Genomic DNA, 57671 nt, shown 5'->3' with positions numbered 1-57671 from the left:
CCCAGAAGTGGTAGGTGATCGTGACGGGCTCGCCGTCCCGGATCGCGTTCACGAAGGAGCTCGGAACGGTGATCGTGCCGCCGGCGTAGTTCGGGAGCCAGCTCACGTTGGACTCCTGGTACGGCGTCCAGGAGGCGGGGCCGGCGTTGGAGCCGTCGGCGTACCTCGCCTCCATCTGCTCGATGTGGTCGCCGTTGAACTGCGTCGGGATCACCAGTGAGGTCGTCCCGGTCGCGTCCGCGAGCACGGGCGTGTCGAAGCTGATCACGTTGATGCGCCACGGGACGCCCGCAGAGAAGCGGGCCTCGATCGTCGCGTTCGTGCCGTAGGCGCGGTCGCCCGCGAGGCGGGTGAGGGTCGCGGCCGCGATGGTGAGCGTGTCGCCCGAGACCGTGTAATCGGTCCCCTCGACCAGCGCCGTGTCCCCGTGCCACAGGCCCTCGAACTCGAGCCCGTTGCGGTTCAGCGTCTGCGAGACGTCGGTGATCGTCCCGGACTTCTCGAGGTAGATCCGGTCGAACGAGGTCGAGCCCGAGCGGGTCGTCCAGCTGGACGCGATGCGGTCGGCGATGTACTGGTCGCGCCATTCGAGGGTGTTGCGGTTGAGGAACTGGCCCGCGTCCCAGATCATCGTCGTGAACTGCTTGTCCCGGGCCTCGAACTGCATCTCCTCGAAGAACTTGAGCATCTCGCCGTACTCGACCACCTCGGGACCGGTGTAGCCGTAGTTCAGGATCGCCCACTCGCCCACGATGACCGGGATGCCGTTCGCCGTGAAGGTGTCGTGCGTCCGCTGGAACGAGCCCAGCAGGTCCGCGCGGGACTGCTCCTCATAGGTCGGGAACCCGGCGATGTTCACCGAGAACGGCCAGAACCCGTAGTAGTGGATCGTCGCCCCGACCATGTCGTCGTCGAGCCGCCCGATCATGGCCTTGACCGGGTCCAACCGCTCCTGCGCGGCGTTCGTGTTCAGGGTCGGCAGGATCAGCAGCCGGTCGGCGTTCCCGCCGCCGGAGCCGCGGACCACGTCGTAGAACGCCTGGTTGAGCTCCTCGTTGTACGGGTCGCCCGCCTCGTTCTCCGCGCCGACGAACTGGGGCTCGTTGTTGCTCTCGAACGACAGGCCCGCCGGGTAGTCCTTGAAGCGCTCCGCGATCTGCGCCCACATCGACTCGAACTTCGCCATCACGTTGTCGTGGTCGTTCGGCAGCTCGTCGAGCCACATCCACGAGTCGTGGTGCAGGTTCAGCATGACCTGGAGGTCGTTCTCCAGCGCCCAGTCCACGACCTGCGCCACCCGCTCCATGCGCTCCGGTGCGATCGTGTAATCCGGTGCGGGACCGGTGAACTCGTCCCACGTGACCGGCAGCCGGATCGAGTTGTAGCCCTCGGCCTTGACGGTCTGGAGCAGCTCCTCGGTGATCATCGGGTTGCCCCAGGCGGTCTCCCCGCCCAGCGCGTCGAGCGTGTTGCCGACGTTCCAGCCCGGCTCCATGGCCGCGACCTGCTCCACGGCGTTGTCCCACTCGCCGGGGCCGCCCGTGGGCGTCTCCGTGGGCTCGCCGGTGGAGCCGTCGCAGAGGCGGCCGTTGAGGCGGAAGTCGGTGGGGTCGGTGTTCTCACCCGACCAGGAACCGGTGAACCCGAACGCGGCCGAGTCGCCGGTGGCGATCGCCGCGTTGTAGCCGTGGCTCTCGGCCTTGGCCGTCTCGCCGGCGGCGGTGTGCTTCGCGTTCCACATGTTCGTGACGCGTTGGCCGTCGGGCCAGGTCCATTCGAGGCTCCAGCCGTCGACCGGATCGCCGAGGTTGGTGACCTCCACGGCGGCGATGAAGCCGCCCGGCCATTCGCCGGTGACCTCGTATTCGACCTCGCAGCCTTGGGCGGCCTGCGCGCCGACCGCGCCGAGGAGGCCGGCCGTCATGGCCGCGACGGCGGACGCCGCGATCACGCCGAGGCGCAGCCGTCTGCTATGGAGTGTGGTGGGACTCATGGGGACTCCTTGCCGGAGAGTGGAGGTTCGCATGGGTGGAGATCGGGGCGGCCGTGCTGCACGGGGTCGCCGGGACGCGTCAATCGAGGTATTTCGATTCATGGCGTGCTCGGTCTCACCGTACGCAGATGCACTCATGTTTGTCAATCAATGAAACGAACGATGGGTGCTCCGCCGCATGCGAACCAGCCGTTGTCCTCCACCCCATCGGGTCGGCCGTCAGGAGTCGAGCAGGGGACGGCCGCCCGCGTCCATGAACTGCCTCGGCGCCTACCGGCACATCGGGTCGGCCGGGTTCGCGCCGACAGCTTTGTCAACAACTGAAACCAATTCCTGGACGGACGTCTGCGAGTTCGCGCTGCCGGGTCGCGGGGCGGCCCGGCAGCGCACGGTCCTACCGGTTCAGCGGGGTCTCCTCCACCACGACTTCGATGTTGAAGGTGTCGGCCTCGACGTCGATGCTGGTGATCGTGATGGTGATGGCGTACTCCGCGTCGGTCGAGACGTCGTTCAGCACGCAGGAGTGGATCGCGCCCTCGTACAGGGTTCTCGTGGTGGAGTCGCCGCAGTCGATGTCGTTGCCGGCCCCCCATTCGGCCGCCACCGCGTCCGTGACCGCCGCGGCGAAGTCGGGGGCGGGAACCACCATGCTGTTCGCGTCGGCGGCCGGCGCCGAGGTGTCGGCCTCGGCGGGAGCGGAGGTCGGGGCCTCGCTGGGCGCGTTGTCGGGCTCGGAGGCCACTTCCACGCTGATCTCGTAGTCCCTGCCGTCGACGCTGGTGAAGGTGACGGTGGCGTCGTATTCGGCGCCGGTGTCGGTGGAGGTCGCCACGCAGTCGACCTCCTTGCCCTCACTGACGATGATCGAGTCGTCGCCGCAGTCGAGGTCGGGACGCGATCCGGTCTGCTCCTCCAGGGCGTCCGCAGCCAGCTCGGCGAGTTCTCCACCGGAAACCGTCGGTCCGGCTTCGGCAGTGCACGCCGCGAGCCCGAGGAGGGCGAGGACGAAGGGCAAAGTCGCTAGTGTTCGGCTGGGCACAAGGGGGCCTTTCATTCGTGAGGATTGCGGTCTCCTGGAGTGCCTGACGCCTCCCGGAGCAACGGCGAGCCCGGCAAGCGTCCTGCTTGCGGCGGTGCCTCGCCGCGGCCTGCTGCGGCCGTAAACGATGCCGACTCGAGCCGACAACCAGCCAATCGTTTCAGCGGGTCGAGCGCCATACAAGGCGAGACACCGGCGGGACTCCGGCGGGAACGGATCGGGGAGTGCAACAGGCGAGTTCGAGGGCAAAAAAAGTGCCACTAGTTGTACTAGTGGCATCAGGGTGGACCTTACTGGCTCCTACTACAACTCCCCACCGCAGGTCAGAGCCTCGCTCACCCGCCTCAGGGGCCTCATCGATGCCATCTCAGCCGACGAGCGACCCGAACCGGGCCCTCAATTGTCCCAGCTCGCGCTGGCTCCGCGCAGCAGCACTCCACGAGCGGTCCGCGACCGCCTCGATATCGAAGAGCTGGAGCGGCTGCTGGTCGCCGCCCGGGCTGGGGTACCGAGGATGCGGCTCGTCGCCGAGTTCGGCGTCAGCCGCAATACGATCTATCGACTGCTGCAAGCGGCCAGCACGGCGTAAGCAGGTTGGAGGCGAGCGTGTGGGTTCAACCGGCTCAATGAGTGAAATGGCCTGGCCGCCCGCTTCGCGAATCGGGCGGCCAGGCCCTGGGCAGGCCTTAGACGACGGTGGTCTGGGTGGGGCCGGACCACCACTGGCCGTCGTCGTAGTAGTGCACGTACCAGTTGATCTGGTGGCCGTCGGTCCAGTCCTTGTTGCAGTAGGTCCACACTTTGCTCGGCCCGAGGCCGTCGATGCAGTAGCCCTCGCGGGTGCCGTTGGTGTCCCACCACACGACGGTGACCACCTTGTGGTCGTCGGTGTTGTCCCGGATCCAGATGTCGTCGCCGTTCCTCTGGACGCAGGCCGCGGCGGCGGTGGTTGACCAGCACTCCCTGGAGGAGTCGGCGTACCAGTCGATGTCCACGGTGGGGTCGTCCTCGTAGACGGCGAATGCCGGTGTCGCGAAGCCGAGGACGGCGAACAGGGGAATGGCGAACGCGGCGAGGAGCGCCGCAACGCGATTGCGCATGAGTAGATTCCTCTCGTTGTCGTGGTGACGCCCAGCCGAGGAGCGTCGATTGGCGGAGTTTCTACGGGCGAAGGAAATGAGTGCCGTTGAGGTTGAGGCGGCGTGGCCTCCCCGGCTGTCTTGCGGTCAGGTCACGGCTGCTTCGGCTCGGCTGCTGGACGGCGATGCGTTTGCCGAGGTTGACGAAGAAGTTTCCGGCGCTGCCCACGTTGCGGGGTTGCGGCGGCCGCCGGTGCGCTTGGTCATGGCGGAGGGGATGGCCGACTTCGACCGGTAGAACTTGAGCGGGCTGGAGCTGACCGCCTCCTTGTAGGCGATGGCGGCCTTGCCCTTGAGGTACCAGCGGCTCGGGGTGTCGTCCGGGTTGGTGAACTGGATGACGGCGTCCTTGCGGCCCAGCGACACCGGCTGGTGGATGTAGCCGAAGCGGAACGGCTTGGGCTCCTTCCCGCGCAGGATCCGGGTGATCGACTCGGCCGTGTGCGCGGCCGTGGGGATGCCGCTCTGGCAGGTGCCGTGGATGGTCCCGTACGCCTGGCGGACCGCGGCGGCGTCGCCGATCGCGAAGACCTCGGGGTGGGAGACCGAGCGAAGGGCGGCATCGACCGCGACGCGGCCGGAGGCGTCGACCGCGATGCCGGCTTCGGCGGCGAGGCGAGCGTGTGCGACTCCGGTGGTCCACAGCGCCATGTCGGTCGGGAGGCGCTCGCCGCCTTCGAGTTCGACCGCGCCGGGGAGGACGCGGGCCGCGGTCGCACCGGTGCGGACCTCGACGCCGAGCCGGTAGAGGGCGTTCCTCATGTAGGCGCGTGCTTTCGGGCCCATCATCGATCCGGGCTCGCCGCGGCTGAGCAGCACCACCCGCATGCGGGGGTAGGTCTCCGCGACCTCAGCGGCCGCTTCGATGCCGGTGAGGCCCGCGCCGCAGACGGTCAGGACGCCGTCGGCGTTGTCGCGCAAGGCTGTGGCGAACTCGGGGTCGTCGATGGTGAACGCGTGTTCGACGCGCGGAGTGGCGCTGCCGATCGCGTAGACCAGGTGGTCGTAGCCGAGGTCGCGGCCGTCGTCGAGAACGACGCCTCGGCGGTCGGCCTCGATCCGGGCCGCACGCCCCCGGACGAAGGCGACGCCGGCGGGTTCGAGGAGGTCGGGGATGCGGTGGGTGCCGAGATCCTGGCCTACCGCCGCCTGGTGCTGGCGGAGGCGTTCGTTGAAGACGTCGGTGGGGTTGACGAGGGTGACCTCGGCGGACTTGTTGCGGCGGGCGAGGCCGTGGGCAGCCATCATGCCGGTGTAGCCGGCGCCGAGGATCAGGATGCGGTGCTTCATTTCCGGGTCCGTTCGTTCTTACTGGGGTTCAGGGGGATTCGTTGAGTCCTTTGCGCGGGCGGCGTCAGACCTGAAGGCGTGTCGGGCGTGTGCGACTTGAACCGGATAGGCCCCGCAGTCCTGACGGACTGCTGTTGTGAAGCACCACATGCTTCCAGGATGATGACGCGACACCTCATTACCGTTTCCCTTCCTTCTCACCGGGGCTCGAAGGGATCGGGTCGGTTGGCGTCGGGATCGCGGCGATGCCTTCGCGATACGTCGGCATCGACGGGGACCAGCCCAGTTCGGCCTTGGCCTTGGCATTCGAGAGGCGGTAGGAGCCGGTCATGATGGCGTGCATGATCGGGATCGGCCGGAGCATCCAGCCGGGCAGCGGCTTCGGCGTCGGGGCGCCGAGGTGCGCGGCGGCGGTTCGGAAGAAGTCGCGCCATGGGGCGGGCTCGTCGTCGACGATGTTGTACGCCTCGCCTCCCCGGCCGTGTTCGAGGGCGGCGACGGTCGCAGAGGCGGCATCCTCGATGTGGATGAAGGAGATCGGGCCGCCCTTCACCGCAGGCAGCTTCCCCTGCTCGATCATTTCGATGACGGCATCGTCTGGGGCGCCGTAGAAGGCCCCGTAGCGCAAGGCGATGCCGTCGATGCCTTCGGCGGTGAAAGCCTGCTGCTCGGTGGAGCGCAGCGCGGCGATGTGCTCGTCGAACCGTCCGTACCCGCCCTGCCCGAAGGCGTCTTTCTCGGTGTGGACGTGCTCGCCGAGGTCGCCGTAGCCGTAGCCGAAGAGGTTCGACTGCGTCACGAAGCGTCGGGCGCCGACGGCGCGGGCGGCGGCGAGGAGGTTCGTGGTGCCCTCGATGCGCAGGCGGTTGGTCGCCGCCAGGTCGCGGTGCCGCATCGGCGCCTTCTTCAGCGCGGTGAGCTGGTGCATGACCGCGTCGGCCCGCATGCCGCGGACGGCTGCCAGCAGGCCCTCGCGATCGGTCGCGTCCCCGACCAGCTCGGTCGTGCCGGCGGGGGCGCCGCCGCGGCGTCGGGTCAGGGCGACGACCTCGTGTCCGGCGGCGAGGAGCGCCCGGGTGATGGGGGTGCCGATGGTGCCGGAGGCGCCGGCCAGGAGGACCCTCATGCGCTCCTCCTCCGCATCACCAGCACGAGTGCCACGATGCCGAGGAGCGTCGTGGCGCCCAGCAGCGGCACATCCGATCCGTGCCCCCCGAGGTGGCGGTCCGTGAAGTGCGACCAGGTGTGCAGGCCGCTGCCGGCGACGAATCCGATGAGGGCTGCACCGAGGGCGTCGTTCCAGAGCAGCGCGGCGAGCAGCCCGAAGCCGATGCCGATCTGGAAGGCGCCCGCGTCGTGCGTGAGGTGCTCGTTATAGGGCGCGTAGTTGACGTATTCGATGAAGCTGACGGGCGCGAAGAACGCCCAGACGCCGAAGACCAGCATGCTCGCGGCGCACAGCAACGTGATGACGATGACCGGGATCGACCTCGGCGGCCCGGCGGCGTTTCGTCCGGCGCTCAATGTGACTCCTCTTGGAACTTCGATGTGAATGGGAGCCGACCCGCATATCGCGACCGCTGATGTACGGGTTGGCGTGATCCACTGTGAAGTCCATGGAGTCCCGTCGGCAATGGCGAAACGCTCAATACGCTTTTCAGCGCGAGTGAACAGCCTGATATTCGACGGTCGGTGTTCAGCAGGGCTCAAAGTGTGTTTCGCATGTCTGCAACACGATGGCCCGAGAGGTTGCTCAGGCGTCCTGCTGCCGGGGCCAGTCGAGTGTGATGGGCCCTTGGGCTTCGGCGACGCGCGCGAAGTCCCGGATGAGCTCGGTTTCGCGAGCGGCCGACCAGACCAGCGCCGATTGGACGACCGGTTCGCCGTCCAGCGGCACATAGGTGATGCCGGGATGCTGGTTGTACTGCGCGAACTGCGCGATGATCGGTCCGATGCCCTCGCCGGCCATGACCAGCGCAATGCCGGCTTGAAGGCTCTCGACGAGATGCGTGCGCTCGATGGGCCGCCCGGACGGGCTTCGCCGCGGCACGAAGTGGTCGATCCAGTAGTCGTCGGGGTCGCCCGCGGCCACCACCACCGGGTTGTCGGCGAAGTCTTCGTAGCTGCCGTGACCCCGCTCGGCGATGGGGTGCCCCTCGGGCACGGCCAGCAGCAGGCGCTCGCGCAGGACCACCGGCCCCACGACGATGCCCTCCTCGCGAATGGGCAGGGGCACGGCGATGACATCGGCGCGGTCCTCGCGCAGCGGCCGCAGATGGTCGCTGATCTCGGACTCCAGTACGAGGCGGATCGCGGCGCCGGGCTGGCGCGCCTGGAATCGCCGGGCGAGTTCAACCAGATGCCGTCCGTTGGCGGTGCCGAGGAACCCCAGGCGCAGCTCCCCGCTTATGCCCTTGGCGTCCCGGATGGTCTGCTGGATGATTCGCTCGATGGCCTCGTGCGCCGGCGCCAGGTCGCTCTGGAATTTCCGGCCGAGTTCTGTCAAGGCCACTCCGTGCGTGTTCCGCACGAACAGCGCCGCGCCGATCTGCCGTTCGATCTTTTGGATCAGCTGGGTCACCCGGGCCGGGGAGATCCGCAGGCGTTTGGCGGTGCGGCCGAAGTGCAGCTCCTCGCACAGCGCGAGGAACGTCTCGATCTCCTGACGCTCCACGGCAGCCCACCCTCTGGTATTCAATCACGGCAAACAGCCGCTCAATCTGTCTGAACACCGAGTATGAACGACCCTCGGTACCCCTGTAGCACCAGGGACGGTCCGTGGGGAAGGTCTCGGATCGACCGAGCCGTCGGTGGTCGCCGCATCAGATGCGGTCACGGATGCGAAGGCCCGGTCACGTCCGCAGGCAGCGGTAGACGGCGTCGACGAGTTCGTTGACCCGGAGGTCGTTGCCTTCCAGTAGTTCGGAGCCGCGGTTGGGGGTATACCCGAACGCGAGGCCGCTGCCCGGATCGGCGAACGCGAACGACCCGGTCGCTCCACCGTGGCCGAAGCTCCCGGCAGGCACGCGGCGGGGGACGAACGGACCACCGGGCACCATGAACCCCAGGCCCCAATCGGTGCGGATGTTCAGCACCCGGTCCCGGCCGGTGCTGTATACCGTCCCCGCCTGCCGGACGAGCTCGGCACCGAGGAGGCGCATGCCGTCGACTTCGCCGATGGTGGCGGCGAACAGCTTCGCGAGGCCGACCGCGCTCGCCGTGCCGTCGGTCGAGGGGGCTTCGACCTGGGAGAACTTGGGGTCGCTCGCCGATTCCCATCCGATCTGGAAGCTTCCGTACATCGCCCGGTACGTGAGCGAGGTCGGGTCGGCGAGACCCTCGTACAGGCCTCGGAGCGCGGGGACCTGGTTGCCCAGCATTACCGCTTCGCTCGCGGCGGGCACCACCAGCGAGGCCAGACGCGGCAGCTCGCTTTCGGGCAGTCCGATGTAGCAGTCGAGGCCCAGGGGCTCAGCGATCGCGGAGGCGAAATAGCGGCCGACGGTGACACCGGTGACCGCCTTGACGACCGCGCTGAGGAGGTGCCCGAACGTGACCCCGTGATACCCGTGCGCCTCGCCGGGGGCCCACTGCGGACGAGCGGAGGCTATCGCGTCGAAGACAGGCGTCCCTTCGGCAAGTGCCTCGTAGGTCACCGGCGCGTGTTCGAGCGAGACGACGCCGGAGCGGTGGGTGAGCACCATGCGCAGGGTGATGTCCTGCTTGCCCTCGGCGAACGCCGGCCAGTAGTCGGCGATCGCTCGGTCGAGGTCCAGGTCCCCGCGGTCGGCCAGGTGCAGGACGCTGATCGTGGCCATGGCCTTGGTGGTCGAGGCGATGCCGGTGACGGTGTCGCGCCGCCACGCCCGGTCAGTTTCGGGATCGGCCCGGCCGCCCCACAGGTCGACGACCGGCTGGCCGCGGTGCAGCACCGCGACCGCCGCGCCGACCTCTTTGCGGTCGGTGAAATTGCGCTCGAAGCACTCGCGTACCGGTTCGAACCCTGCCGCAGTCGTGCCTTCGATCGTCGCGTGCGTCATGCCTTGGCCTCCATCTGTAGCCTACCGTCCGGTCGGTAGCCTAGCCTACCGCCCGGTCGGTAGTCAATGGGGTAGCATGTTCTGCGTCGACGGCGGAAGGGAGCTGCATTGGCGGGCAGAGGGGACACTGCGGTCACGCGGGAACGGATCTTGGAAGTCGCACGCGAGCAGTTTGCGACGAACACCTACCGTGCCTCGTCGATGCGCGAGATCGCGGCCGAGCTCGGCATCGCGAAACCCTCGCTGTATCACCATTTCAGCAGCAAGGCAGCGATCCTCGAGCAACTGGTGGCCGCACCGATCGACGCGCTCGGCGCAGCTGTGGACGCCGCCGCAGCCGAGCCCGACAGCGACGAGGCACGCCGCCGCCTCCTGCGTGACTGCATCGCAGCGATGGTCACCCACCAGGACGTCATGCGCCTGCTCCTGCGCGATGCTTCGATCTACAACGACGACTCGACGCGGATCGTCGGCACGGTCGTCGGTACCGTCGACCGTGCGGTCGCGATCCTCGCCGGACCTGATGCCGACTGGCGCCGTCGACTTCGCGCCGCGCAGGCGTTCGCGGCCGCCACCGATCCGGTCGGCCACTTCTCCGACGCCCCGGGCGAGGAGTTCCGCGAGGCCCTCTACCAAGGGGCCGCTGCACTCCTGGACCTCGACTGACCCACGGCATCGCTGGAAGAATCGGCCGGCCGCGTCGACGTGCAGACGCAGTCCTCGCCGACGGCGGCTACTGCTGTCGAACCGGTACTACCCGGGCCTGGTCGTGCACAAGGGCGAGGAGTTCCCGGGCGACACGAGCCCTGATCGAACCCGAGTTGTTCGACCGCGTGCAGGTTGTGATCGCCGAACAGGTCTGGGCGGGCCACTCCGCGCCGCGCGGACGGCACCGGAGGCGAGACTCGGCGCCATCGAGGAGCGCCCCGACTTCCCCGACGCCGCCCGGCGACTCCGGACCCTCGCGGACCTGCTCACCGGACTGCTCAACCCGACCTGCTTTATCAGGCTCTACCTCGACAGCGGCGAGGACCGCATTCCCGACGTCGCCGGAGAGGAGTTCAGCCCGGCCACGAAATCCTTCATGGACCACCTCAGAGGGAGCGATCCGAACCGGGGAGCGCAGCAGGCGGGTTCGAGGGCAATAACCAGCACATCAGGCAACGCCCCCATCAAGCCGGGGTCGAAGAAGACCTTCACCTCAGCCCATCGCAGATCGCTCACCCCCCATCCTGGGACCGCACCGGTCTCCGCCGCAACGAAATACCGCCGCCGTGCCAGATACCGGCCGAGCGCGAATCGACGAGCGGGGCGTCACCTGGTGGAGCATGGTGGCGGCGAGGGGCATGCGGCTGTCGGCACCATTCGGTTAGGTTCGCGTGGTGACCCCGACCCACCGGCCGACCGGTGCCGAACTCGGCATCGCAGCGGCCGAAGCCCTTGCCCGGAGCGGACACCAGAGGATCGCTCCAGGACTCACCGATGCCGAGTTCGAGCGCATCGAAGCCGAATGCGGCTTCGAATTCAGCGACGACCACCGCGCGTTCCTCTCCGTCGGACTGCCGCTCGACGACGCCACCGAACGACCGCGCCCAGGTTGGCCTTGGTGGATCGACTGGCGGGCCGGTGACCCCGAGATCCTCCAGGCGAGGGTCGGGTGGCCCGTCGAAGGCGTGCTCTTCGACGTCAGCATGAACGAATTCTGGTACGACGACTGGGGACCGCGGCCGGCTGCGATGAGCGAGGCCCTGGCGCTGGCGACGGAACGCCCCGCCGCCGCGCCGCGCATGGTGCCGGTGTGCGGTCACCGCTGCCTCCCGGCGGGCCGCGGGACCTGGGGGCATCCGGTCCTGTCGATGTACCAGACCGACATCATCGTCTACGGCGCGGATCTTCTCGCCTTCATCGAGGGGGAGAAGATCGACGACACCGGATACGCGGACGCGATCGACCGGTCCCCAGACTTCTGGCGCGATCTCATCGGCTAGCCCGGCCTCCGGGGCGAGCGGCGGACCTCCCCGCCGACTCCTTCCATGAGAGACCGGCCGCGCGACCCGCCCCCTCGCACATAACATGCCTGGGCCGCAGCCACGCCGAGCTGGCGCAAGCCGCCGTCGATCAGGAGTGCCTGCGGCTCTGGCGGAACTTCCACGACCTACTCGGTCATAGCCTCTCGGCGATCGCGAGTCGCCGCGGTTGAGTTCGGCGGCGACGCTGATGTCGTCCTCCATCGCGAGCAGAGCCACCGGTGCACCGCGGATCATGTGGATGCCCCCTCGGCGATCAACACCTCGATCATCGCCCCAGCGTCCCGGTCCTGACCAGGGCATTCACACGGATGTCGCGGCGCTCGCGATGACATTCGTCATCGGAAACCGACGACTGCTGCATCTGCCGCCCGTGGCCGCGGCAATGTGACCGTACTCGTATGGCGGAACAGTGACCTCGATCCGAGGCTCTCGCCCTGATGACACCCGCCCTTGACGAATCTTTGCTGGCGGCCGCTGAAAAGCAGGCGCCGACCCAGTCTTCATTACGACGACGCCCGCCGAGGCGCCCAGAACCCAGGAGTACGACCGATGACCACCACCGCACCCGAAACGAAACCGGCGGCGCCGCGCCGCCGAACCGTCCACCCCCGGCTGGCGTTGGCGCTGTTGGCGTTGCCGTCGATGCTGATCGCGATCGACATCAGCGTGCTGGGTGTGGCGCTGCCGCAGATGGCCGCCGACCTGCACCCCTCCGCGACCGAGCTGCTGTGGATGAACGACATCTACGGCTTCATGGTCGGAGGCACCATGATCACCATGGGCGCGGTCGGCGACCGGATCGGGCGCCGCCGCCTCATCGTCATCTGCTCCGCGATCTTCGCGGTCGCCTCGGCGCTCGCCGCGTTCGCCGGCGAGCCGTGGATGGTCATCGCCACCCGCGCGGTCATGGGCGTCGCCGGCGCCGCGATCATGCCCGCCTCCATGGCCCTCATCGGCCGCCTCTTCCCCGACCCCAAGCGCGCCGTCGCCGCCATGGGCGCCTACATGACCTGCTTCCTCACCGGCATGGCCGCCGCCCCGCTCATCGGCGGCCTCATGATGTCCCAATGGTGGTGGGGCTCGGTGTTCCTCCTCGGTGTTCCCGTCATGGTCCTGACCCTGGTCCTGGCCCCGCGCCTGCTGCCCGAGTACCGCGCGAGCGCGGCCGGGCGCATCGACGTCCTCTCCGCGGCCCTGAGCCTGGCCGCGATCCTGCTCCTCGTCGCCGCCCTCAAACTCCTCGTCAACGACGGCTGGTCCTGGCAGCCCGCCGCGGCCGCGGCCACGGGGCTGGTGCTCGGATGGGTGTTCGTGCGCCGCCAGCGGGCCTTGGACGACCCGCTGGTCGACCTCACGCTCCTGCGCCGCCCCGGCGTCGCCCGCGCCATGTGGATCCTGTTCCTGACCGCGCTGCTCATGGGCGGCACCTCGCTGTACTGGGCGTTCTACCTCCAAGACGCCCAAGGACTCTCCCCCCTGCACGCGGCCCTGTGGCTGCTGCCCTCGACCGTGGCGATGATGGCCGCCTCCAACCTCGGCCCCTGGCTCGGTCAGCGGTACGCGCCCTCCCGGGTCGTCCTCGCCAGCCTCGCGGTGATGGCGGCCGGGTTCGCCTCCTACGCGCTCGTGTCCACCGGCCGGGCCGGCATCGCCGCCATGGTGTGCGGCAGCGTGCTCACCACCGCCGGCATCGGCGCCGCGTTCCCGTTCCTGATGAACGAGGTCATCTCGCGGGCACCGGAGGAGCGGGCCGGATCGGCGGCCTCGTTCGTGCAGACGGCCAACGAGATCGGCATCGCGACCGGCCTGGTCGTCCTCGGCAGCATCGGCACCCTCGTCTACCGCACCGAGATGGCCGCGAGTGGCGGAGACGGCTCCTGGGTCGACGGATTCCGCCGGGCCGCCGAACTCGATGACTCCGCGCTGCTCCGCCAGGTGCAGGACGCCTTCACCACCGGCTTCCGCACCATCGCACTCGTCGGGGTGGCGATCATGGTGATCGTCCTGGTCCTCCAGACCGTCCGGCGCCGTGTCGCCGACGATCCGTCCACGTCGGACACCGGTGCCTAGGCAGTCATGTCGACGACAGTGACGGTCGAAACCCCGCAGGTAGCGACAGCGGGGGATTCGGGCAGATGGCCGGTCCGGGCCGTCTTCTTCCTCAACGGGCTGGTGTGCGCGAGCTACATCGTCTCGCTCCCGGCGCTCAAGTCGGTGCACGGGTTGAACGACGGCAGGATCGGGCTGGTCAGCCTGGTGTTCGCTCTCGCCGCGCTGGTGGCGATGCAGGCCGCCGGAAGGCTCGTGGCGGTCTTCGGCTCCGGCATGGTGCTGCGGTGCTCGCTGCTGGCGATGCCGCCGCTGCTGGTGGTCCTGGGCGTGGTGCCGGGGTTCGGCGGCCTGATCGCCGCGGTTGCGGTCTTCGGTCTGGTCCACGGCACCACGGACGCGGCGATGAACGCCCACGCCGTGGGTGTGGAGCGTCGCGGCGGGCGCCGGGTGGTCAACAGCTGCCACGCCGCATGGAGCGCCAGCGCAGTCGTCGCGTCCCTCGCGATGGGCGCGACGGCTGCGGCGGGTTGGGACCTCGCCGTGCGATCCGCATCGGTCGCCCTCGTCGCCCTCGCCGGCGGGCTGTTCATGATGCGACATCTGTCGACAGCGCGCTCTGAGGTCCGCGTGCCCGCCTCGGACGCCGCCGCACCTCGTCAACGGGCGGGGTGGACCAGGCGCATGGTCGTCCTCGGCGTGACGGCGACGGTGCTCATGGTGTGCGAGGGCGGTGTTCTCGGTTGGGGCGGCGTGCTCCTGCACGACGCTCGCGGCGTCTCCCTCGCGCTCAGCGCGGGGGCGGTCACCGGCTACGCGCTCGGGCAGACCGTCGGTCGTGCCTTCGGCGACACGGCGGCGACCCGCTGGGGCGCCCGGCCGGTCTTCACCGTCGGCGGCGCGCTCGGCATCGCCGGCCTCTCGATCGGTATCGGGACGAGCGAACCGCTCGTCGCCGTCGCGGGCTTCGCCATCGGCGGGCTGGGGATGTCGGTGCTGATGCCGCTGCTGTTCAGCGAAGTCGGCCGCGCTGCCGCCGACGACGCCGCGGCCGGGGCCCTCGTCGCGCGATTCACCAGTTTCATCTATATCGGTGTCTTGCTGGGGCCGGCGCTCATCGGCTCCGCGGCCGACCTCGTCGGGCTCTCCTCGACCATGGCCGCGCTCGTTCCGCTGCTCGCCGCCGCGACCGCGGTCACGATCGGGTTCTCACTGCGGCGCCGATGAGGCCCAGCCTGTCGCCTCAGCGCAGGCTTCCGGGCGGCCATCACACCGGCGCCAGTCGGCTCAAGGGAGGCGCGACGACGCAGGAGGTTGAAGCCGACGACGCCGTACCAGACGAACCCGATGAACGAGGTGCTGGCCGTGCTTCCCCAACCGTTGGCCGCGTGGAGGTTCGCCGGGCTCATGCCGAAGTAGAGCAGGGGCACAAAGACCACATTGGCTGCGGCCAGCAGGTACCCGGTCATCATGACCCAGTGGGGCAGCCGCAGGCACGACGCGGCGATGGCGACGGCGACGGCCGCGCCCGCGATGAGGATCCGCGCGAAGGGCCCGTGCACGAGCACCGTCCCCGCCGAGAGCGGACCGTCGATCGTGAGGTCGAGCGCGCCGTCCAGCGTATAGAGCGGCGCGCCCACCTCCATGGAGAGCGCGACCAGGTCCATCACCGCGTAGACCGTGCCGGCGCAGGGCAGGACCAGGCCGAAGTCGTTCTGCTCCTTGCCGGCGAGACGGACGAGTCGGCGCAGGCCGATGACGAATCCGACGGGGGCCAGGAGCATGGGGACCGCGACAAGCGCGCGGGTGAGCACGGTCCAGGTCGGAGGGGGTCCGCTGTAGACGAAGTAGGCCAGCGCGATGCCCAGCGCCAGCACCCCGGTCATGAGACCGCAGGCGCCGGTGAGCCGGCGAAGGACGTGAGTGTTCACAAGCGATCCTTCAACGAGTCGAGACGTATCGTCTTGTCAGCATAAGGCGATCGAAACCGAGGAGTCAAGACGATACGTCTCGTCTTCCAAAGACGTGACGGAACGGTCCGTCTCGTATGTTCGCTATGATCGCTCCATGACCTCGGCGAATCCACAACGACGCAGCGAGCGGGCCCGCACCGCCATCCTCAAGGCGGTCCTTGAGGCGTGCAGCGAGCAGGGCTACGGCAGCATGACGATGGAAGGCATCGCGAAGCGCGCCGGCGTCGGCAAGCAGACCATCTACCGGTGGTGGCCCTCCAAGGGGGCCGTCTTGCAGGAGGCGCTCAACGGAATGATTGGCGCTGAGACCGACTTTCCCGACACCGGCGACATCGCGGCCGACCTCCGAACCCAGATGACCAGGGTGGTAGCACTGCTCGAGGGCGAGATCGGCACCTATGTCTCCGGGCTCATCGCGGCCGCGCAGGCCGAGCCGGAGTTGGCCGAGACGATGGTGGCCAACATCTTCGGACCGCGGGTGGAGGCGTGCCGCCAGCGGCTGGAACGCGCGGTAAGGCAGGGCCAGATCCGCTCCGACGCCGATCTCGTCGGGATCGCCGAGCTGCTGTACGCGCCTTTGTATTACCGGATGCTCCTGCGCACCAGGCCGGTCAGCACGGAGCAGGTCGGACAGATCCTCGAACTCGTCTTCTCCGGGATCGCTCCGACGGGGAGCAGGGAGGTCGCTGCGGCCCGGCCGGAGCGACCCGGTGAGTGAACCCCGGTGCCTACTCCCGTGGACGGGGCCGGCAGGTCTTTAGGTCGGTCGCAGCAGCGCGTTGCTCGCGATTCGCGCGATGCGGTCGAGTTCATCCTGGGTGGGGCGCCCTCGTGGGCCTGCTGGGCCAGGCCGCTGAGGACCGCCATGACGTAACCCGCCGGCCCCTCCGCGTCGGACGCCCGTCACCACCGTCGCGTCCGAGCACCGGCGGAGCGGCACCGAGCGGATGAGAATCCTCCAAGCTATTGACCGCTTGGTCAATAACAGGGGTAGTGTTGACCGCATGGTCAACAACATGTCCGTCGACCGCGCCGGTGCGCTGCACCGCGCGGTCGGCGTCTACGCAGCAGTGTCCCTCGCGACGGTGGCGGCTCTGGCGGTCATGGCCGCGACGGCCCCGCGTCTGGCAACTCCGGAAGCATGGGGGCACGGGGCCATCGCCGGGGTCTTCGCGATCCTCCTGGTCCTGAGAGCACGCGCCGCTCGCAAGAGCAGCGCCCGCGGCCTGGGGGCGGTCGCCGTCATCGCGGGCGTCCTCACCGCGGTGAACCTCGTCGAGGCCGCGATTCCGGGCGCGTTCCCGTCCTGGATGCGCGTCGAGATGCTCGCTGTCGCCGCCCTGACGCTGCTCATCGCGGCGCTGGCGATCCGCGCCCGCCGGGCCCGGTGACCGGGGCGCCGCAGGGCCCGCGCCGGCGCCTCGACGAGGACCGGCGACGGGCCCAGATCATCACGGCCGCAGTCGAGGAGGTGGCCGCGAGCGGCTACGAGGGGGCGACGCTGACTCGGGTCGCCGCGCGCGCGGGCGTCTCCAAGGGCCTGCTGTGGCACTACTTCACCGGCAAGGACGACCTGATGGCCGCGACCGCCGAGTCGACGCTGCGCCGGATCACCGACGCGGTCGCCGCGGGGCTCGACCTCGCCGCGCCCGTCCCCGACGTCATCCGCGCCGCGCTCCGCCGGGCCGCCGACCTGAGCGCCACGACGGAGCTGATCGCCCTCGACCGCATCGTGCACAACCTCCGCGGACCCGACGGCGCGCCCCGGTTGACGCTCGACGCCTACGAGGAGGTCTACGCAGGGCAGGAGACGCTGTTCCGGCGCGGGCAGGCCGAGGGCAGCCTCCGCGGGTTCGACACCCGCGTCATGGCCGTCACCTACCAGGGGGCCGTCGACATGATGATCGCGTACCTCACCGCCCATCCCGAGGCCGACCGGCACGCCTACGCGGACGCACTCGCCGAGATCCTGCTCAGCGGCATCGCCCGCGCATGAGCGCCGGGCGGCGGTCCCGGTGCAGCGCCGGCCGCGGGATCAGCCGCGTTCGGCGGGGACCTCGACCCGCAGCCGGAACAGTCCGTGCCCGGTGTCCACGACGGTCCTGCCCCCGACCGCGGCCGCCCGCGCGGCGAGGCCCGCCAGTCCCGTCCCGCCGACGGCGGCCGGGGACGCGGCTCCGTCGTTCACGATCTCCAACACCGCCCTCCCCGCCTCGCGCCGCAGCTCGATCGAGCAGGTGGTCGCACGCGCATGCCGCACCAGGTTCACGGCCCCTTCCCTGACGGCCCAGGCGAGCACCACTTCGGCGTCCGCCGCGAGCGGCGGATCGAGGTCGGGGACGTCCGACAGGGTCTCCACCCCGGCGGCGGCGAGCAGTTCCGCCGCGGCGGCGACCTCGTTGGACAGGACCGTCGGGTGCTCGTCGCGGGTGACCTCGTCGAGATCGAGGAGGGCGGTCCGGGCCACCTCCCCGATGCCCGCCGCCTCCCGCGCGGCCGCGCCGGGGTCGGCGGGAAGCAGCCGCAGCGCGAGGTCGCCCTTGAGCGCGATCGCCGAGAGGCTGTGGCCGAGCAGGTCGTGGAGGTCCCGCGACAGCCGCAGCCGCTCCCGTGCCGCTGCGGCCCGCGCCAGCGCCGCACGGGTGCGGTACAGCTCCTTGACGAGGGGCACGAGCCTGACGGCGCCGTAGAGCGCGCACACGAACACCGTCATGATGACCAGGTAGTAGACGAGTTCGAGGGCCATGACCCTCGCGCCGAACTCGCGGCTCCCGAAGTAGGCGTACAAGACCAGGCCCGCCGCGAGCGGAGCCCCGAAGCCGAGGGTCCACCGCCACACCCCGGGCAGCAGCAGCATCGCGGACACCATCGCCGGCCCCTGCGCGCTGCCCCAGTCGGGACCGAACCACCAGAAGCCCGCGTAGGCCGCGGCGAGCTGCACGGCCGCGGTGAGCGGCATCAGCGCGGGCCGCTCGCAGCGGGCGGCGGCCCGGATGTGGCGCAGATGCAGGACGGTCGTGAAGAGCGCCAGCACGACCGCGGTCGTCTTCGCGGGCGACGAGTGTTCGCGGATGCCGTCGGTCACGACCAGGATCGGGGCTTGGGCGAGCATCGGCAGGTGGATCGCCAGCATGAGCCGGGGAGCCCAGCGGACGGCCGAGGAGGGGTTGGCGAAGGCGTTCACGGCCGGCCTCCCTCGACCGTGACCTCGAGCTGCAACCGCTCGTCGGTCCGGGCGACGGTGAGCCGGCAGGACACGGCGTCCTCGCTTTGGAGCAGGCGGTCGACGGCCCGGTGGAGGTCGCGCGCCAGTCGCCGCGCCTCCCGGCCCCGGTCGGGCAGCTCGCCGCCGGCGACCTCCAGGCTCGCGTGGACGCCGACCGCCGAGAGCAGCGCGAGGGCCGCGTCCAGCTCGCCGACCAGCGACACCGGCCGGAACCCGCGCACGAGTCGGCGGGACTCGGCGATCGTCCGGCGGGCGCCGCCGGTCAACCGGTCCAGTTCCGCTGCAGCCGATTCCGGATCGACGTGGACGAGGCGTGCGATGCGCGGCCCGTCCTCGGTCGCGCGCCGGAGCCACGCGCCGACCGTCCGGGCCAGCTCGGCATCGATCAGGGCCCGCTCCCGCCGCACGGCATCGGCCGCGAGGGCCTCGCGCGCGGCCCGCAGACGGTGCAGCGCGCTCGCGAACCACGTCGGCACCAGGGCCACCGCGGTGCGCTCCAAGAGCACGACCACCGTCCACGCGGGACTCGGGTCCGACGTCAGGGCGTACTCGACCGGCACGGACGCGATCGCGACCGCGCAGCAGACGGCGGCCGCCCATCGCGGGGACAGGACGACCGCGGCCGCGGCGATGACATTGACCAGCGCCCAGATCCAGGTCTCACCCACCAGCGGCAGGCCCGCGGCGATGACGACCGAGACGGCGGCCAGTGTCCGCAAGCGGTGCCGCGGACGCCGTGCATGCGCGGCGCACCAGAGCAGGTAGCAGTGCGGTGGCAGGTACAGGGCGCTCAGAGCGACCGCCGCCACCGTCGCCGGCGCTCCGGAGTACGCCCCGGTCACCGCGACCACGCCGACCGCCTGGCCTACGGCCACCAGCAGCGGCGCGACCTCGACGATCCGCATCGCGCGGTCCGGGTCGGCCTTCGCGTGCACCGGCTCACCTCCCAACTGGACTCAGACCGGCTCGGCCGCGCCCTGCTCGGACTCGTCGACGATGCGCGTCGCGGCGCACTTGCCGACGAAGGCGTCGGCCGCGTCGGCCGAGTCGCCGTGGTCGTCGACGAGGTGGATCTGGTTCGTCATGGTCGGCTCGGTTCACTGCCAGACCGGCCCGGATCCCGAATCACGCGGTCATCGCGAGGACGAGCGCCGCAGCGGCGTCGGCGCCGTCGGTGCGGATCATCGGGCCGAGCGCCGCGGCACGCGTCCGCGTCTCGGCGGCGAGCGCGATCCCCAGCGAGGCGGTGAGGGTCTCGGCCGTGAGCGGTCCGCCGTGGAGGGCGCCGATGCCGAGCTCGGCGACACGGCCGCCCCAGTACGGCTGGTCGACGATCTGCGGCACGACCACCTGCGGTGTGCCCGAACGGGTCGCGGTGTGCGTGGTTCCGGCGCCGCCGTGGTGGACGATCGCGGCGACCCGCGGGAACAGCGCCTGCTGGTTGACTTCGTCCACGACGAAGCAGTCGTCGGCGTCGTCGATCGGGGCCAGCCCGGCCCAGCCTCGCGACAGCACCGCGCGGCGACCGTGGGCGCGGACCGACTCGACCACGGCGCGGGCCGCGTCCTCGGCGTCGCGGACCGGGATGCTGCCGAACCCGATGTGCACCGGCGCCTCGGCCGCGTCGAGGAACCGCTCCAGGTCGGCGGGGAGCGGGCGCTCGTCGGGGAGCATCCAGGCGCCGGTCTGGACGACCTCGACGAGGTCGGTCGGCTCCCAGGGGCTGAGCACCGGATCGGTGGCGAGCCAGCGGCGATCGGTCAGCGTGTGCGTCCGCACGTCGTCCGTCGGCGGCAGCCCGATCGACTCGCGGTAGGCGTTCACCGGTTCACCGAACATCGCCTGCATCTTCCGCTTGTCCCACTCCCACAGCTCGCGGTTGTCGCTCACGTCCTCGGGAAGGGGCCACCCCGGCATCGGGAAGGGCCGCTGGAGGGGCGAGGGCAGCGTCCTGGGCTGGAGCGCGGCGCTGGCGAACGGGAGGCCGTAGCGTTCGGCGACGGCCTGGGCGGCGGCGACGACGGGGAACAGGCCGGTCGCGACGATCGCGTCGCAGCCCTGCTCGGCCACGGCGGTGAACGCGGGTCCGTGGGAGGCGAGGATCTCGCGGACGTGCTGGTGGATGCTGGGGCCGGTGCCCTTGGCGATGGACTGGACCATCTCGCGGATCGGCGCGTCGACCGGCAGGTGCCGCGCGCCGGCCCGGGCGGCCAGGCCGGCGAACTCGGCGTCCGGCGGCGCGGCGATCGTGACCTCCGCGTCCTCGGCGATCAGCCGGGCGGCGAGCCCGGCGAGCGGTTCGACGTCCCCGCGGGACCCGCGGGAGGCGAGCAGTACGTGCATTCGGCGTCTCCTCAGTTGGAGCGAACTCGACTGCCGCCGATTCTGCCCCAGGTCAGAACCCATATCAGGCCCCCGGTGAAGGTGGCCCCGCACTCGGGGTGATAGAAAATGAAGGTGGCGGGATGTAGTGCGACTCCCAGCTTCACGCCGATTCACCGCCGATGACATCGGCACCGGACATTCCTTCCGTCAGCGGACGGCAGTGCGAAGCCCGACCCGGCGCCCGTCTCCCGGTTCTGATGCCTCTCCTCGCGGGACTTTGCGCCCGCTTCCTCGACCTCGGCGCCCCGAAGACACGCCTGCCTGGTCGCCCGCGATCGCCGGCCCGACTCCGGGCGAGCGCCCGGCCGATGACAGTTGTCATCACGGACTCACGACGTTTGCCCCTACCGCCTCCGCATCGCCGGTGCGATCGTGGACGGGAGCACACAAGGAGATTCCCGTGAAGTACCTGCTGACCATCAACATGCACCAAGGCCTCTGGGACGGACTGTCCGAAGAGGAGCACAATTCCGTCTACGCCGCCCACGAGCGCTTCCTTGCCGCCACGACCGAGTCCGGCGAGTTCATCTGCACCAAGGCGTTCGACAGCCCCGCCGCGAGCCACACCGTCCGCATCCGAGAGGACGCCACCGAGGTCGCGACCGGGCTGGCCTCCGATTCCGAGACCTTCCTCTGCGGTTACTACCTCGTCGAGTGCGCGAGCATCGATCGCGCGATCGAACTCGCCGCCCTCGTCCCCGAAGCCCGGCACACCGCAGTCGAAGTGCGCCCGATCATCCACGAGCAGGGCAAGGAATAACTCGCTCGGGCCCGCCGGCGACCGCCGCCGCACTCAGCGGCGCGCCGGGGGCCCCGCACGAGTTCCCAACCGGCACAACACCACCGCTTCCTCTCCCCTAAACGACAGGTCCCCCATGTTCCGAAAACGCACCGCCGCTCTCCTCGTCCTGCCGCTGGCCGCGGCCGGCTGCTCCTGGTTCGCGCCCGAGGAGGAGGACCTCGACTTCGCCGAGTACGAGCAGCAGCTCACCGAGTCCTACAACGAGAGCGTGCGCCTCTCGGCCGAGCTCGACGCCGCCGAGGCCCGGATCGTGCAGGAGTGCCTGGAGGCCCAGGGCTTCACCCTGCACGCCACGCTCGAACTGGAGGGCGTGCCGGACGAGGGCGAGCGCGAGACCTTTCTGGATGCGGCGCCGTTCGAGGAGTTCCTGCCCACTGTGGAGCAGGCCCAGCGGCGCGGCTTCTGGCAGTGGACCCAGGTCGGCGACCCCGAATCGGTCGAGGACGGCGATGCGCTGGCCGCCGAGTGGGAGGAGTACCGGGCCCAGACCGGCCAGATCATGGTCACCGGCCAGGACTTGGCCGAAGGGGACCCGTTCTACGACCTCTCCTACGAGGAGCAGTGGGACTGGTACGTCGCCTACGGCGGTGAACCCTGGGCCGAGTGGGCGCACCCCGAACTCATCGGCGTCGAGGTCGAGGAGGGCGGTGTCCGCGACGGCGGGGACCCGCCCCCGGTCGAGGGGTGCCGGCTCCAGATGCTCGAAGCCGTCTACGGCGAGCTCGACGAAGGCGACGACGGGACCTCGATCCGCCCCGAGCAGCCGTTCGGGGACTGGATCCTCATGAACGAGCGATACGCCGAGGACACCGCGGACGCCGAGGGTGCGCTCCTGGACTGCTTGGAAGGCCGCGGCATGCCCGGTTGGGAGTTCTTCGACGGCAAGCTCCTCGTCTACGAGTACCTCTTCTCCGCCGGCGAAGGAGACTCCCCGATCCACTCCTACAGCGATGCCGGAACGCCCTGGCCCGACCCGCCGAGCGACGTCCCCGGCCCGGACGACGTGCAGGGATGGCTCGACTTCGAGCGGGCGCTGGCGGTCGACTTCGCCGAGTGCGGCGACGAGTCGGGCTACCGCGGGGCCGCCGTCCACGCCTGGCAACAGGCGCAGCTGCGCTACTACCTCGAGATCGAGGACGAGGTCTTCGCTTGGCACGAAGAGATGCGCGAGCTCATCACGAAGGCCCAGAACGTCATCGAGGGCTGAGCTCCCGTGCGGCCGCTCAGAGCCAGCCGGCTTGGCGTGAGATGCGGATCGCGTCGATGCGGTTGTTCGCGCCGATCTTCGCGATCGCGTTCGACAGGTAGTTCCTCACGGTGGCCGGCGAGAGCGACAGTCGCTTCGCCGCGCCGTCGGTGGACAGGCCCTCCTCCAGGGCCCGCAGCACGTCGGCCTCACGTGCGGTCAGCGGGCTGCTGCCGGTCTCGATGGCAGCGGCGACCAGATCGGGGTCGACGACCCGCTCCCCGCGGTGGACGCGGCGAATGCTCTCAGCGAGCGTCGCGGCGGGGGCGTCCTTGATGAGGAACCCGCGCACGTGAGCTTGGAGCGCGCGAAGGAGGTGCCCGGGCTGGCTGAGGCCCGTCAGCACCAGCGTCCGGCATTCAGGTAGGCGCTCATGCAGCAGGGCGGCGGCGGCCAGGCCGTCCATGCCGGGCAGGTCGATGTCGATCACCGCGACGTCCGGACCCGCCTGCACCGCCTCGTCAAGGACGCGGTCGCCGCGGTCCAGCTCGGCGACGACCTCGATGTCGTCCTCCATCGCCAGCAGCGCCACCAGCGCGCCTCGGATCATGTGCATGTCCTCGGCGATCAACACCTTGATCATCGGACCAGTATCCGGGGTCCCGCCACCGCAGTCGTCCGGAGGAGACGGGTTCGCGGGAGACGCCTGGTGTTCCGGTCGCCGGAGCGGGAGCTCCGGCGCATCGCCCCGGCCTCGCGCGTTAGGACGGCCCTCGCGGGCCCCTCAGTGTTCGCTGCCGAAGAACCGTAGCAACAGCGGGCCGACGATCTGCGGGTCGACGACGTGATCCGGCCCCTCGAGGGTCTCCCGTTGAGCGTGGGGTAGGAGGTCTGCGAGCTCGTCGGCTGCGCGGTCGAAGAAGTCCGAGGGCAGGCCTGCCATGTAGGGGACCGTGATCGGTCCTCCGGTGGTGACCAGGACCGGTTGGGTGACCGTTGCCAGTCGATCGGCCGGCAACTGGTAGCGGTTGAGGAAGACGCTGTCATGGACCAGCGTGGGCGCGAGGGCGACCGAATCCGCCCAATGCGCCGTCTGCTTGCCTGCCGCTTTCCTGGCCGCGATGTTGTCGTCGGAGGCGCCGGTCATGCGCATGAACAGTTCGAGAACCTGCTCGTTTCGCCCGGCGTCGAAGGCGCGTCGGGTGTCCGCGACGTACTCCTCGAATCGCGGGCGTATGTCGTCCCCGACCGCATAGGGCACCTCCCACACGGCGATCGTGTCGATGGCTGACCCGGCCGCGGCCGCTTCCAGCGCCAGAGCGCCACCAGAGGACGCCCCGAACAGGTGTGCCGAGCCGCCCGCCTCCGCGATCAACGCATCCAGGTCCTCGATCTCCCTTTCCACGGCATAGGGCTCGGTGAAGCCGCTCGCGCCGCGTCCCCGACGGGCGTAGTTGTAAACCGTGAAGTGCTCGGCGAGAGCAGGTATCAAGGGAGCGTTCTCGGCTCCGTCGTCCTGTGCGCCGCCCACCAGGATGACAGCCGGGCCGCTTCCCTTCCGGTCGTAGGCGATGGTGGTGCCATCGTTTGATGTCACGCGAAAGGCCATCTCGTTCATCTCACATCTCCGTTCGAGAGGTTTGTCTCAGCGCCTGAGCAGCGTGCTGACGACGGCCTCGGTGCGCGACCACCGCGCCCTCGCGATCACGGCCGCCACGACGAGAAGGGCGAGCGCCAGCCACGGGCTCTGCTCGAGCACGAACTGATCGGTGATGACAGCACCGGTCAGCAATGCCGCCAACCCGAGACCGGCCAGGCCCGCCAGGGCCGGGATCAGAAGTCCAACCCCTCCCGCGACCTCCAGCGCTCCGACCAGGTACCGGAGCCATTGGCCAGCCCCGATGTCGGCGAACATGTCCACCATGACCGGGTCGCCGGCGAGCTTCGAGATTCCGCCGCCGACGATGACCGCCGCCAGCACGACTTGCAGAATCCAGACCCCGATGCTGGTCGCCCGCCCGGGCGTGTGCGCAACGGTTTCCGAGTTGTTCTTGGGGATGGTGCTCATTCGGCTCTCCTTGTCGTGTTCGGGCCTGGTACCGGCGATGGCGCGGGCCGGGTTGTCGGAGTTGATTTCGACCAAGTGCTCCCGGTAGCGGAACCTATTTCTTGTTGCGGTAGAGGACCATGGTGATGGGACCGAAGACCGCGACGAGCAGTGCGGACGAGACGAGCACCCAGCCGATTTCCCCGGCGGGCACCGAGCCGTGCATCAGGCCGCGTACCACGGTCGCCAGGTGGGTGATCGGGTTGACCTCGACGACCCCCTGCAACCACCCGGGCATCGTCTTCGGGTCCACGAAGATGTTGCTCACGAACGTCAGCGGGAACATCACCATCAAGCTGACCCCCGCCACCGAGTTCGGCGTGCGCAGGATCAGACTGAGCATCGTCCACAGCCACGACAGGCAGAACGAGAACACCAGCAGCAGCACCACCGAGAGCACCACCCCGACGGCGCCACCCTCCGGCCGGAACCCCAGGACCAGTCCGAGCATGATGACGATCGCCGACCCGATCGAGTAGCGCACCAGATCGCCGAGCAGGGCGCCGACCAGCGGCGACGGTCGCCACACCGGAAGTGACCTGAACCTGTCGAACACCCCCTTCTGGATGTCGGTGTTCAGCGTTATGCCGGTGTTCATGGTGATCATGACGTTCGCCTGCACCAGGATGCCGGGCAGCAGGAACTGCAGGTACTCCTGTGTCGACCCGGCGAGCGCGCCACCGAACAGGTAGGTGAACATCAGCGTGAACATGATCGGGAACATGGTCACGTCGACGAGCTGCTCCGGGACGTGTTTGATCTTCAGCAAAGCGCGCCAGCCGAATGTCAGCGAGGTGAGCAGCGGACCGGGGCGAGCCGGCCGCTCGCCGGCCAGCACACGGCGCAGCGCGTCCTCGGGGACCGGCGCCGACGCCGGTTCTGCGGTCGTGGCATTCATGCGGCATCCTCCTCGGGCGTCTCCTCGGCGGCGTGTCCGGTCAGGGTGAGGAACACCTCGTCCAGGCTCGGCTGACCGAGCGCGAACTCGGTGACGTCGATGCCGCTGCGGGACAGCTCGGCGAGGGAGCGGGCGACCCGCTCGGGGTCGGAGATCCTTGCGGACAGCGCGGCCGGGTCGGCGGAGGGCTCGGCCGGCACCTCGAGGACGCCGGCGAGGACCCGTTCGGCCTCGGCCCGCTGCTCGGGCGCACGGAGCCGTACGTGCAGCGAGCCGGCGCCGACCGATGCCTTGAGCTGGCCGCTCGAGCCCTCGGCGATCACCTTCCCGTGGTCGATCACCGCTATCCGGTCGGCCAGCTGGTCGGCCTCGTCGAGGTACTGCGTGGTCAGCAACACGGTCGTGCCCTCGGCGACCATGCCCCTGACGAACTCCCAGACCTGGTTCCTGCTGCGCGGGTCGAGCCCGGTCGTGGGCTCGTCGAGGAAGATCAGTTCGGGGGTGACGACCAGGCTTGCCGCGATGTCGATGCGCCGGCGCATCCCGCCGGAGTACTTCTTCACCTGCCGGTCGGCCGCCTCGGCAAGACCGAACGCGTCGAGCAGGTCGGTCGCCCGCTCCCTGCCTCGGCGGCGTGAGTAGCCGAGCAGCCTGGCGAGCAGCAACAGGTTCTCCACCCCGGTGAGGTCCTCGTCGACCGACGCGAACTGCCCGGTGAGGCCCACCCTGCTCCGCACCGCCCGGGCGTCACGCACGACGTCGTAGCCGAGCACTTGCGCCTCCCCGGCGTCGGGGCGCAGGAGCGTGGCCAGCATGCGGATCGTGGTGGTCTTGCCCGCCCCGTTCGGACCGAGCACGCCGTACACGCCCCCGACGCTCACGGCCAGGTCCACACCGGCGACCGCGTGGGTGGTGCCGAAGCTCTTCTTCAACCCTCTCGTCTCGATCGCGAACGTCCCCACGGGTTCGATTCCTTCCCTCGGTGTTGCGAACGGATTGGCGCGACTAGTCAAGTTTGATTACTCGGCCAGACTACACGAGGAGGAACCGTCTAGTCAAGTTTGATTAGAAGCGCATCTGGAGGGGATCGGGGGCCGTTCGCCACGAACCCGGATCATCGGCCATGGTGTAGGCGCCCTCAGATAGTCGCTTGCTCAGGCGCTTCGCCCACTCCAGTTCGGTGCGTGCATGTCCCGCCCATAGTTCGGCCTGATCGCGGACGTGCTCGGGGATGTCCCGATCGGGGTGCTCCCGCCACTTGGCCTGATGTACGAGCTCCGCTTCCAGGCGCGCGACCCGCTCGTTGATGTGCGCGATGGCATCTGCCCTGGTCAGCATGGGCAACATGGCGATGGACGCGTCGAGCATGGTGGGGTCGTGGGTGCGCCGCAGACCGTCGCGGACCAGTTCGACTATCTCGTCACGTCCCTGAGCTGTCACGCGGTACAGCACGCGCTCCGGCCCGGAATTCCCCGGCTCGGCGTGTTCGGTGAGGAGGCCATCAGCCGCCGCCTTCTTCAGCGCGTGATAAATCGAGCCGGGCTTGATCTTGGCCCAAATCTCCGCACGCCAGTTCTGCAGTTCGGACCGCACCTGGTAGCCGTGAGCGCCGCCGGAGAGGTGCACGATACCGAGTACCAGGAGCTTCGTCGCCGACATGCGCTCGCCTCCGCTCAATCCGCTCGGACTCGCTCCGCTTGCGCGCCCGCCATGGTGGTGTCAACTCCCACCAACACTAGGGTGCCCTCCTGGTCCGGGTGGTGTCAGCACTGACCTACCCCGCGAGCGGGACCTTCACCGAGGCGACCCAGCGACTCCGGACCCTCGCGGACCTGCTCACCGCCCCGAAGCGCCTGTACAACGCCGCGTCCGAGGAGCACAGGAGACGGCTCAACCAGACCTGCTTCACCAGGCTCTACCTCGACAGCGGCGAGGACCGCATTCCCTACGTCGCCGGAGAGGAGTTCAGCCCGGCCACGAAACCGTTCATGGACCACCTCAGAGGGAGCGATCCGAAACCGGGGAGTGCGGCAGGCGGGTTCGAGGGCAAAAAAAGTGCCACTAGTTGTACTAGTGGCATCAGGGTGGTCGATACTGGGATCGAACCAGTGACCCCTCGCGTGTGAAGCGAGTGCTCTCCCGCTGAGCTAATCGACCGGGACGAGGCATAACTGTACCGGAGTCCCTCCCGGTGGGCGGCGGTGGGGGGCCGGGGGTTGCGGGGGTCACGCGGGGCGGTCGGGGCGGTGGTCGGCGGGTGGTGGGGGCGGGTGCTTGACAGGGCTTGCCGAGGTTGATAGGTTTCGATGCGTTAAATCGTTTCAATTGGGATCGGGCGTGCTTCCCTCGATGCCGCCCGGCCTCGTAGACGAGGAGCCCCTTCGGTGAATTCCCCTAGAAGACTTCGCAGGGCTGTGGCGGTGTCGCTGGTCGGTGTGCTGGCCGGCGCCGGGTTCACGGCCGCTGCGCAGGGCCATGGCGATCATGGCGACGAGATCCAACTCGAGCACCTGGACCGCGGGCTCGTCGCGGCGGTGACCGGGGACGGCGTGTTCCTCAGCTGGCGGCTGCTCGCCGACGAGGTCACCGGTTATAACGATTCAGGTCTGACCGGTGCGACGTTCAAGGTCTACCGGGACGGCCGGAAGATCGCCACGGTGTCCGACTCGACGAACTTCCTCGACACGGCCGGCGACGGCGGGTCGGAGTACCAGGTCGTCGCCGTCAAGCGCGGGCCCGACGAGGTCTCCGAGACCGTCTCGCCCTGGTCCGGCAATCACCTCGACATCCCGCTCCAGAGGCCCGCCGACGGCGTCACGCCCGCGGGGCAGGCGTACACCTACGCCGCCAACGACATCAGCCCCGGCGACCTCGACGGGGACGGCGACTACGAGTACGTCGTCAAGTGGGACCCCTCGAACTCGAAGGACGTCTCGCAGGTCGGCTACACCGGCCCGGTCTACCTCGACGCCTACACGCAGGAGGGCGAGCTGCTGTGGCGCATCGACCTCGGCGTGAACATCCGCGCCGGCGCACACTACACGCAGTTCGACGTCTACGACTTCGACGGCGACGGCAAGGCCGAGGTCATGCTCAAGACCGCCCCGGGCACCAAGACCACCTCGTACGTCAAGGGCCGGGAGCAGTACATCACCCTGCCCCGCGACGACCGGCGCGCCGGGGTCACGCACCAGGACGACTACCGGCTCTCCGCGGCCGGCTACCACGACCACCTCGTCGAGGTGTTCCGCGGCTGGCACGAGCATCCCGAGGTCGTGAACGGCGACTGGCCCGCCACGATCGAGGCCGCGCTCGGCGCGGACGCGCAGTTCGACTTCTCGTACCCGCTGTCGCAGGAGGACGCGGAGACGCTCGCCGACCACTTCATCGACGTCTACGCGCCGAGCCGGTCGGCCAGGAACCAGCTGCGGAACTTCGAGGGGTTCATCCTCGACGGCCCCGAGTACCTCACGGTCTTCAACGGCCGCACCGGACTCGAGATGGACACCATCGACTTCCCGGTCGAGCGCGGCGACGACGGCCTCCTGTGGGGCGACTACGCGATGGCCCGCATCGAGCCGGGCAACCGGGTCGACCGGTTCCTGTCGGGCGTGGCCTACCTCGACGGGGAGCACCCGTCGGCGATCTTCGCCCGCGGCTACTACACCCGCACCACGATCACCGCGATCGACTGGGACGGCCGCGACCTCGAGCAGCGCTGGCAGGCCGACTCCGGCCACGCCCCGATGTCGAACCCGTTCAACGCCTCGCCGCACGGCGTCGAGGGCCCCGACCCCGAGTGGGGGACGCTGACGACGCAGGGCGACCACTCGTTCCAGGTCGCCGACGTCGACGGGGACGGGAAGCAGGAGATCGTCTACGGCGCCGCGACGCTCGACGACGACGGCTCGCTGCTGTACTCCTCGTACGCCACGATGCCGCCCGGCTCCGCGAACCCCGGCGCCTGGGCCAAGCTCGGGCACGGCGACGCGCTGCACACCGGCGACCTCGACCCGAACCGGGAGGGCCTGGAGACCTTCTCGGTCTTCGAGGGCGGCGCCTGGGCGCCGTACGGCTACGCGATGCGCGACGCGGCGACCGGCGAGGTCCTGTGGGGCGGCTACTCCGGCCGCGACACCGGGCGCGGCATGGTCGGCGACATCGACCCCTCGATCCCGGGCCTGGAAGCCTGGGCCTCCTTGCCGCCCAACCAGGCCGGTGAACCCGAGGGCCTGTTCACGGTGACGGGGGAGCCGCTCCCGGGCGCCACGCCGGGCACCAACATGAGCATCCGCTGGTCCGCGGACCTGACGACCCAGTTCGTGCACGGCACCGCCACCGACGTGCTCCAGACCCCGACGATCCGGGACGGCGCCAACGCGGTCCTGTTCGAGGCCGCCGGCACGCTCACCAACAACTGGACCAAGGGCAACCCGGGCCTGGTGGCCGACGTCCTCGGCGACTGGCGCGAGGAGATGCTGGTGCGGACCGCCGACTCCAGCGCGCTCCGCGTCTACCTCTCGACCGAGGTCACCGACCACAAGCTGTTCACGCTGATGCACGACCCGCAGTACCGGGTCGGCGTCGCGAACCAGCAGACCACCTACAACCAGCCGCAGTACACGAGCTTCTACCTGGCGTCCGACATGGACTTCGGCGACGTGCGAGTGCCCGACTACTCGACGCCGCGCGACCGGTAGCCGCTCCCGACATGGAGGCGGGGCCCGGCCGGGCCCCGCCTCCCTTGTGTCCGGCGACGTGACCGAATTGAGACGTGGGATGATACGAGGAATTCACCTGGAGGTCTTGCGCAGGCCCAGGTGTTGCGGTTGAGTGAATACCGCCCCATCACCCCGCTTGCGGCGCCCCGCGCCGCGGCGATGAAAGCATTGGAGCTTCCCCGTGCAGTCCCTCAGACGGCGTGCCCGACTCGCGGCGGCCGCCGCGGGCGCGGTCATCATCGGCGCCTCCGGGTTCCTCTTCGCGTCCCAGGCGCAGGCCCAGGTCGACATCGTCCACATCGGCGCGGTCCAGGGCTCGATCGAGGACGGCGACACGAACTTCGCCTCCCCGCTCGCCGGCCAGACCGTGTTCGTGCAGGGCGTGGTCACCCAGAAGACCCTCGACCCCGCCGGCAACCAGGGCTTCTTCCTCCAGGAGCGGGCCGACGCCACCGACGGCGACCCGAACTCCTCGGACGGGATCTTCGTCTTCAACAACCAGTACTCGACGCTGCGCACGCTGACCGGCTCGCCCGCGCGCGAGGAGCTGGGCGCCAACTGGACCGTCGCGGTCGGGGACGAGATCGTCCTGCGCGGCGTCGTCGGCTCCTACTTCGGGAACATCCAGTTCTCCGGCGGCTCGGCGTACGTGTACGACCTGGTCGACACCGGCCTGGACCCGCTCGCGGAGGTCGAGGCGGTCGAGATCGACCCGCCGGACGACGCGAGGTCCTCCACCGAGTACATGCGCCGCCACCTCGGCATGCAGATGACCGTCCCGGCCGACTCCGTGGTCACCGCCGGGCGCGACGTCTACTCCTCGGGCGGCGAGGTGTGGGCGATGCGCGGCGACAGCGCCGCGGCGCAGCAGGACGGCTACGCCGCCCGCGCCTACCGCGACGCGCACCCGCTCGACACCGTCGAGGGCGCCTTCGACGACGGCAACGGCTACCTGTTCGTCATCGGCGACCTGGGCATCCGCGCTACCGAGGGCACCACCGAGACGATCATCGCCCCGGCGAAGACCTACGACGTGATCACCGAGGCCGCCACCGGCGGGATCTACCTCTCGTTCGCGAAGTACGCCGTCGAGGTGTCCGAGGACCTCGTCCTGGAGGGCGGCCTGGAGCCGGCCGGGAACGAGCCGGTCGAGGCCCCGGGCCGCGGCGAGGCGGCCGTGGCGTCGTACAACATCGAGAACCTGTACGACACCCGCGACAACCCGAACTCGGGCTGCGACTTCGCCGGGAACGCCGGCTGCACCGACCCCGAGGACCCCGAGGGGAACGTGCGGCCGCCGTTCGACTACGTGCCGGCCACCTACGAGGAGTACGAGGCGCAGCTCCAGCGCCAGGCCGCGCAGATCGTGGAGGACCTCCACAGCCCGGCGATCCTCATGACCCAGGAGGGCGAGGCCCAGGACGTCTGCTCGGTCAACCCCGCGTGGACGAAGGACGCCGACCTCGGCCCCGACCGCCTGGTGTGCGACCTGGCGAACGCCGGCGACGCGAACACCGGCGGCGACGGCGCGCCCGACTCGATCCAGGAGCTCGCGCTCGTCATCGCCGAGTACGGCGGCCCGACCTACCAGGCCGTGGGCGACCTCGACTCGGCCGACACGCGCGGCATCATGACCGGCTTCCTGTACCAGCCGAAGCTGGCCGGCCTGTCGAACGTGAAGTCCTGGGACCCGGTCTTCGGCGACTCGCCCGAGATCGACTACCCGACCGAGCCGGACGCGATCAACGCCGACGTGCAGAACCCGAAGGCGCTCAACGCGGCCCTGCCGCAAGAGGTCATCGACCAGTGCACGAGCTCGGGCGTCTACGCCTGCAACGGCTACGACGTGTTCAGCCGCGCCGCGCAGGCCGCGAAGTTCTACTTCAAGGACCGCCACGGCCGCCCGGTCGAGGAGATCTACCTGATCAACAACCACTTCTCCTCGAGCCCGAACACGCGCGTGCTGCACCGCACCGAGCAGGCGAACTACCTGGCGGCGATCAGCTCCGCGATCCTCGACCACCAGTGGAAGGCGAAGGTCCTCGCCGGCGGCGACCTGAACGTCTTCCCGCGCCCCGACGACCCGTTCGCCGAGGGCCAGGTCATCTCGGGCGACTGGACCGGCCCGTCCGACCAGCTCGCGGGCCTCTACGAGGACTCGGGCCTGTGCGCCCTGTACGACGTCATGGTGGAGGACCACCCGGCGGCGGCGTACTCGTACACGTACATGGGCCAGGCGCAGACGCTCGACCAGATGTGGGCCTCCCCGCGCCTGCTCCGCGAGATCGAGTCGGCCGTGACGGCGCACATCAACTCGGACTACCCGGCGGACGCGTACGACTTCGGCGAGGAGCCCGCGTACGGGCGCTACGGCGTCTCCGACCACGACCCGTCGGTCGTGGTGTTCGACATCAAGTAGCGAACCAGTGCGAGGCGAAGGGGCGGATCCACGCGGATCCGCCCCTTCTCACTTTGCATTCAATTGTGGGAGTTGAAGAACCGGTCTGCCTTAGACCAGCTTCTTCGCGTTCTTGATGGCCTCGGCGAGCGCCTCGATGGAGACGGCGGCGAGCCCGTACGAGTACATGGGCTCGGCCTCCCAGCCGACCACCTGGCCCTCCTGGACCGCCGGGAGGGCCGCCCAGGTCGGGAACTCGGTGAGCGCGTCGGGCTGGAGGGCCTGCACGCGCGAGTCGAGGAAGAGGACGTCGGCGGGGTACTTGTCGGCGTTCTCCCACGAGAGGCTCTCGAAGTAGCCGCCCTCGTCGAGGTTGTCCGGCTGCACGAAGTCGACGCCGAGCTCGGTGAAGAAGCGCATGTCGTTGCCCATGGCCGGGTTCGAGGCGTAGAAGGTCTCGGCGGCGGCGGAGCAGGCGAGGACGGTGACGGGGTTCGCGGCGGCGGCCTCGGTGAGGGCGGCGACGGCCGCGTCGTAGCGCTCCTTGCCGGCCTTGTTCTCGTCCGAGTCGAGGTCGGCGCCGAGGGACGCGGCCAGTTCGGCGTGGCGGGCGATGATCGCGTCGAGGGTGTTGGCGCCGTCGTCGGCGGAGAGGGCCACGACCTCGGCGAGGCCGGTGATGTCGGCCTTGGACTCCTCGGGGACGTACCAGAGGGAGGCCGGGTCGTAGTAGAAGTGCGTCAGCAGGACCTCGGGGCCCCAGGAGGCGTACGCCTCGACGTCGAACTCGCCGTAGGTGTTGCCGAAGACCTCGAGGTCGGCGACGGGCAGGTTGCCGGCCTGGCTGGTCGGCGAGCCGTCCTCGTTGGTGGTGGGGCCGAAGACGGCCGGGACCTCGACGCCGAAGTCGTACAGCGCGGCGGCCATGCCGGTGTACGCGACGAGCTTGGTGGGGACGTGGTCGAGCTCGGCGGTGGCGGGCTGGTCGTCGGTGAACTCCCAGGGGCCGGTCGACTCCTCGGCGGAGTCGGCGCCGTCCTCGCCGCCGCCGCAGGCCGCGAGGGCCCCGGTGAGGCCGAGGGCGCCGCCGCCCGCGAGCAGGCCGCGGCGGCCGAACCTGGCCTTGTCGGCATCGAAAGCCATGTGTGTCTTCTCCTCTGTGCAGGGGCGGGGGGCCGGAAACAGCGGTGCGCTCGGGCCGGGCCCGGCCGAACCGAGGTTAGGCTAACCTAATCCGAATCCGGTCCCGTGACCTGGGGCCGTCACGTGGCGTCAGCCACTGACCGGCTCGGCCGACGCGATGGCCTCGGCGATGCCCTCGAGGATCAGCGCCGCGCCGGTGTAGGAGTAGATCGGCTCGGGGTTCCACGCGTAGATCTGCCCGGCCGCGACCGCCGAGATCGAGTCCCACGTGGGGAACTCGCCGAGGTCCGCCGGCTGGAGCGAGGCCGAGCGCGCGTCGAGCAGGAGCAGGTCGGCGTCGTACTTGCCGGCGTTCTCCCACGACAGGGGCTCCCAGTAGCCCGCCTCGTCGGGCTCCTCGGCGACGACGAAGTTCACCCCGAGCTCGGCGCACTTGGCGAGCAGGTCGAAGGTGTCCGGCACGCCGACGTAGAGCGCCTCGGCGTACGCCGAGCAGGCGAGCACCGTGATCGGGTTGGCGGCGGCCGCCTCCTCGACGGCGGTCACCGCGGCGTCGTAGCGGTCCTTGGCCGCCACCAGGGCGTCCGACTCCGGATCGGCGCCGAGCGCGACCGCCAGGTCGGCGTGGTGGGCGAGCACGTCGTCGACCGGGTCGCCGCTGGAGATCCGCAGTCCGACCGCCGGCGCGAGGGACTCGACCTCCTCGAGGCGGTCCTCGGGCACGAACCAGAGGTCGAAGCCCTCGAAGAAGTGCGAGACGAGCAGATCGGGACCGAGCGCGGCGTAGGCCTCGATGTCGAACTCGCCCCACGCGTTGCCCAGCACGGTCAGCCCCTCCACCGGCATCCGCCCGGCTTGGAGGTCCGGGGTGCCGTCGGCGAGGGTCGTCGGGCCGAACACCGCCGCCACCTCGACGCCGTAGTCGTAGAGCGCGGCGGCGAGGCCGGTGAAGGCGACCACGGTCGACGGAGCGCCCTCGAGTTCGACGTCCTCGCCGCTGCGCTGGTCGACGAACGCCCAGGTCCCCGCGCCCTGGCCGGAGTCCGAGCCGTCGCCGGCGCCGCAGGCGGTCAGCAGGGCGCCGCCTCCCAGCGCTCCGGTGGAGGCGAGGAGGGTGCGGCGGGAGAGGGCGGGGTACGCGCGGAGTGGCACGTCGAACTCCTTCAGGGGTCGGTGATGGCGGGGCGAGCGAGGGTTAGGTTAGCCTAAACAAAACCGCAGCCACTATCCCTCCGGAGACCGCACTTGTCAACCGCGCACCGCGCCCCCGTCGCCCCGCCGCTCGCGGCGGGCGAGGCTCCCGGGGCCGCAAGCGATCCCGCGCCGCGGCGGCGCACCGGGGGCCGCGTCACCGGACTGCTCGTCCTCGTCGCCGCCATCGCCGTGCTCACCGTCCTCAGCGTCGCCCTCGGCGCCCGCGCGATGGACCTCGGCGAGGTCTGGGCCGGCCTCACCGACCCCGCCTCGGACGCCTACCCCGTCGTCACCGAGCTGCGCCTGCCCCGCACCGCCCTCGGCCTCGCCGCCGGGGCCGCGCTCGGCCTCGCCGGGGCCCTCATGCAGGCCATGACCCGCAACCCCCTCGCCGACCCCGGCCTCCTCGGCGTCAACACCGGCGCGGCCGCCGCGGTCGTCACCGCCGCCTACTTCCTCGGCTTCTCCAGCTTCACGCAGACGATCGGGTTCGCCTTCGCGGGCGCCGCGGTCGCCTCCGTCGCCACCTACCTCATCGCGGGCGCGGCCACCGCCACCCCGGCCCGGCTCGCGCTCGCCGGCGCGGCCGTCACCGCCGCCGGGTACGCGTACGTCTCGGCGATCCAGCTCATGGACGCGGCCTCCCTGGAGACCATGCGGTTCTGGTCGGTCGGGTCGCTCGTCAACGCCCACACCGCGCCGATCCTCCCGGTGGTCGACCTCATCGGCGCCGCGAGCGCCGTCGGCCTCCTCCTGGCCCGGCCGCTGAACGCCCTCGCGCTCGGGGACGCGACCGCCACCGGCCTCGGGGTCGACCCGCGCGTGCTGCGCGTCGCCGGGATCGCGACGATCACGGTCCTGGCCGGCACCGCGACGGCCGTGTGCGGCCCGATCGTGTTCGTGGGCCTCGTCGTCCCGCACGTGGTGCGGGCCTTCACCGGGCCCGACCAGCACTGGGTCCTGCCGTACTCGATGCTCACCGGCGCGGCGTTCCTCCTCCTCACCGACGTCGTCGGCCGCATCGTCGCCCGCCCCGGGGAGGTCCAGGTCGGCATCGTCTGCGCCGTCGTGGGCGGCCCCTTCTTCATCTACCTCGTCAGCCGCAGGAAGGTCACACGGCTGTGAGCACAGTGTCCACTCCGCTGCTCGAGCGGGCCACGGTCCTGCGCGTCGGCGGGCTCTCGATCCGCCTGCGCCACCGCGTGGTCGCCGCGGTCCTCGGCTCGCTCGCCGCGCTCATCGCCCTCGCCATGTGGTCGGCCGCGACCGGCTCGACCTCGCTCGGCCTCGAACGCGTCTGGTACGCCCTCATCGGCCAGGGCGCCAAGGGCGACGAGTTCATCCTGTGGACGCTGCGCCTGCCGCGCCTGGCGACCGGCCTCGCCGTCGGCGCCTGCATGGGCCTGGCCGGGGCCCTGTTCCAGAACCTCACCCGCAACCCCCTCGGCAGCCCCGACCTCCTCGGCCTCACCCAGGGCGCCACCACCGGCGCGCTCATCGCGATCATCGTGACCGGCTCGTCCCTCCAGGTCACCACGGTCCTCGCCGCGGTCGGCTCGCTCGCCACGGGCCTGCTCATCTGGGCCCTGACGCGCGGCGGCGACCCGTCCGGGTACCGGCTCATCCTCGTCGGCATCGGCGTCTCGGCGATCCTCGCCGGCGTCAACGGGTACCTGCTCACCCGCACCACGATCATCGACGCGTTCCGGGCCGTCTACTGGCTCACCGGCGACCTCTCCGGCCGCGACTTCGGCCAGGCCGCGCTGGTCGGCCTCATCCTCGCCGCCGGCGCCGCCGTCATCGCGGCCCTCTCCCGCGGCCTCGACTCGCTGCGCCTGGGCGAGGCCACCGCGACCGGGCTCGGCGTGCGCGTCGACGCGACCCGCGTGGCCGCGCTCGTCACCGCCTCGGTCCTCACCGCGGGCGCCGTCGCCGTCGCCGGGCCGCTCGCGTTCGTCGCGCTGGCCGCGCCCCACATCGCGGCGCGCCTGACCGGCTCGTCCCGCAGCTTCCTGTGCTCGGCCCTCGTCGGCGCCCTCATCGTCACCGCCGCCGACATGATCGCCGTCGCCGGCGTCGGCGACCGCCAACTGCCCACCGGCGTCGTCACCGGCGTCGTCGGCGGCGCCTACCTCATCTGGCTGCTCATCGCCCACCGCAAGAAGGGGGTCCTGTCGTGACCGCAAGCCCGCTCGCCGCCCACCAGGCCACGCTCGGCTACGGCCGCAACGTCATCAGCGAGGACCTGACCGTCGACATCCCCGAGGGCGAGTTCACGGTCATCATGGGCCCCAACGCCTGCGGCAAGTCCACCCTCCTCAAGGCCCTGGCGCGCATGCTCAAGCCCTCGACCGGCTCGGTCCTCTTGGACGGCAAGGACATCCACTCCCAGCCCACGCGCGCCGTCGCCCGCCGCCTCGGCCTGCTGCCGCAGTCGCCGATCGCCCCGGACGGCATCACCGTCGCCGACCTCGTCGCCCGCGGCCGCTACCCGCACCAGGGCATCCTGCGCCAGTGGTCGGCCGAGGACGAGCGCGTCGTCGCCGAGGCCATGGCCGCCACCGACATCGGCGACCTCGCGAACCGCGGCGTCGACGAGCTCTCCGGCGGCCAGCGCCAGCGCGTGTGGATCGCGATGGTCCTGGCCCAGCAGACGCCGCTGCTGCTGCTCGACGAGCCGACCACGTACCTCGACATCACGCACCAGATCGAGGTCCTCGACCTGTGCGCGAAGCTCCACCGCGAGGGCCGCACCCTCGTGGCGGTCCTGCACGACCTCAACCAGGCCGCGCGCTACGCCACGCACCTCATCGCGATGCGCGGCGGCGCGGTCGTCGCCGAAGGCGCCCCGGCGGACATCGTCACCGCCGAGACCGTCCAGCGGGTCTTCGACCTGCCGTGCCGGATCATCGACGACCCCGAGTCGGGGACGCCGCTGGTGATCCCGAGCGCTAGCGCTCGGGTGTAGGCTTCCGCTCCGCGGCGGCGGCGCGCCGCTCCAGGGCGAGGCCGGCGACGAGGACGACCGCGATGGCCGCCAGCTGGACGCCGGCGTTCATGAGGCCGAGCGGCGTCAGCGCCAGGACCGCGGCGGCGAACGCGACCCGCGCGAGGGGGCGCGGGAGCGGCATCGAGGCCCGCAGGCCCGCGGTGCCGAGGAGGAACAGCGCGACGCCGCCGGAGAGCAGCAGCGAGCCGTCGAGTTCGAGCGGCGAGGTCGCGTGCCCGACGGCGTGCTCCACGCCCGCGGCGAGGACGAGGATGCCGAGCAGCACCGGCACGAACGAGTAGGACAGTCCCTTGAGGACTTTGCGCACGCGCTGCACCGAGTCGGTGCTGGCGGTGAGCGCGTGCTCGGCCCGCGGCAGTTCGTGGACGAACAGCGACCACCACAGGCACGAGGCGATGACCAGGCCCAGGACGGCGGCGATGAGCAGGTCCGCGTCGATGTCGAGGCCGCGGGTGGCGACGGCGATCGCCACGACGGACTCGCCGAGGGCCACCAGCACGACCAGGCCGTGCCGCTCGACGATGTGGGCGGGGTGGAGGCTCAGGCCCCGCTGGCTGTGGAAGAACGGCACCGACCAGACGATGGCGGCCGCGAGCGCCCACATGACGTAGCGCCAGGGTTCGACGGGCACGAACTGGGCGGCGAACACCGCGGCGACGGCGGCGAGGTTGGCGATGAAGATGGGCACGAAGGCGGTGGTCGCCTGGAGGTACATGAGCCCGTGGACCACCACGACCACGAGCATGCCGATCCCGATCCAGACGCTGCCCTCCTCGAAGGCGGCGGGGACGGCGAGGCCGACGATCAGCCATCCGGCCATGGCGCAGAGGATGAGGACGCGGCGGGCGGGGCGCACGGGCGGGATCACGTTGGTGAGCCATGAGTACCCGGCGTACATCCACCAGATGAAGCCGAGCATGGCCACGGTCTGGAGGAAGCCGTGGAGCGGATCGTGGGCGATGACCCAGGTGAACTGGGCGATGATGAAGACGAAGACGAGGTCGAAGAAGAGTTCGAGGGTCGAGACCCGGAGATCGTCCTCGTCGCGGATGGGGTCGATCCGCTCGACGAACCACTGGGGGAGGAGTCGTTTCACGAGGACTCAGGGTAGCAGTCCGCCGCGGACGGCCTCCGGGTTCGCCCTCGGGTTCGCGTCATACTGGGGCGCAAGGGGTTCGGGAGGCCGCGGTCCGCTACTCCAGTCGCGCGACGGGCAGGCGGACCTCGATCGCGGTGCCCCGCCCCTCCTCGCTGTCGAGGCCGATGCTCCCGCCGTGGGCGGCGACGATGGAGGACACGATGGACAGTCCGAGGCCGGAGCCGCCGGTGGCGCGGGAGCGGGACGGGTCGGCGCGGTAGAACCGGTCGAAGACCTTCTGGCGGTGCTCGGGCGGGATGCCGGGGCCCTGGTCGGCGACGCGGAGGACGGCCCAGCCGTCGTCGGCGGCCACGGCGACGTCGATGGCGGTCCCGGCCGGCGTGTGGACGCGGGCGTTGGTGAGCAGGTTGACCAGGACCTGCCGCAGCTGCCCTTCGTTGGCGACCACGGTGACCGGGGCCGCGGCGCTGAGGCGCACCGGGTGGGTCGGGTCGGCGACCTCGGCGTCGTCCACGGCGTCCTGCGCGAGCTGGGCGAGTTCGACCAGTTCGCGGTCGCCGCCGACCTCCTCGTCGAGGCGCGAGAGGACCATGAGGTCGTCGACGAGCTTCGCGAGGCGCGCGTTCTCGGACCCGATGCGGTCCATCGCGCGGTCGAGCTTCTCGCCCTGCGCGGCCGCGCCGTTCTGGTACAGCTGCACGTACCCGCCGATGGCGGTGAGCGGGGTGCGCAGCTCGTGCCCGGCGTCGGCCACGAACTGGCGCAGGCGCTCGTGCTGGCGGTCGCGCTGCGTGATCGCGTCCGTCAGGCGCGAGACCATCCGGTTGAGCGCGAGCGAGAGCCGCCCCATCTCGGTGCGCGGGTCGGCCGCGGTGATGCGGTGCTCGAGGTTGCCGGTGGAGACGACCTCGGCGTCGGCCACCATGTTGTCGACCACGCGCAGGCCGCGGCGGGTGATGATCCACGCCGCGAGGATGCCGAGGCCCGCGACGAGGAGGCCGGTGATGACGACGGTGCGCGTCAGGGTCGCGGTGGTCGCCTCGACGTCGTTCATGGAGGTGGCGACGACGATCGTGTAGGTGCCCGGGACGTCGTTGACCTTGGCCTGGACGCCGGCGAGGGACGCGGCGCGGTAGGTCATGCCGCCGTCGGCGCTGTCGACGGTGAAGTAGCCGCTCTCGGCCGGCGCGGTGTCGATGTCGGGCAGCGAGTACGGCGCGTCCCGGTACCCGGCGGCCATGCTGCCGATGAGCTGCCCGGACTCGTCGAAGATCAGGACCGCGAACTCGTTGTAGGGGATCTCGCCGGCGGCCCCGTAGCCCGGGTCGGACCGGACGCCGCCCTGCTCGATCATCCCGTGGAGCTTCTGGTCCACCTGGTCGACCAAGTGGTTCGCGACCGTCTGCACCGTCACGAAGCCGATCACCGCCACGGCGATGATGAGCAGGACCGCCATGGCCGCGGCGATCTTGGTCCGGATCGCCACCGCTACTCCTGGGGCGGGCGCAGCATGTAGCCGACGCCGCGGACGGTGTGGATGAGGCGGGGGCCGAGCTTGTCGAGCTTGCGGCGCAGGTAGAACACGTACGTCTCGGCCAGGCTCGACTCGGTCTCGAAGTCGTAGCCCCACACCTGCTTGAGCAGCTCCGACTTGGACACCACCCGCCCGGCGTTGGCCGCGAGGTAGCGCAGCAGCCGGAACTCGGTGGGGGACAGGTCGATCGTCTTGCCGTCCCGCGTCACCTGGTGCGCGGCCAGGTCCAGGATGAGGTCGGCGACCGCGACGGTGTCGGTGCTCTGGCCGCCGGCGGCCTCGCGGCCGATCGTGCGGCGCAGGACCGCCGCGACCCGCAGCGACAGCTCCTCGAGCCGGAACGGCTTCATGAGGTAGTCGTCGCCGCCGGAGCCGAAGCCGTCGCGCAGGTCGCCGGGGGCGGTGCGGGCGGTCAGGAAGATGATCGGGGTCGCGTCGCCGGAGGCGCGCAGGCGGTCGGCCACGGCGAAGCCGTCGAGGCCCGGCATGTTCACGTCGAGGATGACCAGGTCGGGGCGGACCGCCTCGACCGCGCTGAGCGCCTCGGTGCCCGAGCGGGCGGCGGTGACGGTGTAGCCCTGGAACGAGAGGGCTTCGACCAGCAGGTCTGCCAGGCTCTCCTCGTCGTCGACGACCAGGAGCCGCGCCGGGGACCCGTCGCCCCGGAGCGGCACCGCAGGCGGCACGGCCCCGGCTGGCCCGCTGGTCGAAGTCATCCACCGCTCCTCATTACTCGTGCGAGTCGTCCGTCGGTTGCCCAGCGTATTCCACCGTTTGCGCCGGGGACAGGGCCTGCGCCCGTTTCCAGGCGACTTCCGCACCCGCTCCCAGCGAACGTTCAGCCGGGGACCGGAGTGTCGGGGCTTCCCTGCTTCCACCTGAAGTTACTTTCCAGTAATATCAGGGGACACCGAACCTATGGAGGTAGGGCAATGGAGCCAGCCGTCAGGGCCGACCTGGTCAAGGACCACCCGCTCAAGGGCCGCGCCGCGTTCGTCACCGGCGCCAGCCGCGGCATCGGCGCCGCGATCGCCGTGGCGCTCGGCCAGGCCGGGGCCAAGGTCGCGCTGTTCGCCAAGACCGGCGAACCGCACCCGAAACTCCCCGGCACCCTCTACGAGACCGCCAAGGCCGTCGAGGCCGTCGGAGGCGAGGCCCTCCCGATCGTCGGCGACCTGCGCGACGCCGAGGCCGTCGGCGAGGCGATCGACACCGCGGCCGCCGCGTTCGGCGGACTCGACGCCTGCGTCAACAACGCCTCCGCGCTCGACCTCACCGGGATCGGCGAGCTCTCCCTGAAGAAGTTCGACCTCATCGCCGGCGTCAACCTGCGCGGCACGTTCGCCGCGATCAGCGCCTCGCTCCCGTACCTGCGCGGCTCCGACCACGCCCACCTGCTCACCGTCAGCCCGCCGCTGAACACCGACCCGCGCTGGTTCTCCGGCGGCCCCTACACCGCCACCAAGTACGGCATGACGATCATGACCCTCGGCGCCGCCGAGACCGAGCCCGGCGTCGCCGCGAACTGCCTGTGGCCCAAGACGACCATCGCCACCGCCGCCGTCGAGTTCGCCCTCGGCGGGCAGCCGATGCTCGACCGCTCCCGCAAGCCCGAGATCGTCGCCGACGCCGCGCTGGCGATCCTGGCGAAGGACCCGGCCGCGTACACCGGCAACGCGGTCCTGGTCGAGGACCTGCTCGCGCAGGAGGGGGTCACCGACCTCGACGGCTACGCGGTCGTGCCCGGCACGACCGACTTCCAGCCGGACATCTACGTCGACTTACAGGTGCTGGAAGTCGTCCTCGTCGGTGATGCGCTCCAGCATCGCCCGCCGGCGCCGCCGCCGCTCCCGCAGCTGCCTGGGGAGCGAGGCGAGCACCACGGCCGCGCCGGCGGCGAGGACGACCGCGAACACGAGCTGGACGACGCCCCAGCCGGTCTCGCGGGTCTCCCACTCGCCGAGTTCGCTGCACAGGCCGAGGACCTCCTCACCGTCGGCGTCCGCGGTCTCGCACAGCGCCGTGGGGCTCACCTGCTCGCCCCGGTAGGTGAGGACCCGCTCCTCGCCGGGGAGCGCCGCGATGAGCAGGACGACCGCGAGCGCGAGGGTGACCAGCGCCGAGAACGCGTTCAGGTAGGGCGAGTCGGGCAGGGAGAACCGCCCCCGGCGCGGCGAGTCGTGGGGGATGCGGGGTTCGTGCACCCCCAGGTCGTTGAACACGGCAGGCCCTTCGCGAGTGCTGCGGCGGCCGGAAGGGGCCGTCACCCCGATGCTAACGCGCAGCTCGGGCCGGGGCGGGCCGCGAGCGGGGCGCGAGACGGCCGCCACGGGCGGCGCCGTGGGGCGCCGCCCGGGTGCGGCTCGGCGGTGTCGCGGCGGCTCACGCGATGAGGTGGACGTCGCCGAACTCGTGCCACAGGTACCGCGCCTCGATCGCGGCCGTGTAGGAGTCGCGCAGCAGGCCGGTCTCGCAGATCGCCTCCAGCATCGACAGGTGGGTCGAGCGCGGTTCGTGGAAGCCGGTGAGCAGGCCGTCGACCACGGCCACGGGGGCGGCGGGGGAGATGATCCGCTCGGTGTGGCCCGAGGCGGCCGCGACCCGGCCGTCCTCGACGGCGCTCTCGAGCGCCCGGACCGCGGTGGTGCCGACGGCGATGACGCGCCCGCCCGCGGCCTTCGCGGAGTTCACGGCCCGCGCCGTGTACTCGCCGACCTCGAACCACTCCGGGTACGGGTCCTCGTCGCTCTCCAGCGACGCGACCCCGGTGTGGAGGGTGATCGGCGCGATCCCGACCCCGGCCGACACCAGCCGCGTCACGATCTCGGGCGTGAAGGGCCTTGCGGCGCTGGGCATCTCGGCCGATCCCGGCACGGTCGAGAACGCGGTCTGGTACGCGGCGAGCGGCCACTCCTGGTCGACGTACGAGTACCTGATGGGCCGGCCGTGGCGGGCCAGGTAGTCCGGGACGGACGCGACCGGCGGGCGGGTGGTCCACAGCCGCTTGCCGAAGCGCCGCTCCAGGTAGAGGTGGACGCCGCCGGGCAGGTCGAGGGTGCGGCCGATGACGTCCCCGAGGTAGGGCCTGTCCCGGTCGCGCAGCTCGACGAGCCACGAGCCGTCGGGCCGCACGGAGGAGAAGTGGACCCGCAGGCCCTGCCGGGTCAGGACCGCGGCCGGGAGGGTCGCGGAGTTGTTGACGACCAGCAGGTCGCCGGGGCGCACGAGGGCCGGCAGGTCCTCGAAGTGCCGGTGGGTGATCGCCCCGGTGGCCTTGTCGGTCACCAGCATCCGCACGTCGGAGCGGCCGGCGCCGCGGACCTCGGCGGGGCGGCGCGCCTCCAGGGCGGCGTCGAGGGCGAACGCGAACGGCTCGGTCAAGGTGGTGCTCATTCCCTGGTTCCCTTCTCTGCGGCGTCGCTGAACGCCTTGGCTTCGTAGCGGCCGCTCTCGGGCCGGGCCTCGATGAGGCGCACGATCGCGGCCGCCGCGTCGGCGGGGTCGCCGGCCTCGGCCGCGTCGGCCTCGCCCACCGCGTCGGCGAGCATCCGGGTGCGCATCTCGCCGGGGTCGACGGCCCAGACGCGCACGTCCGGCTCCTCGGCGGCGAGCACGTTCGAGAGCTGGTCGAGCGCGGCCTTCGACGCCCCGTACACGCCCCATGTCGGGTAGGGGCCGGTCGCGGCGTCGCTGGAGACGTTCACGATCGCGCCGCGGCGCTCGCGCAGCGACGGGAGCGCCAGCTGCGCCAGGTGGATCGGGGCTCTCATGTTCAGCTCGAACACCTCCGGCCAGGCGTCGAGGTCGGCGTCGGCGAGCCGCGGCAGCGGCACCTCGCCGAGTGTGGAGGCGTTGTTGACGAGCAGGTCGACGCGGCCGCCGGCGAGGGCCACGAGGCGCTCGCGGTGCCCGGCGTCGTACGCGACGCTCCCGGCCAGGTAGGTCGCGCCGAGCCGCGCGGCGGTCTCGGCGAGGCGCTCCTCGCCGCGGGCGGTGAGGACGAGGCGCCAGCCGTCGGCGGCGAGCCGCTCGGCGAGGGCCTCTCCGAGCCCGGCGGACGCTCCGGTGATCACGGCGGTGCGGGTTGCTTCGGTGGTCATGCCGCTGACGCTATTGCCGCCGCGGCGCGCGCGCATCGGGCCGAGGTCGCGGTCGGTCCCGGTCCGCAGGTCCTAAGACCAGCGACCGAGGCCCGGCGGCCGGCGCGTGGGCTAGATTCGTGCCGTGACCGCCTCCCATTCCGATCCTGCGAAGCTGCTGCACGAAGTGTCGGCGGCCGTCGGCGCGATCACCCGGCACCTGTCCGTGCACCAGGTCCTGGAGGTGATCGTCTCCTCGGCCCGGCGCCTCGCCGGCGCCGACTACGCCGCGATCGGCATCCCCGACGACGAGGGCGGCTTCGCCGAGTTCATCACCGACGGCATCGGCGAGGAGCAGCGCCTGAAGATCGGCCCGCTGCCGCGCCAGCACGGGATGCTCGCGGCGATCCTCACCGAGACCGAGCCGATCCGCCTCGACGACCTGCGCCGCGACCCGCGCTTCCGCTGGTGGCCCAAGGCCCACCCGGCGATGACCGCGCTCCTCGGCGTCCCCATCCGCGACGGCGACCAGACCCTCGGGATCGTCGTGCTCACCAACGACCTCGGCCGGCCCGGGTTCACCGCGGCCGACACCGAGCTCATCGAGCTCCTCGCCTCCCACGCGGCCATCGCGATCACGAACGCGCGCCTGTACGAGCGCAGCCGCGAGCTCACCGTCGTCGAGGAGCGCAACCGCCTCGCCCGCGAACTCCACGACGCGGTCATGCAGCGCCTGTTCTCCCTGCGCCTCTCGGCCCGCACCGCCGCCAAGCTCCTGCCCGACGACCCCGGGGCCGCCGGCCGCCGCCTCGACGAGGTGGAGCAGCTCGCCGCCGAGGCCATCGCCGAACTGCGCGCCGTCATCGTCGAGCTGCGGCCCGCCGACCTCGACGTCCACGGCCTGGTCGAGACCCTCCGCCGCCACGTCGCGCTCCTGGACCGCCTGCACGAGACCGGCGTCCACTTCGAGGTCCGCTCCCCGGTGGACCTCTCCCGCGACGGCGAGGTCGAGGTCCTGCGCCTGGTCCAGGAGGCCCTCGGCAACGCCTTCCGGCACGCCAAGGCCCGCAACGTGACCCTCGTGATCGAGACCGAGCGCGTCACGATCGCCGACGACGGCCGCGGCTTCGACGCCGAGGAGGCCGCCACCCGCGGCCTCGGCCTCCTGTCGATGCGCGAGCGCGCCGCCGCCCTCGACGGCCGCCTCGACGTGCGCACCGCCCCCGGGGAGGGCACCGTCGTCACCCTGCACCTCGACAGCGAAAGGGACGGCCGTGACTGACCCGATCCGCCTCCTCCTCGTCGACGACCACCCCGTGGTCCGCCGCGGCCTGCGGGGCTACCTCGAGCTCGAACCCGACTTCGCCGTCGTCGGCGAGGCCGGCGACGGCGAGGAGGCCCTCGCCGCCATCGCCGCCCTCGACCCCGACGTGGTCCTCCTCGACCTCAAGATGCCCGGCCTCGACGGCCAGGGCGTCCTCGAACGCCTCGGCGACGCCACCGCCCGCGTCCTCGTCCTCACCTCCGCCACCGACGCCGAACGCGTCCCCGCCGCCATCACCGCGGGCGCGGCCGGCTTCGTGTACAAGGACATCGACCCCGACGCCCTCGCCAGCGCCATCCGCACCGTCCACTCCGGACAACTCCTGCTGTCTCCGGCCGCCATGCGCGGCTTGATGAACGGCGCCACCGGCCCGGCCGCCCCGAACCTCACCCCGCGCGAGAGCCAGGTCCTCGGCCTCATCGCCAAGGGCCAGACCAACCGCCAGATCGCCCGCGCCCTCGGCGTCTCCGAGAAGACCGTCAAGACCCACGTGACGAACCTCCTCCGCCGCATCGACGCCGCCGACCGCACCCAGGCCGCCCTCTGGGCGGTCCGCCACGGCATCGGCTGACCGCGGACCGCGACCGTCCACTGAGCCGTCACGCCCGGTGCTCGCCCAGAGTCCCACCGCGCCCGGGCCTCGCCCCCGCCTCAACCCTGACGGTCAGGCGAGCTCCCGGACGAGCGCGCTCAGGATTCTCGCCGTCTTCTCCGGCTGCGTCGTGATCGCGAGGTGGTCGGAGGGGAGCTCGGTGACGGCCCAGCCCAGCCGGACCGCCTCGGCGGCCTGGCTGCGGTAGGCCTCGCTCAGGCGCACGTACGCGCACGGGCCGGGCGGCCAGTCGGGGGCCGCGGGGGCGTTCTCCTCGAAGTACGCCAACGGCAGTCGCGGCAGCGCCGCCACGAACGCCTCCCGCTGCTCCGGGTCGGGGAGGAGGTCGGCGATCGCCTCGGCCGGGAACCAGTCGCTCCACTTCGGGAGGACGCCGTCCACGGCGGTGTCGCGCAGGTGCCCGCCGACCTCGGCGGGCGCGCTCGCGAACCAGGACGTGCCCGGGTGAGGGAGCAGCGCGTCCACGAAGACCGCGGCCGCGGTGCGCGGCACCGCCTCGGCGATCGCCGGGACCAGGGCCCCGCCACCGGAGTGTGCGATGAGGACCGCCGTGTCGTGCGCGGCGTACTCGCGGAGCCCGGCGGCGGCCTGCGCGGCGGCGGCCGGGTGGTACGGGCCCTCGCCCGCGAACGCGGGCCCGAGGTCGGGGAGGGCGACGACGTGGCCGAGCGACCGGAGCGCCTCGGCGGTCGGCTCCCAGGCCCCGGGGCCGGTCAGCGGACTGTGGACCAGTACGAGCAGAGGATCGTCCATGTTTCGATTGTTATGCCCCAGAACGCGATGTGCAAGGGGGCCCGGGCGTTCGCCCGGGCCCCCTTCGTGAACATGCGGTGTCAGCCGCCGACCACGGCCGGGTCGCCGCCCTGCCGCTCGCCGGTGTCGAGGGCGTCGATCGCGGCGAGCTCGTCCTCGGTGAGCGCGAAGTCGAGGGTCTCCCAGTTCTCGCGGATGCGCTCGGGGGTGACGGACTTCGGGATGACCACGTTGCCGCGCTGGAGGTTCCAGCGCAGCGCCACCTGGGCCGGGGTGCGGTCGTGCGCGGCCGCGGCGGCCTTGACGGCGGGCTCGTCGAACAGGCCGCCGCCGCGCAGCGCGAGCGGCCCCCACGACTCGGTCGCGATCAGGTGCTCGGCGTGGTAGGCGCGCAGCTCCGGCTGGCTGAAGTACGGGTGCAGCTCGACCTGGTTGATCTCGGCGGCCGCGCCGGTCTCGGCCTCGATGCGGTCGAGGTGCTCGACCGTGAAGTTCGAGACGCCGGCGGCGCGCAGCAGGCCCTCGGCGCGGGCGTCGAGGAGCGCCTGCCAGGACTCGACGTACTTGCCGACGCCCGGGCGCGGCCAGTGGAGCAGGTACAGGTCGAGGTAGTCGGTGCCGAGCCGTTCCAGGGACTCCTCCAGGTTGCGGCGGACGTCGTCGTAGCCGTGGTCCCACGTCTTGCTGGTCAGGAACACCTCGCCGCGGTCGAGGCCCGAGGCGGCGAGGGCCCGGCCGACGCCGGCCTCGTTGCCGTAGCCGACCGCCGTGTCCACGAGGCGGTAGCCGGTCTCGAGGGCGACCTCGACCGCGGCCTGCGTGTCGCCCTCCTCGATCTTGAAGGTGCCGTAGCCGAGACGCGGGATCACGGCACCGCCGGTCAGGGTGATGGACGTGCGCAGATCGCTCATGCGCGCAAAGCCTACTCACCTGGCGAGCGATTGCCCACCGGTCCGGCCCGCCGTCCCCGCGCAGGGCGGCCGGAGCCTCCGGCCGCCCCTCGCACGCTCAGCGCTCGTTCCCGCCCGGGTCGATGCCCTGGCGCTTCCCGGTCTCCAGCGCGTCGATCGCGGCCATCTCGTCCCCGGTGAGCGCGAAGTCGAACACGTCGAAGTTCTCGGCGATCCGGCTCGCCTTGGAGGACTTGGGGATCACGACGCACCCGTGCTGGAGGTGCCAGCGGATGACGACCTGCCCGGGGCTCTTGCCGTGCGCCTCGGCCGCCGCGGTCACCGCCTCCTCGGCCAGGACCGAGCCGGTGCGCTGGCCGAGCGGCCCCCACGACTCGGTCGCGATGCCGCGCTCGGCCTGCCAGGCGCGCAGCCGCGGCTGGTTGAAGTACGGGTGGAGCTCGACCTGGTTCACGCTCGGCCACACCCCGGTGCCCTCGTGGACCCGCTCGAGGTGCTCGGGCAGGAAGTTCGAGACGCCGGCGGAGCGGATCAGGCCCTCCTCCTTGGCCTTGAGCAGCGCCTCGAACGTCTCGACGTACAGGCCCTGCTTCGGCGAGGGCCAGTGGATCAGGTACAGGTCGAGGTAGTCGGTGCCGAGCCGCTCGAGCGAGGCCTCGAGCGCGGCGCGGGCCGCGGCGGCGCCGTGGTGGTCGTTCCAGACCTTCGTGGTCAGGAACACCTCCTCGCGCGGGACGCCGGAGCCGTTCACCGCGCGCCCGACGCCGACTTCGTTGCCGTACATTTCGGCGGTGTCCACGAGCCGGTACCCGGTCGCCAGGGCCGCCTCGACCGCCTCCTGCGCCTCGTCGTCGCCGACCTTGTAGGTGCCGTAGCCGATGCGGGGCATGGCGGTGCCGTCGTTGAGCGCCACCGGTTCGCTGAGATCAGTCATGCCCGCGATGGTAACCGCGCCCGCGGGCGGGCGGCGCGGATCGCGGCGTTCGACGCGTTACACGCCCGGGACCCCCGACGGCGACGCCGCCGGCGCCCGGCCGCTCACGAACCGCCGTGCAGCGCCTCGCGGTCCGCGTCGACCATGATCCGGGCCAGCTCGTCCCAGTGGACGCGCGCCTTCCAGCCGATCTCGCGCTCGATCTTGGCGGGGTTCCCGACCAGTTCGGGGACCTCGGCGGGGCGCTCGTAGCGGTCGTCGTGCTCGATGTGGTCGCGCCAGTCGAGCCCGGCGTGCGCGAACGCGGCCTCGGCGAAGTCGCGCACCGTGGCGGCCCGGCCGGTCGCGATGACGTAGTCGACCGGTTCGCGGTGCTGGAGCATGAGCCACATCGCCTCGGCGTACTCGGGCGCGTAGCCCCAGTCGCGGACCGCGTCGAGGTTCCCCAGGTAGACCTTCTTCTCCAGGCCCGCCTCGATCCGCGCCACGGCCCGGGTGATCTTGCGGGTCACGAACGTCTCACCGCGCCGAGGGCTCTCGTGGTTGAACGCGATCCCGTTGACCGCGAACATCCCGTACGACTCCCGGTAGTTCACGGTCGCCCAGTGCGCGTACAGCTTCGCGACCCCGTACGGGCTGCGGGGGTGGAACGGGGCGGTCTCGTCCTGCGGCGGCGCCGTCGTGCCGAACATCTCCGAAGTGGACGCCTGGTAGATCCGCGCGTCGATCCGGCTGGCGCGCACCGCCTCCAGGAGCCGGATCGCCCCCAGCGCGGTCACGTTGGCGGTGTAGTCGGGCAGGTCGAAACTCACGCGCACATGGGACTGCGCGGCCAGGTTGTAGATCTCGTCCGGCTCGATGTCGCGGATGAGGTTCACCAGCAGGCCCGCGTCGGTGACGTCGCCCTTGTGGAGGAACAGGCGCCGCCCCGACTCGTGCGGGTCCTGGTAGACCGCGTCGAGGCGGGAGGTGTTCGCGATCAGCGAGGACGCGTGCCGCACCACCCCGTGCACCGCGTAGCCCTTCGCGAGCAGCAGTTCGGCCAGGTACGAGCCGTCCTGGCCGGTGATGCCGGTGATCAAGGCCGTCTTCACTTCCGGCCCTCCGTCCCGAGGCTCGGCAGGTGCTCGGAGCGGACCAGCCAGTCGGCCGACAGCTCCATGCCGTGGCGGCGGGCCTCGGTGAGGCGGTCGCATTCGGCCAGGCGCAGGGCCGCGTCGGCGACCCCGATCGAGTACCCGGCCGGGTCGAGCACGGGGCCGTCGTCGAGGCGTGCGAGGATCACGCCCTCCACCAGGCCGAACACGAGGTGCGCGCGCCGCTCCAGCTCGCCGGGCGCGTACCCGCGCGCCGCGCCGGTGCCCCCGAGCAGGTCCCGGTAGGCCTCGCGCAGGTGGGCGCGCATGGCGCGGAACGGCGCGAAGGACTCCTGCCGGATCTCCGGCAGCAGGTACAGCGCGCCGAGGTTGTGGCGCGCGCCCGCGAGCTGGGCGGCGTCGATGCGCACCAGCGCCCACAGCCGGGTCTCGGCGGCGGCGTCCTGCTCGGCCAGCGCCCACTCGGCGAACTCCAGCGACGGGGCGACCGTGGTCTCCAGGAGACTGCGCAGCAGCTCCTCTTTGGACGCGAAGTAGTAGTACATGCTGGCCTGCCGCAGGCCGGCCCGGGCGGTGATGGCCCTGGTCGAGGTCGCGGTGTAGCCCTGGACGGTGAACAGCTCGGCCGCGGCGGCGAGGAGCTGCTCGCGCGGGTCGGCGTCGCCGCCCGCGGGGGCGACGCGGGGCCGCCCCACCCGGCGCTTGGGCCGGTCGGCCACGGGCTCCTTCGCTGTCGCGGGCATCGGTCCGCCTTCCTGGTCCCGGGGTGCGGGCCCCAGTGTAATCGCCGGGCCCGACGCGCAGGAGCCCTCGGCCGCCGCGGACCCGTCGGCCGCATCGCGTTGCGGCCGTGCGGAGGTGTTCACCTCCGGGAAACAGATTCTATCGAGTGACCGAAATCCGGGGGCGCTTAATTTCTATCGCCCGATAGAAAAACGACCCCTGGAAGGTGCCCGATGATTCTCCTCGGCGTAGGGCTCTCGATCGTCGTCGTCCTGCTCATCGGCCTCGCCGTCGCCCGCAAGGTCGACGGCGACTCCGGCCGCTACCTCGTCGCGGGCCGCACCCTCGGCCTCCCCCTCGTCGCCGCCGGGCTCATGGCCCAGGCCGTCGACTCCAACGCCACCCTCGGCAACACCGACCTCACCTACGGCTTCGGCTTCTGGGCCGGCGCCGGCCTCCCCATCGGCCTCGCCCTCTGCCTGCTCCTCACCGGCGTCTTCTTCGCCGCCCGCATGAACGCCGCCCGGCTCCTCACCCTCCCCGACTGGTACGCCCGCCGCTACGGCCGCACGATCGAACTCGCCGCCTCCATCGCCATGATCGGCGCCTACGTCCTGCTCCTCGCCGGGAACCTCGTCGCCGGCGGCTTCCTCTTCGAGCACTTCCTCGGCATCGACTACGCCGTCGGCGTCCTCCTCATCGTCGCCGTCGTCCTCACCTACACGGTCGCCGGAGGCATGTTCTCCGACTCCTACACCGCCGCCGCCCAGATGGTCATCACCATCGCCGGCACCGCCTGCCTCTTCACCTGGGTCGCCCTCACCCACGGCATCACCGTCCCCGAAGGCATGGGCGCCCTCGACCTCGGCCAGCTCACCGACCCCGCCCAAGGCGCCGCCGTCAACTGGGCCACGCTCATCGCCCTCGGCGTCGGCGACATCGTCGCCATCGACTTCATGCAGCGCATCTTCTCCGCCAAGAGCCCCCGCACCGCCCGCAACGCCTGCTTCGCCGGCGCCGCGGGCACCCTCATGATCGGCATCCCCTTCAGCTACGTCGCCCTCTCCGCCGTCGACATCGTCGGCCCCGACGCCGGCGCCGCCGTCCTCTTCACCCTCCTCGAAGACCACGCCCCCGCCTGGCTCGCCACGATGGTCCTCGCCGCCATCGTCGCCGCCTCCTGCTCCACCGCCAACGGCGCGATCCTCGGCACCGGCGCCGTCGCCGCCCGCAACATCGCCGGCATCCGCGAGACCGACGCCGGCCGCCTCCCCGAACTCAGGATCTTCGGCGCCGGCAAGGACCCCCTCCTGCGCGCCAGCCGCATCGCCATGTTCCCCATCGTCGGCCTCGCCGTCCTCGTCGCCCTTCGCGTCCCCCAGACCGGCATCCTCCTCACCCTCGCCTTCGACCTCATGCTCGCCGGACTCGTCGTCCCCTTCGCCCTCGGCCTGTGGTGGAAGCGCGGCGGCGCCGCCGCGGCCGCCGCCGCCATCGCCGCCGGATTCACCGTCCGCCTCGCCCTCTTCGCCCTCACCCCCACCGTCTACGGCACCCCCAACGACCTCCTCTACTTCGACAACGACGTCATCACCGCCGCCTTCGACGGCTGGCCCACCTTCATCGCCTTCGCCGCCGGGACCCTCGCCTACGTCGCGGTCGCCCTCGCCCGCCCCGCCAAGGCCCACCGCACCGCCGCCGCTCCCGTCCCCGAACCCGCCACCGCCGCCGCCGCCTGAACCCTCTCCCGCCTACCGGAACGGAGCACCACGATGACCCGGACCCCCGCCCCGCCACCCGCCTCGGCCACCGCCACCCCCACCGCCGCCCGCGACCACGCCCGCGCCCAGGAAGCCGCAGCCACCGCCACCGAACGCTCCTGGGTCCCCGCCACCACCCACCCCGACCCGCCTGCCGACGCCACCGACCTCACCTGGGCCGAGACCGTCCCCGCCGGCGGCTACGCCCACCAGGTCCTCGCCCGCGGCACCGTCCTCGAACTCACCGACCTCGACGGCCTCGCCTGCGCCCACCTCGCCCTCGCCTGGGCCGGACGCGAATGGGAGCGCCTGTGCGTCGCCGACACCGTCAAGGTGCAGTGGAACGCCTACCTCGGCGACGGCGCCCTCCTCCTGTCCGACCAGGGACGCGCGCTGGCGAGCGTGATCCTCGACGAGTCGGGCCGCCACGACGTGTTCTGCGGCGCCTCCACCGCGGCCCAGAACCGCGACCGCTACGGCGACGGCTCGCCGTGGGGGCCCAGCCCGGCCGCCCGCGAACTCCTCAAGCTCGCCGCCGCCAAGCACGACCTCACCGCCCGCGACCTGCCGCCGACCATCGCGTTCTTCAAGGGCCTCAAGGCGGACGGCGACGGGCGTCTGCACTGGCTCGGCGGCGCAGGGCCGGGCCGCCGCGTCCGCCTCCTCGCCGAGGCGCCGCTCCTGGTCATGCTCGCCAACGCCCCGCACCCGCTCGACCCGGCCGCGGCCTACACCGCCTCGCCGCTGCGCGTCCTCGCCTGGCGCGGGCGCCCCACCGCGCCCGGCGACCCCCGCTGGGACGCCGCCCCCGAAGGCCGCCGCGCCCTCGCCAACACCACCGCCGCCATCGGAGCCGCCGCATGAAGACCGTCGCCGAACACCTCGTGGACGCCCGCGCCCCCTGGTCCGGGACCGTCGCCGCCGGGCAGACCCTCGTCATCACCGACCTCGAAGGCAACCAGGCCGTCGACTTCCTCCTCTTCGACGCCGCCGACCCGACCCTGCGCTACAGCGCCCAGAACACCGTCGCCGCCGCGGGCGCCCTCTACCTGTCGACCGGCTCGGTCCTGCGCGACGTCGAGCACGGCCCGCTCGCCACCGTCACCGCCGACGACTGCGGCCGCCACGACACCATCGGCGGCGCCTGCTCCAAGGAGTCCAACACCCTCCGCTACGGCCACCACACCTGGGCGCAGCACGCCTGCGTCGAGAACTTCCTCCACGAAGGCGCCCGCTGGGGCCTCGGCAAGCGCGACATGACCGGCAACGTCAACTGGTTCATGAACGTCCCCGTCGAGGACGACGGCGCGCTCGGCATCGTCGACGGCCGCTCCGCGCCCGGCCTCGCGGTCGCCGTGCGCGCCGAGCGGGAGGTGATCGCGCTCGTCTCCAACTGCCCCCAGATCAACAACCCCTGCAACGCCTTCAACCCGACCCCCATCTCCATCACGATCACCGAGGAGTCCTGACGTGGCCTTCGACACCCTCCTGGTCGCCAACCGCGGGGAGATCGCCGTCCGCGTCATCGCCACCGCCAAGCGCATGGGGCTCAAGACCGTCGCGGTGTACTCCGACGCCGACCGCGCCGCCGCCCACGTCGACGCCGCCGACACCGCCGTCCGCATCGGCGGGCCCGCCCCCGCCGACTCCTATCTGCGCGCCGACGCGATCCTGGACGCCGCCGCGGCGACCGGGGCCGGGGCGATCCACCCCGGCTACGGGTTCCTGTCCGAGAACGCCGCCTTCGCGCGCGCCGTCGAAGACGCCGGCCTCGCCTTCGTCGGGCCCGCCCCCGGCCACCTCGACCTGTTCGGCGCCAAGCACACCGCCCGCGCCGCCGCCCGAGCCGCGGGCGTCCCGCTCCTGGCCGGGACCGGCCTCCTCGACGGCGTCGAACACGCCCTCGCCGAAGCCGACCGCATCGGCTACCCCGTGATGCTCAAGGCCACCGCCGGCGGCGGCGGCATCGGCATGCGCCCCGCCGCCGACGCCGGCGAGCTGCGCGACGCATGGGACGGCGTCGAGCGCCTCGCCCGCTCCGGCTTCGGCGACGCCGGCCTCTTCCTCGAACGGCTCGTGCGCCGCGCCCGCCACGTCGAGGTCCAGGTCTTCGGCGACGGCCGCGGCGACGTCGCCGTCCTCGGCGACCGCGACTGCACCCTCCAGCGCCGCAACCAGAAGGTCGTCGAAGAGGCCCCCGCCCCCGACGTGCCCGACGCGCTCCGCGAGCACTACCTCGACGCCGCCCGGCGCCTGTGCGCCTCCGTCGGCTACCGCTCCGCGGGCACCGTGGAGTTCCTCTACGACACCGAGCGCGCCGAAGTCGCCTTCCTGGAGGTCAACACCCGCCTCCAGGTCGAGCACCCCGTCACCGAGGCCGTCTACGGCATCGACCTCGTCGAGTGGATGATCCGCCTCGCCCAAGGCGACGACGCGCCGATGCGCCGGCCCCTCCAACCCGCCGGGCACGCCGTCCAGCTGCGCCTCTACGCCGAGGACCCCGCCCAGGGCCACCGGCCCTCCACCGGCACCGTCACCCACCTCGCCCTGCCCGCAGGCGTCCGCGTCGACACCTGGATCGAGGCCGGGACCGTGATCGGCCCCGACTACGACCCGATGATCGCCAAGCTCATCGCCCACGGCCCCACCCGCGCCGACGCCATCGCGACCGCCGCCGACGCCATCGGAGCACTGCGCCTCGCGGGCGTCGAGACCAACCAGGGCCAGCTCGCCGCCGCCCTCGCCGACCCCGCCTTCGCCGCCGCCCGCCACACCACCGCGACCCTCGCCGCCGTCCCCGACCCTCGCCCGCGCATCGACGTCCTCGCCGCCGGCACCCAGACCACCATCCAGGACTGGCCCGGCCGCACCGGCTACTGGCAGGTCGGCCTCCCGCCCTCGGGCCCGATGGACGACCGGTCCTTCCGCCTCGGCAACCGCGCCCTCGGCAACCCCGAAGGCGCCCCCGGACTCGAATGCACCGCAACGGGCCCCACCCTCCGCTTCAGCGCCGCCGCCGTCGTCTGCGTGACCGGCGCCCCCGCCCCGGTCACCCTCGACGGCGCCCCGGTCCCGCAATGGGAGGCGGTCGCCGTCCCCGCCGGAGCCGTCCTCGCGATCGGCGCCCCCGAACACCTCGGCCTCCGCACCTACCTGCTGATCCAAGGGGGCCTCGACGTCCCGCTGTACCTCGGCTCGGCCGCGACGTTCACCCTCGGCGAGATCGGCGGCCTCACCGGCGGCGCCCTGCGGGTCGGCGACGTGCTCAGGCCGGCGACCGATACCGGTCAAGCGACCGAATCCCCCGGCGCCGTCCCCGAAGCCGACCGGCCCGTCTTCTCCAACCACTGGGAGCTGCCCGTCGCCGCCGGACCCCACGCCGCCCCCGACTTCTTCACCCCCGCCGACATCGACGACCTCTACAGCGCCGCCTGGGAAGTCCACTTCAACTCCGCCCGCACCGGCGTGCGCCTCACCGGGCCGAAACCCCGCTGGGCCCGCCCCGACGGCGGCGAGGCCGGGCTCCACCCCTCCAACATCCACGACAACGCCTACGCGATCGGCGCGGTCGACTTCACCGGCGACATGCCCGTCCTCCTCGGACCCGACGGGCCCAGTCTCGGCGGATTCGTCTGCCCCGCAACGGTGGTCACCGGCGAGCGCTGGCGCATGGGCCAACTCCGCCCCGGCGACACGGTCCGCTTCACCCGCGCCGACCGGGTCCCGGCCGTCCTCGGCGGCGCCGCCGCGGCAGCCGACCGGCCGGCCGCGGCCTACCGCCGCTCCGGCGACGACAACGTGCTGATCGAATACGGCCCCAACGTGCTCGACCTCGGCCTGCGGATGCGCGTCCACGCGCTCGCCGAAGCCGTCGCGGACCGCTTCGGCGGCGCCGACTCCGGACTCCTCGACCTCACCCCCGGCGTGCGCAGCCTCCAGGTCCACTTCGACCCCGCCCGCATCGACCAGGCCTCGCTCGTCGATCAACTGACCGAAATCGACGCCGGGCTGCCCTCGACCGAGCAGCTCGCCGTTCCGAGCCGCGAGGTCCGCCTCCCGCTGTCGTGGGACGACCCGGCCACCCGCGAGGCCATCGACCGGTACATGAACGGCGTCCGCGACGACGCGCCCTGGTGCCCCTGGAACATCGAGTTCATCCGCCGCGTCAACGGCTTGGACGACGTGGAGGCGGTGCGCCGCACCGTGTTCGACGCCGAGTAC

Annotated in this window: 52 protein-coding genes and 1 tRNA gene (2 of these 53 running past the window's edge); 22 read left to right on the top strand and 31 right to left on the bottom strand. The window is 71.3% G+C overall.

All coding sequences use genetic code 11. The features are described 5' to 3' along the window. Together EIW28_RS02895 and EIW28_RS24610 are read right to left on the bottom strand one after the other, a co-directional pair. Positions 1–1993, bottom strand: partial view of a cellulase family glycosylhydrolase gene (locus tag EIW28_RS02895; protein ID WP_125246200.1) — the 5' portion only. The gene continues 65 nt to the left of window position 1, outside the view; 1993 of the gene's 2058 nt are visible here — the first part of the coding sequence; it begins with the start codon at positions 1991–1993; the stop codon falls past the left edge of the window. Between the two features lie 394 nt (positions 1994–2387). After that, positions 2388–3008 (bottom strand): DUF4333 domain-containing protein, encoded by a 621-nt coding sequence (locus EIW28_RS24610; RefSeq protein ID WP_197717033.1) that lies wholly within the window; start codon positions 3006–3008, stop codon positions 2388–2390. 424 nt (positions 3009–3432) lie between these two features. Between EIW28_RS24610 and EIW28_RS02885 the strand changes: the two genes are divergently transcribed. Next, positions 3433–3621, top strand: a complete 189-nt coding sequence (locus tag EIW28_RS02885; protein WP_125246199.1) for a helix-turn-helix domain-containing protein — start codon at positions 3433–3435, stop codon at positions 3619–3621. Positions 3622–3718: 97 nt separating this feature from the next. Here EIW28_RS02885 and EIW28_RS02880 read toward each other — a convergent pair whose 3' ends face one another. The 6 genes from EIW28_RS02880 to EIW28_RS02855 form a co-directional block, all read right to left on the bottom strand. Beyond that, on the bottom strand, positions 3719–4132 hold the full coding sequence (locus EIW28_RS02880; protein WP_125246198.1) for a hypothetical protein: 414 nt from the start codon (positions 4130–4132) through the stop codon (positions 3719–3721). A gap of 126 nt (positions 4133–4258) precedes the next feature. Continuing rightward, positions 4259–5461, bottom strand: a complete 1203-nt coding sequence (locus tag EIW28_RS02875) for an NAD(P)/FAD-dependent oxidoreductase (protein WP_125246197.1) — start codon at positions 5459–5461, stop codon at positions 4259–4261. A 178-nt stretch (positions 5462–5639) separates the two neighbouring features. Next, complete coding sequence (locus EIW28_RS02870) at positions 5640–6587, bottom strand: NAD-dependent epimerase/dehydratase family protein (RefSeq protein WP_125246196.1); 948 nt, start codon at positions 6585–6587, stop codon at positions 5640–5642. Next, positions 6584–6985 carry a hypothetical protein gene (locus EIW28_RS02865; RefSeq protein WP_125246195.1) on the bottom strand — a complete coding sequence of 134 codons (402 nt, stop codon included), beginning with the start codon at positions 6983–6985 and terminating at the stop codon, positions 6584–6586. The genes EIW28_RS02870 and EIW28_RS02865 overlap by 4 nt, the downstream gene beginning before the upstream one ends. Before the next feature lie 229 nt (positions 6986–7214). Further along, the gene (locus EIW28_RS02860) at positions 7215–8135 is read right to left on the bottom strand and encodes a LysR family transcriptional regulator (protein ID WP_158630268.1); all 921 of its coding nucleotides are present in this window, start codon (positions 8133–8135) and stop codon (positions 7215–7217) included. Positions 8136–8313: 178 nt separating this feature from the next. Further along, on the bottom strand, positions 8314–9501 hold the full coding sequence (locus EIW28_RS02855; protein WP_125246193.1) for a serine hydrolase domain-containing protein: 1188 nt from the start codon (positions 9499–9501) through the stop codon (positions 8314–8316). 150 nt (positions 9502–9651) lie between these two features. On the opposite strand from EIW28_RS02855, the gene EIW28_RS02850 reads away from it, so the two are divergent. The 7 genes from EIW28_RS02850 to EIW28_RS02820 all read left to right on the top strand — a co-directional run bounded on the left by EIW28_RS02850 (position 9652) and on the right by EIW28_RS02820 (position 17549). Further along, entirely contained in the window at positions 9652–10167 is a 516-nt protein-coding gene (locus EIW28_RS02850) for a TetR/AcrR family transcriptional regulator (RefSeq protein WP_158630267.1), read from the top strand. 716 nt (positions 10168–10883) lie between these two features. Continuing rightward, positions 10884–11489: a hypothetical protein gene (locus tag EIW28_RS02840; RefSeq protein ID WP_125246190.1), complete on the top strand. Its 606-nt coding sequence runs from the start codon at positions 10884–10886 to the stop codon at positions 11487–11489. Positions 11490–12080: 591 nt separating this feature from the next. Further along, positions 12081–13601 carry an MFS transporter gene (locus EIW28_RS02835; protein ID WP_125246189.1) on the top strand — a complete coding sequence of 507 codons (1521 nt, stop codon included), beginning with the start codon at positions 12081–12083 and terminating at the stop codon, positions 13599–13601. Between the two features lie 6 nt (positions 13602–13607). Further along, positions 13608–14807 (top strand): MFS transporter, encoded by a 1200-nt coding sequence (locus EIW28_RS02830; protein WP_125246188.1) that lies wholly within the window; start codon positions 13608–13610, stop codon positions 14805–14807. 840 nt (positions 14808–15647) lie between these two features. Further along, a complete protein-coding gene (locus tag EIW28_RS02825) occupies positions 15648–16271 on the top strand; it encodes a TetR/AcrR family transcriptional regulator (protein ID WP_125246187.1) in 624 nt (207 codons plus the stop codon). Between the two features lie 286 nt (positions 16272–16557). After that, positions 16558–16944 (top strand): hypothetical protein, encoded by a 387-nt coding sequence (locus EIW28_RS24065; RefSeq protein ID WP_158630266.1) that lies wholly within the window; start codon positions 16558–16560, stop codon positions 16942–16944. Then, positions 16941–17549, top strand: coding sequence for a TetR/AcrR family transcriptional regulator (locus EIW28_RS02820; protein WP_158630265.1), 609 nt, complete (start codon positions 16941–16943; stop codon positions 17547–17549). The genes EIW28_RS24065 and EIW28_RS02820 overlap by 4 nt, the downstream gene beginning before the upstream one ends. Positions 17550–17588: 39 nt before the next feature. Here the strand turns inward: EIW28_RS02820 and EIW28_RS02815 are convergent, their stop codons facing one another. From EIW28_RS02815 to EIW28_RS02805, 4 genes are read right to left on the bottom strand one after another with little or no spacing between them, the layout of a single operon-like run. After that, on the bottom strand, positions 17589–18737 hold the full coding sequence (locus tag EIW28_RS02815) for a sensor histidine kinase (protein WP_125246185.1): 1149 nt from the start codon (positions 18735–18737) through the stop codon (positions 17589–17591). Next, the gene (locus EIW28_RS02810; protein WP_125246184.1) at positions 18734–19714 is read right to left on the bottom strand and encodes a sensor histidine kinase; all 981 of its coding nucleotides are present in this window, start codon (positions 19712–19714) and stop codon (positions 18734–18736) included. The genes EIW28_RS02815 and EIW28_RS02810 overlap by 4 nt, the downstream gene beginning before the upstream one ends. A 21-nt stretch (positions 19715–19735) precedes the next feature. Further along, a complete protein-coding gene (locus EIW28_RS25325) occupies positions 19736–19864 on the bottom strand; it encodes a hypothetical protein (protein ID WP_269462588.1) in 129 nt (42 codons plus the stop codon). Positions 19865–19904: 40 nt separating this feature from the next. Continuing rightward, positions 19905–21122: a glycosyltransferase gene (locus EIW28_RS02805; RefSeq protein WP_125246183.1), complete on the bottom strand. Its 1218-nt coding sequence runs from the start codon at positions 21120–21122 to the stop codon at positions 19905–19907. 442 nt (positions 21123–21564) lie between these two features. Here EIW28_RS02805 and EIW28_RS02800 point away from each other — a divergent pair, with 442 nt between their 5' ends. Together EIW28_RS02800 and EIW28_RS02795 are read left to right on the top strand one after the other, a co-directional pair. Then, positions 21565–21924 carry a YciI family protein gene (locus EIW28_RS02800; protein ID WP_125246182.1) on the top strand — a complete coding sequence of 120 codons (360 nt, stop codon included), beginning with the start codon at positions 21565–21567 and terminating at the stop codon, positions 21922–21924. 115 nt (positions 21925–22039) lie between these two features. Beyond that, entirely contained in the window at positions 22040–23173 is a 1134-nt protein-coding gene (locus EIW28_RS02795) for a hypothetical protein (protein ID WP_125246181.1), read from the top strand. A 16-nt stretch (positions 23174–23189) separates the two neighbouring features. Here the strand turns inward: EIW28_RS02795 and EIW28_RS02790 are convergent, their stop codons facing one another. The 7 genes from EIW28_RS02790 to EIW28_RS02760 form a co-directional block, all read right to left on the bottom strand. Next, positions 23190–23795, bottom strand: coding sequence for a response regulator transcription factor (locus tag EIW28_RS02790; protein WP_125246180.1), 606 nt, complete (start codon positions 23793–23795; stop codon positions 23190–23192). Positions 23796–23936: 141 nt separating this feature from the next. Then, on the bottom strand, positions 23937–24770 hold the full coding sequence (locus EIW28_RS02785; RefSeq protein WP_125246179.1) for an alpha/beta fold hydrolase: 834 nt from the start codon (positions 24768–24770) through the stop codon (positions 23937–23939). Between the two features lie 27 nt (positions 24771–24797). Then, a complete protein-coding gene (locus EIW28_RS02780; RefSeq protein WP_125246178.1) occupies positions 24798–25220 on the bottom strand; it encodes a DoxX family protein in 423 nt (140 codons plus the stop codon). 94 nt (positions 25221–25314) lie between these two features. Next, a complete protein-coding gene (locus EIW28_RS02775) occupies positions 25315–26157 on the bottom strand; it encodes an ABC transporter permease (protein WP_125246177.1) in 843 nt (280 codons plus the stop codon). After that, positions 26154–27119 carry an ATP-binding cassette domain-containing protein gene (locus EIW28_RS02770; protein ID WP_125246176.1) on the bottom strand — a complete coding sequence of 322 codons (966 nt, stop codon included), beginning with the start codon at positions 27117–27119 and terminating at the stop codon, positions 26154–26156. The genes EIW28_RS02775 and EIW28_RS02770 overlap by 4 nt, the downstream gene beginning before the upstream one ends. A gap of 103 nt (positions 27120–27222) precedes the next feature. Continuing rightward, positions 27223–27816: a PadR family transcriptional regulator gene (locus EIW28_RS02765; RefSeq protein ID WP_125246175.1), complete on the bottom strand. Its 594-nt coding sequence runs from the start codon at positions 27814–27816 to the stop codon at positions 27223–27225. Between the two features lie 426 nt (positions 27817–28242). After that, positions 28243–28314: transfer RNA gene (locus EIW28_RS02760), tRNA-Val, on the bottom strand. Between the two features lie 227 nt (positions 28315–28541). Here EIW28_RS02760 and EIW28_RS02755 point away from each other — a divergent pair. Together EIW28_RS02755 and EIW28_RS02750 are read left to right on the top strand one after the other, a co-directional pair. After that, positions 28542–30857, top strand: a complete 2316-nt coding sequence (locus EIW28_RS02755; RefSeq protein ID WP_125246174.1) for a rhamnogalacturonan lyase — start codon at positions 28542–28544, stop codon at positions 30855–30857. A gap of 202 nt (positions 30858–31059) precedes the next feature. Next, positions 31060–33297, top strand: a complete 2238-nt coding sequence (locus tag EIW28_RS02750; protein ID WP_125246173.1) for a hypothetical protein — start codon at positions 31060–31062, stop codon at positions 33295–33297. Between the two features lie 90 nt (positions 33298–33387). On the opposite strand, the gene EIW28_RS02745 is transcribed toward EIW28_RS02750, so the two are convergent. Both EIW28_RS02745 and EIW28_RS02740 read right to left on the bottom strand, forming a co-directional pair. After that, the gene (locus tag EIW28_RS02745) at positions 33388–34419 is read right to left on the bottom strand and encodes an ABC transporter substrate-binding protein (RefSeq protein WP_125246172.1); all 1032 of its coding nucleotides are present in this window, start codon (positions 34417–34419) and stop codon (positions 33388–33390) included. Positions 34420–34548: 129 nt separating this feature from the next. Further along, positions 34549–35571 (bottom strand): ABC transporter substrate-binding protein, encoded by a 1023-nt coding sequence (locus EIW28_RS02740; protein WP_125246171.1) that lies wholly within the window; start codon positions 35569–35571, stop codon positions 34549–34551. A gap of 93 nt (positions 35572–35664) precedes the next feature. Between EIW28_RS02740 and EIW28_RS02735 the strand changes: the two genes are divergently transcribed. From EIW28_RS02735 to EIW28_RS02725, 3 genes are read left to right on the top strand one after another with little or no spacing between them, the layout of a single operon-like run. Continuing rightward, positions 35665–36738 carry a FecCD family ABC transporter permease gene (locus EIW28_RS02735; protein WP_125246170.1) on the top strand — a complete coding sequence of 358 codons (1074 nt, stop codon included), beginning with the start codon at positions 35665–35667 and terminating at the stop codon, positions 36736–36738. Further along, positions 36735–37793: a FecCD family ABC transporter permease gene (locus tag EIW28_RS02730; protein ID WP_197717031.1), complete on the top strand. Its 1059-nt coding sequence runs from the start codon at positions 36735–36737 to the stop codon at positions 37791–37793. The genes EIW28_RS02735 and EIW28_RS02730 overlap by 4 nt, the downstream gene beginning before the upstream one ends. Further along, positions 37790–38581, top strand: coding sequence for an ABC transporter ATP-binding protein (locus EIW28_RS02725; RefSeq protein ID WP_125246169.1), 792 nt, complete (start codon positions 37790–37792; stop codon positions 38579–38581). Before EIW28_RS02730 ends, EIW28_RS02725 begins: the two co-directional genes overlap by 4 nt. On the opposite strand, the gene EIW28_RS02720 is transcribed toward EIW28_RS02725, so the two are convergent. The 3 genes from EIW28_RS02720 to EIW28_RS02710 all read right to left on the bottom strand — a co-directional run bounded on the left by EIW28_RS02720 (position 38565) and on the right by EIW28_RS02710 (position 41972). Continuing rightward, entirely contained in the window at positions 38565–39719 is a 1155-nt protein-coding gene (locus EIW28_RS02720) for a low temperature requirement protein A (RefSeq protein WP_125246168.1), read from the bottom strand. The genes EIW28_RS02725 and EIW28_RS02720 overlap by 17 nt on opposite strands. Before the next feature lie 97 nt (positions 39720–39816). After that, on the bottom strand, positions 39817–41208 hold the full coding sequence (locus tag EIW28_RS02715) for a sensor histidine kinase (RefSeq protein WP_125246167.1): 1392 nt from the start codon (positions 41206–41208) through the stop codon (positions 39817–39819). 2 nt (positions 41209–41210) lie between these two features. Then, positions 41211–41972, bottom strand: coding sequence for a response regulator transcription factor (locus EIW28_RS02710; RefSeq protein ID WP_125246166.1), 762 nt, complete (start codon positions 41970–41972; stop codon positions 41211–41213). 216 nt (positions 41973–42188) lie between these two features. On the opposite strand from EIW28_RS02710, the gene EIW28_RS24605 reads away from it, so the two are divergent. Next, entirely contained in the window at positions 42189–43649 is a 1461-nt protein-coding gene (locus tag EIW28_RS24605) for an SDR family oxidoreductase (protein WP_197717030.1), read from the top strand. Here EIW28_RS24605 and EIW28_RS02700 read toward each other — a convergent pair. Next, positions 43639–44649: an S-adenosylmethionine:tRNA ribosyltransferase-isomerase gene (locus EIW28_RS02700; protein WP_125246165.1), complete on the bottom strand. Its 1011-nt coding sequence runs from the start codon at positions 44647–44649 to the stop codon at positions 43639–43641. The two genes, EIW28_RS24605 and EIW28_RS02700, sit on opposite strands and share 11 nt — an antisense overlap. Continuing rightward, on the bottom strand, positions 44646–45356 hold the full coding sequence (locus EIW28_RS02695) for an SDR family oxidoreductase (protein ID WP_125246164.1): 711 nt from the start codon (positions 45354–45356) through the stop codon (positions 44646–44648). The genes EIW28_RS02700 and EIW28_RS02695 overlap by 4 nt, the downstream gene beginning before the upstream one ends. Before the next feature lie 115 nt (positions 45357–45471). Here EIW28_RS02695 and EIW28_RS02690 point away from each other — a divergent pair, with 115 nt between their 5' ends. Beyond that, positions 45472–46617, top strand: coding sequence for a GAF domain-containing sensor histidine kinase (locus EIW28_RS02690; protein WP_408612184.1), 1146 nt, complete (start codon positions 45472–45474; stop codon positions 46615–46617). After that, entirely contained in the window at positions 46610–47230 is a 621-nt protein-coding gene (locus EIW28_RS02685; RefSeq protein ID WP_125246163.1) for a response regulator, read from the top strand. Before EIW28_RS02690 ends, EIW28_RS02685 begins: the two co-directional genes overlap by 8 nt. Positions 47231–47323: 93 nt before the next feature. Here the strand turns inward: EIW28_RS02685 and EIW28_RS02680 are convergent, their stop codons facing one another. The 5 genes from EIW28_RS02680 to EIW28_RS02660 form a co-directional block, all read right to left on the bottom strand. Next, the gene (locus tag EIW28_RS02680; RefSeq protein ID WP_125246162.1) at positions 47324–48025 is read right to left on the bottom strand and encodes an alpha/beta fold hydrolase; all 702 of its coding nucleotides are present in this window, start codon (positions 48023–48025) and stop codon (positions 47324–47326) included. 80 nt (positions 48026–48105) lie between these two features. Beyond that, positions 48106–48936, bottom strand: a complete 831-nt coding sequence (locus EIW28_RS02675; protein ID WP_125246161.1) for an aldo/keto reductase — start codon at positions 48934–48936, stop codon at positions 48106–48108. Positions 48937–49033: 97 nt separating this feature from the next. Next, complete coding sequence (locus EIW28_RS02670; RefSeq protein WP_125246160.1) at positions 49034–49870, bottom strand: aldo/keto reductase; 837 nt, start codon at positions 49868–49870, stop codon at positions 49034–49036. A gap of 104 nt (positions 49871–49974) precedes the next feature. After that, positions 49975–50964: a GDP-mannose 4,6-dehydratase gene (gmd, locus tag EIW28_RS02665; RefSeq protein WP_232013778.1), complete on the bottom strand. Its 990-nt coding sequence runs from the start codon at positions 50962–50964 to the stop codon at positions 49975–49977. Further along, complete coding sequence (locus tag EIW28_RS02660; protein WP_125246158.1) at positions 50961–51710, bottom strand: TetR/AcrR family transcriptional regulator; 750 nt, start codon at positions 51708–51710, stop codon at positions 50961–50963. The genes gmd and EIW28_RS02660 overlap by 4 nt, the downstream gene beginning before the upstream one ends. Before the next feature lie 213 nt (positions 51711–51923). Between EIW28_RS02660 and EIW28_RS02655 the strand changes: the two genes are divergently transcribed. The 4 genes in view from EIW28_RS02655 to EIW28_RS02640 are tightly spaced (at most 33 nt apart) and all read left to right on the top strand, a layout consistent with a single transcriptional unit that may run on beyond the window. Next, a complete protein-coding gene (locus EIW28_RS02655) occupies positions 51924–53429 on the top strand; it encodes a sodium:solute symporter family protein (RefSeq protein WP_125246157.1) in 1506 nt (501 codons plus the stop codon). Positions 53430–53462: 33 nt separating this feature from the next. Continuing rightward, positions 53463–54314: an urea amidolyase associated protein UAAP1 gene (locus EIW28_RS02650; protein WP_125246156.1), complete on the top strand. Its 852-nt coding sequence runs from the start codon at positions 53463–53465 to the stop codon at positions 54312–54314. Then, positions 54311–54919 carry an urea amidolyase associated protein UAAP2 gene (locus EIW28_RS02645; protein WP_125246155.1) on the top strand — a complete coding sequence of 203 codons (609 nt, stop codon included), beginning with the start codon at positions 54311–54313 and terminating at the stop codon, positions 54917–54919. The genes EIW28_RS02650 and EIW28_RS02645 overlap by 4 nt, the downstream gene beginning before the upstream one ends. 1 nt (position 54920) lies before the next feature. After that, positions 54921–57671, top strand: partial view of a 5-oxoprolinase/urea amidolyase family protein gene (locus EIW28_RS02640; RefSeq protein ID WP_125246154.1) — the 5' portion only. The gene runs 771 nt beyond the window's last position; the window shows 2751 of its 3522 coding nt (coding positions 1–2751); its start codon is at positions 54921–54923; its stop codon lies beyond the right edge, outside the window.

Origin of the sequence: Glycomyces terrestris (assembly GCF_003933745.1) — a bacterium.
GTDB lineage: Bacteria > Actinomycetota > Actinomycetes > Mycobacteriales > Micromonosporaceae > Glycomyces > Glycomyces terrestris.
The sequence above is the reverse complement of the archived record's forward strand: the minus strand, read 5'-3'. Positions and strand labels throughout refer to the sequence as shown.

Bases quoted from the DNA above. Each gene is read 5' to 3' on its own strand.
- EIW28_RS02695 (WP_125246164.1), bottom strand. From the start codon at position 45,356: ATGACCACCGAAGCAACCCGCACCGCCGTGATCACCGGAGCGTCCGCC.
- EIW28_RS02830 (WP_125246188.1), top strand. From the start codon at position 13,608: ATGTCGACGACAGTGACGGTCGAAACCCCGCAGGTAGCGACAGCGGGG.
- EIW28_RS02795 (WP_125246181.1), top strand. From the start codon at position 22,040: ATGTTCCGAAAACGCACCGCCGCTCTCCTCGTCCTGCCGCTGGCCGCG.
- EIW28_RS02745 (WP_125246172.1), bottom strand. From the start codon at position 34,419: ATGGCTTTCGATGCCGACAAGGCCAGGTTCGGCCGCCGCGGCCTGCTC.
- EIW28_RS02680 (WP_125246162.1), bottom strand. From the start codon at position 48,025: ATGGACGATCCTCTGCTCGTACTGGTCCACAGTCCGCTGACCGGCCCC.
- EIW28_RS02765 (WP_125246175.1), bottom strand. From the start codon at position 27,816: ATGTCGGCGACGAAGCTCCTGGTACTCGGTATCGTGCACCTCTCCGGC.
- EIW28_RS02670 (WP_125246160.1), bottom strand. From the start codon at position 49,870: ATGACTGATCTCAGCGAACCGGTGGCGCTCAACGACGGCACCGCCATG.
- EIW28_RS02855 (WP_125246193.1), bottom strand. From the start codon at position 9,501: ATGACGCACGCGACGATCGAAGGCACGACTGCGGCAGGGTTCGAACCG.
- EIW28_RS02835 (WP_125246189.1), top strand. From the start codon at position 12,081: ATGACCACCACCGCACCCGAAACGAAACCGGCGGCGCCGCGCCGCCGA.
- EIW28_RS25325 (WP_269462588.1), bottom strand. From the start codon at position 19,864: ATGACGAACCAGATCCACCTCGTCGACGACCACGGCGACTCGGCCGAC.
- EIW28_RS02805 (WP_125246183.1), bottom strand. From the start codon at position 21,122: ATGCACGTACTGCTCGCCTCCCGCGGGTCCCGCGGGGACGTCGAACCG.
- EIW28_RS02880 (WP_125246198.1), bottom strand. From the start codon at position 4,132: ATGCGCAATCGCGTTGCGGCGCTCCTCGCCGCGTTCGCCATTCCCCTG.
- EIW28_RS02790 (WP_125246180.1), bottom strand. From the start codon at position 23,795: ATGATCAAGGTGTTGATCGCCGAGGACATGCACATGATCCGAGGCGCG.
- EIW28_RS02710 (WP_125246166.1), bottom strand. From the start codon at position 41,972: ATGACTTCGACCAGCGGGCCAGCCGGGGCCGTGCCGCCTGCGGTGCCG.
- EIW28_RS24065 (WP_158630266.1), top strand. From the start codon at position 16,558: ATGGTCAACAACATGTCCGTCGACCGCGCCGGTGCGCTGCACCGCGCG.
- EIW28_RS02675 (WP_125246161.1), bottom strand. From the start codon at position 48,936: ATGAGCGATCTGCGCACGTCCATCACCCTGACCGGCGGTGCCGTGATC.
- EIW28_RS02780 (WP_125246178.1), bottom strand. From the start codon at position 25,220: ATGAGCACCATCCCCAAGAACAACTCGGAAACCGTTGCGCACACGCCC.
- EIW28_RS02700 (WP_125246165.1), bottom strand. From the start codon at position 44,649: ATGAGCACCACCTTGACCGAGCCGTTCGCGTTCGCCCTCGACGCCGCC.
- EIW28_RS02660 (WP_125246158.1), bottom strand. From the start codon at position 51,710: ATGCCCGCGACAGCGAAGGAGCCCGTGGCCGACCGGCCCAAGCGCCGG.
- EIW28_RS02870 (WP_125246196.1), bottom strand. From the start codon at position 6,587: ATGAGGGTCCTCCTGGCCGGCGCCTCCGGCACCATCGGCACCCCCATC.
- EIW28_RS24605 (WP_197717030.1), top strand. From the start codon at position 42,189: ATGGAGCCAGCCGTCAGGGCCGACCTGGTCAAGGACCACCCGCTCAAG.
- EIW28_RS02650 (WP_125246156.1), top strand. From the start codon at position 53,463: ATGACCCGGACCCCCGCCCCGCCACCCGCCTCGGCCACCGCCACCCCC.
- EIW28_RS02645 (WP_125246155.1), top strand. From the start codon at position 54,311: ATGAAGACCGTCGCCGAACACCTCGTGGACGCCCGCGCCCCCTGGTCC.
- EIW28_RS02785 (WP_125246179.1), bottom strand. From the start codon at position 24,770: ATGAACGAGATGGCCTTTCGCGTGACATCAAACGATGGCACCACCATC.
- EIW28_RS02775 (WP_125246177.1), bottom strand. From the start codon at position 26,157: ATGAATGCCACGACCGCAGAACCGGCGTCGGCGCCGGTCCCCGAGGAC.
- EIW28_RS02655 (WP_125246157.1), top strand. From the start codon at position 51,924: ATGATTCTCCTCGGCGTAGGGCTCTCGATCGTCGTCGTCCTGCTCATC.
- EIW28_RS02875 (WP_125246197.1), bottom strand. From the start codon at position 5,461: ATGAAGCACCGCATCCTGATCCTCGGCGCCGGCTACACCGGCATGATG.
- EIW28_RS02825 (WP_125246187.1), top strand. From the start codon at position 15,648: ATGACCTCGGCGAATCCACAACGACGCAGCGAGCGGGCCCGCACCGCC.